49 protein-coding genes and 3 tRNA genes (2 of these 52 running past the window's edge) are annotated in these 57,671 nt (G+C 65.0%); 26 read left to right on the forward strand and 26 right to left on the reverse strand.

Annotated elements, in window-relative coordinates; translation table 11 throughout:
• Positions 1-236: the start of an NAD(+) kinase gene (locus tag ALVIN_RS06825; RefSeq protein WP_012970592.1), read on the reverse strand. 664 nt of this gene lie to the left of the window's left edge; 236 of the gene's 900 nt are visible here — the first part of the coding sequence; the start codon lies at positions 234-236; the stop codon falls past the left edge of the window.
• Positions 237-463: 227 nt separating this feature from the next.
• On the opposite strand from ALVIN_RS06825, the gene hrcA reads away from it, so the two are divergent.
• From hrcA to selD, 6 genes are all read left to right on the forward strand, one after another.
• On the forward strand, positions 464-1,540 hold the full coding sequence (hrcA, locus tag ALVIN_RS06830; RefSeq protein ID WP_012970593.1) for a heat-inducible transcriptional repressor HrcA: 1,077 nt from the start codon (positions 464-466) through the stop codon (positions 1,538-1,540).
• 100 nt (positions 1,541-1,640) lie between these two features.
• Complete coding sequence (grpE, locus tag ALVIN_RS06835; protein WP_012970594.1) at positions 1,641-2,297, forward strand: nucleotide exchange factor GrpE; 657 nt, start codon at positions 1,641-1,643, stop codon at positions 2,295-2,297.
• An 86-nt stretch (positions 2,298-2,383) separates the two neighbouring features.
• Positions 2,384-4,318 (forward strand): molecular chaperone DnaK, encoded by a 1,935-nt coding sequence (gene dnaK, locus ALVIN_RS06840; RefSeq protein ID WP_012970595.1) that lies wholly within the window; start codon positions 2,384-2,386, stop codon positions 4,316-4,318.
• A gap of 65 nt (positions 4,319-4,383) precedes the next feature.
• Positions 4,384-5,541, forward strand: coding sequence for a molecular chaperone DnaJ (gene dnaJ / locus ALVIN_RS06845; protein ID WP_012970596.1), 1,158 nt, complete (start codon positions 4,384-4,386; stop codon positions 5,539-5,541).
• Positions 5,542-5,570: 29 nt separating this feature from the next.
• Complete coding sequence (locus ALVIN_RS06850) at positions 5,571-6,530, forward strand: PDC sensor domain-containing protein (protein WP_012970597.1); 960 nt, start codon at positions 5,571-5,573, stop codon at positions 6,528-6,530.
• 140 nt (positions 6,531-6,670) lie between these two features.
• A complete protein-coding gene (selD, locus tag ALVIN_RS06855) occupies positions 6,671-7,726 on the forward strand; it encodes a selenide, water dikinase SelD (protein ID WP_263053328.1) in 1,056 nt (351 codons plus the stop codon).
• A 9-nt stretch (positions 7,727-7,735) separates the two neighbouring features.
• Here the strand turns inward: selD and ALVIN_RS17540 are convergent.
• The 4 genes from ALVIN_RS17540 to ALVIN_RS06870 all read right to left on the reverse strand — a co-directional run bounded on the left by ALVIN_RS17540 (position 7,736) and on the right by ALVIN_RS06870 (position 12,115).
• Positions 7,736-7,831: transfer RNA gene (locus ALVIN_RS17540), tRNA-Sec, on the reverse strand.
• Positions 7,832-7,841: 10 nt separating this feature from the next.
• The gene (gene selB / locus ALVIN_RS06860) at positions 7,842-9,770 is read right to left on the reverse strand and encodes a selenocysteine-specific translation elongation factor (protein ID WP_012970599.1); all 1,929 of its coding nucleotides are present in this window, start codon (positions 9,768-9,770) and stop codon (positions 7,842-7,844) included.
• On the reverse strand, positions 9,764-11,173 hold the full coding sequence (gene selA, locus ALVIN_RS06865; protein ID WP_012970600.1) for an L-seryl-tRNA(Sec) selenium transferase: 1,410 nt from the start codon (positions 11,171-11,173) through the stop codon (positions 9,764-9,766). Before selA ends, selB begins: the two co-directional genes overlap by 7 nt.
• The gene (locus tag ALVIN_RS06870; protein WP_012970601.1) at positions 11,174-12,115 is read right to left on the reverse strand and encodes a DUF808 domain-containing protein; all 942 of its coding nucleotides are present in this window, start codon (positions 12,113-12,115) and stop codon (positions 11,174-11,176) included.
• Between the two features lie 207 nt (positions 12,116-12,322).
• Between ALVIN_RS06870 and ubiT the strand changes: the two genes are divergently transcribed.
• Entirely contained in the window at positions 12,323-12,793 is a 471-nt protein-coding gene (gene ubiT / locus ALVIN_RS06875; protein ID WP_012970602.1) for a ubiquinone anaerobic biosynthesis accessory factor UbiT, read from the forward strand.
• Positions 12,794-12,880: 87 nt separating this feature from the next.
• Here the strand turns inward: ubiT and ALVIN_RS06880 are convergent, their stop codons facing one another.
• Together ALVIN_RS06880 and ALVIN_RS06885 are read right to left on the reverse strand one after the other, a co-directional pair.
• Positions 12,881-13,534 (reverse strand): cytochrome b/b6 domain-containing protein, encoded by a 654-nt coding sequence (locus tag ALVIN_RS06880; RefSeq protein WP_012970603.1) that lies wholly within the window; start codon positions 13,532-13,534, stop codon positions 12,881-12,883.
• Complete coding sequence (locus tag ALVIN_RS06885; RefSeq protein ID WP_012970604.1) at positions 13,531-15,177, reverse strand: tetrathionate reductase family octaheme c-type cytochrome; 1,647 nt, start codon at positions 15,175-15,177, stop codon at positions 13,531-13,533. The genes ALVIN_RS06880 and ALVIN_RS06885 overlap by 4 nt, the downstream gene beginning before the upstream one ends.
• A gap of 256 nt (positions 15,178-15,433) precedes the next feature.
• Between ALVIN_RS06885 and ALVIN_RS06890 the strand changes: the two genes are divergently transcribed.
• Complete coding sequence (locus tag ALVIN_RS06890) at positions 15,434-15,964, forward strand: TIGR00645 family protein (RefSeq protein WP_012970605.1); 531 nt, start codon at positions 15,434-15,436, stop codon at positions 15,962-15,964.
• 15 nt (positions 15,965-15,979) lie between these two features.
• Here the strand turns inward: ALVIN_RS06890 and ALVIN_RS06895 are convergent, their stop codons facing one another.
• From ALVIN_RS06895 to ALVIN_RS06975, 17 genes are all read right to left on the reverse strand, one after another.
• Positions 15,980-17,131 carry a GGDEF domain-containing protein gene (locus tag ALVIN_RS06895; protein ID WP_043795559.1) on the reverse strand — a complete coding sequence of 384 codons (1,152 nt, stop codon included), beginning with the start codon at positions 17,129-17,131 and terminating at the stop codon, positions 15,980-15,982.
• Between the two features lie 194 nt (positions 17,132-17,325).
• A complete protein-coding gene (locus ALVIN_RS06900; protein WP_012970607.1) occupies positions 17,326-17,508 on the reverse strand; it encodes a YgaP family membrane protein in 183 nt (60 codons plus the stop codon).
• Positions 17,509-17,746: 238 nt separating this feature from the next.
• Positions 17,747-19,756 carry a BCCT family transporter gene (locus ALVIN_RS06905; protein WP_012970608.1) on the reverse strand — a complete coding sequence of 670 codons (2,010 nt, stop codon included), beginning with the start codon at positions 19,754-19,756 and terminating at the stop codon, positions 17,747-17,749.
• A 12-nt stretch (positions 19,757-19,768) separates the two neighbouring features.
• Complete coding sequence (locus ALVIN_RS06910; protein ID WP_012970609.1) at positions 19,769-21,253, reverse strand: hypothetical protein; 1,485 nt, start codon at positions 21,251-21,253, stop codon at positions 19,769-19,771.
• 328 nt (positions 21,254-21,581) lie between these two features.
• Positions 21,582-22,802, reverse strand: a complete 1,221-nt coding sequence (nifS, locus tag ALVIN_RS06915) for a cysteine desulfurase NifS (RefSeq protein ID WP_012970610.1) — start codon at positions 22,800-22,802, stop codon at positions 21,582-21,584.
• Between the two features lie 37 nt (positions 22,803-22,839).
• On the reverse strand, positions 22,840-23,748 hold the full coding sequence (gene nifU, locus ALVIN_RS06920; protein WP_012970611.1) for a Fe-S cluster assembly protein NifU: 909 nt from the start codon (positions 23,746-23,748) through the stop codon (positions 22,840-22,842).
• 315 nt (positions 23,749-24,063) lie between these two features.
• A complete protein-coding gene (ppnP, locus tag ALVIN_RS06925) occupies positions 24,064-24,378 on the reverse strand; it encodes a pyrimidine/purine nucleoside phosphorylase (protein ID WP_012970612.1) in 315 nt (104 codons plus the stop codon).
• Between the two features lie 124 nt (positions 24,379-24,502).
• The gene (locus ALVIN_RS06930; protein ID WP_012970613.1) at positions 24,503-26,188 is read right to left on the reverse strand and encodes a complex I subunit 5 family protein; all 1,686 of its coding nucleotides are present in this window, start codon (positions 26,186-26,188) and stop codon (positions 24,503-24,505) included.
• Positions 26,185-27,906, reverse strand: a complete 1,722-nt coding sequence (locus ALVIN_RS06935) for a proton-conducting transporter transmembrane domain-containing protein (protein ID WP_012970614.1) — start codon at positions 27,904-27,906, stop codon at positions 26,185-26,187. The genes ALVIN_RS06930 and ALVIN_RS06935 overlap by 4 nt, the downstream gene beginning before the upstream one ends.
• On the reverse strand, positions 27,903-29,402 hold the full coding sequence (locus tag ALVIN_RS06940) for a complex I subunit 5 family protein (protein WP_012970615.1): 1,500 nt from the start codon (positions 29,400-29,402) through the stop codon (positions 27,903-27,905). The genes ALVIN_RS06935 and ALVIN_RS06940 overlap by 4 nt, the downstream gene beginning before the upstream one ends.
• A gap of 4 nt (positions 29,403-29,406) precedes the next feature.
• Positions 29,407-30,843 (reverse strand): complex I subunit 5 family protein, encoded by a 1,437-nt coding sequence (locus tag ALVIN_RS06945; protein ID WP_012970616.1) that lies wholly within the window; start codon positions 30,841-30,843, stop codon positions 29,407-29,409.
• Entirely contained in the window at positions 30,836-31,183 is a 348-nt protein-coding gene (locus ALVIN_RS06950) for a sodium:proton antiporter (RefSeq protein ID WP_012970617.1), read from the reverse strand. Before ALVIN_RS06950 ends, ALVIN_RS06945 begins: the two co-directional genes overlap by 8 nt.
• Complete coding sequence (locus tag ALVIN_RS06955) at positions 31,180-31,860, reverse strand: MnhB domain-containing protein (RefSeq protein ID WP_012970618.1); 681 nt, start codon at positions 31,858-31,860, stop codon at positions 31,180-31,182. The genes ALVIN_RS06950 and ALVIN_RS06955 overlap by 4 nt, the downstream gene beginning before the upstream one ends.
• Positions 31,861-32,109: a DUF4040 domain-containing protein gene (locus tag ALVIN_RS17965; RefSeq protein ID WP_012970619.1), complete on the reverse strand. Its 249-nt coding sequence runs from the start codon at positions 32,107-32,109 to the stop codon at positions 31,861-31,863.
• On the reverse strand, positions 32,106-32,411 hold the full coding sequence (locus ALVIN_RS06965) for a monovalent cation/H(+) antiporter subunit G (RefSeq protein WP_012970620.1): 306 nt from the start codon (positions 32,409-32,411) through the stop codon (positions 32,106-32,108). The genes ALVIN_RS17965 and ALVIN_RS06965 overlap by 4 nt, the downstream gene beginning before the upstream one ends.
• Positions 32,408-32,674 (reverse strand): monovalent cation/H+ antiporter complex subunit F, encoded by a 267-nt coding sequence (locus ALVIN_RS06970; protein WP_012970621.1) that lies wholly within the window; start codon positions 32,672-32,674, stop codon positions 32,408-32,410. The genes ALVIN_RS06965 and ALVIN_RS06970 overlap by 4 nt, the downstream gene beginning before the upstream one ends.
• Before the next feature lie 43 nt (positions 32,675-32,717).
• Positions 32,718-33,287 carry a Na+/H+ antiporter subunit E gene (locus ALVIN_RS06975; RefSeq protein ID WP_012970622.1) on the reverse strand — a complete coding sequence of 190 codons (570 nt, stop codon included), beginning with the start codon at positions 33,285-33,287 and terminating at the stop codon, positions 32,718-32,720.
• A 190-nt stretch (positions 33,288-33,477) separates the two neighbouring features.
• On the opposite strand from ALVIN_RS06975, the gene ALVIN_RS06980 reads away from it, so the two are divergent.
• Positions 33,478-35,037: a long-chain-fatty-acid--CoA ligase gene (locus ALVIN_RS06980; RefSeq protein ID WP_012970623.1), complete on the forward strand. Its 1,560-nt coding sequence runs from the start codon at positions 33,478-33,480 to the stop codon at positions 35,035-35,037.
• Positions 35,038-35,431: 394 nt separating this feature from the next.
• On the opposite strand, the gene ALVIN_RS06985 is transcribed toward ALVIN_RS06980, so the two are convergent.
• Positions 35,432-37,066, reverse strand: a complete 1,635-nt coding sequence (locus ALVIN_RS06985) for an alpha-D-glucose phosphate-specific phosphoglucomutase (protein WP_012970624.1) — start codon at positions 37,064-37,066, stop codon at positions 35,432-35,434.
• A gap of 191 nt (positions 37,067-37,257) precedes the next feature.
• On the opposite strand from ALVIN_RS06985, the gene htpG reads away from it, so the two are divergent.
• The 15 genes from htpG (at position 37,258) to ALVIN_RS07060 (ending at position 53,738) form a co-directional block, all read left to right on the forward strand.
• On the forward strand, positions 37,258-39,177 hold the full coding sequence (gene htpG, locus ALVIN_RS06990; protein ID WP_012970625.1) for a molecular chaperone HtpG: 1,920 nt from the start codon (positions 37,258-37,260) through the stop codon (positions 39,175-39,177).
• Between the two features lie 338 nt (positions 39,178-39,515).
• Entirely contained in the window at positions 39,516-40,175 is a 660-nt protein-coding gene (adk, locus tag ALVIN_RS06995; protein WP_012970626.1) for an adenylate kinase, read from the forward strand.
• 225 nt (positions 40,176-40,400) lie between these two features.
• Entirely contained in the window at positions 40,401-40,772 is a 372-nt protein-coding gene (gene trxA, locus ALVIN_RS07000) for a thioredoxin (protein WP_012970627.1), read from the forward strand.
• 80 nt (positions 40,773-40,852) lie between these two features.
• Positions 40,853-41,380 carry a DUF1249 domain-containing protein gene (locus ALVIN_RS07005; RefSeq protein WP_012970628.1) on the forward strand — a complete coding sequence of 176 codons (528 nt, stop codon included), beginning with the start codon at positions 40,853-40,855 and terminating at the stop codon, positions 41,378-41,380.
• Between the two features lie 100 nt (positions 41,381-41,480).
• Positions 41,481-41,951 carry an Rrf2 family transcriptional regulator gene (locus ALVIN_RS07010; RefSeq protein WP_012970629.1) on the forward strand — a complete coding sequence of 157 codons (471 nt, stop codon included), beginning with the start codon at positions 41,481-41,483 and terminating at the stop codon, positions 41,949-41,951.
• Between the two features lie 141 nt (positions 41,952-42,092).
• Positions 42,093-43,016, forward strand: a complete 924-nt coding sequence (gene prmB, locus ALVIN_RS07015) for a 50S ribosomal protein L3 N(5)-glutamine methyltransferase (RefSeq protein WP_043796074.1) — start codon at positions 42,093-42,095, stop codon at positions 43,014-43,016.
• 178 nt (positions 43,017-43,194) lie between these two features.
• The gene (hemN, locus tag ALVIN_RS07020; RefSeq protein WP_012970631.1) at positions 43,195-44,580 is read left to right on the forward strand and encodes an oxygen-independent coproporphyrinogen III oxidase; all 1,386 of its coding nucleotides are present in this window, start codon (positions 43,195-43,197) and stop codon (positions 44,578-44,580) included.
• 198 nt (positions 44,581-44,778) lie between these two features.
• Positions 44,779-46,062 carry a trigger factor gene (tig, locus tag ALVIN_RS07025; protein WP_012970632.1) on the forward strand — a complete coding sequence of 428 codons (1,284 nt, stop codon included), beginning with the start codon at positions 44,779-44,781 and terminating at the stop codon, positions 46,060-46,062.
• Between the two features lie 126 nt (positions 46,063-46,188).
• Positions 46,189-46,836: an ATP-dependent Clp endopeptidase proteolytic subunit ClpP gene (gene clpP / locus ALVIN_RS07030; protein ID WP_012970633.1), complete on the forward strand. Its 648-nt coding sequence runs from the start codon at positions 46,189-46,191 to the stop codon at positions 46,834-46,836.
• 281 nt (positions 46,837-47,117) lie between these two features.
• Positions 47,118-48,377 carry an ATP-dependent Clp protease ATP-binding subunit ClpX gene (gene clpX / locus ALVIN_RS07035; protein WP_012970634.1) on the forward strand — a complete coding sequence of 420 codons (1,260 nt, stop codon included), beginning with the start codon at positions 47,118-47,120 and terminating at the stop codon, positions 48,375-48,377.
• 252 nt (positions 48,378-48,629) lie between these two features.
• Complete coding sequence (lon, locus tag ALVIN_RS07040; protein ID WP_012970635.1) at positions 48,630-51,089, forward strand: endopeptidase La; 2,460 nt, start codon at positions 48,630-48,632, stop codon at positions 51,087-51,089.
• Positions 51,090-51,275: 186 nt separating this feature from the next.
• A complete protein-coding gene (locus ALVIN_RS07045) occupies positions 51,276-51,548 on the forward strand; it encodes an HU family DNA-binding protein (protein ID WP_012970636.1) in 273 nt (90 codons plus the stop codon).
• Positions 51,549-51,563: 15 nt separating this feature from the next.
• A tRNA-Val gene (locus ALVIN_RS07050) sits at positions 51,564-51,639 on the forward strand.
• 6 nt (positions 51,640-51,645) lie between these two features.
• Positions 51,646-51,722 (forward strand) — tRNA-Asp (locus ALVIN_RS07055).
• Between the two features lie 78 nt (positions 51,723-51,800).
• The gene (locus ALVIN_RS07060) at positions 51,801-53,738 is read left to right on the forward strand and encodes a SurA N-terminal domain-containing protein (protein WP_012970637.1); all 1,938 of its coding nucleotides are present in this window, start codon (positions 51,801-51,803) and stop codon (positions 53,736-53,738) included.
• A gap of 92 nt (positions 53,739-53,830) precedes the next feature.
• Here the strand turns inward: ALVIN_RS07060 and ALVIN_RS07065 are convergent, their stop codons facing one another.
• Positions 53,831-54,607: an enoyl-ACP reductase FabI gene (locus ALVIN_RS07065; protein ID WP_012970638.1), complete on the reverse strand. Its 777-nt coding sequence runs from the start codon at positions 54,605-54,607 to the stop codon at positions 53,831-53,833.
• 168 nt (positions 54,608-54,775) lie between these two features.
• Here ALVIN_RS07065 and ALVIN_RS07070 point away from each other — a divergent pair, with 168 nt between their 5' ends.
• The gene (locus ALVIN_RS07070) at positions 54,776-56,896 is read left to right on the forward strand and encodes an ABC transporter substrate-binding protein (protein WP_148217471.1); all 2,121 of its coding nucleotides are present in this window, start codon (positions 54,776-54,778) and stop codon (positions 56,894-56,896) included.
• Positions 56,893-57,671, forward strand: the 5' portion of a protein-coding gene (locus ALVIN_RS07075) for an ABC transporter permease (protein WP_012970640.1). Its footprint extends 199 nt past the window's final position; the window shows 779 of its 978 coding nt (coding positions 1-779); it begins with the start codon at positions 56,893-56,895; its stop codon lies off the right edge, out of view. Before ALVIN_RS07070 ends, ALVIN_RS07075 begins: the two co-directional genes overlap by 4 nt.

The raw sequence follows: 57,671 nt of genomic DNA on the forward strand, positions 1-57,671 counted from the left end.
GCGTGCAGCAGGGTGCCGTCGCCGCCGACCACGACGATCAGGTCACAGACCGCACCGAGCCGAGCCGGCGCCAGCGCCTCGCCGACCGGGGCGCCGAGCAGATGGGCGCTCTCGGCCTCCAGCCGCACCTCGATGGCGCGCGCGCGCAGATGTTCGCGCAGGCGCACGAGGGTTCCGCGAACCCGCTCGGGGTCGCCCTGCTTGGCGATGAGGCCGAGCGTCTGGAAAGCGGGCATAGGTTCAACCGCGTCTGTGGGTGGATGAAAAGGTGTCCTGTCGGACGACGTCGCGGATTCTAGCAATGGCTCCAGCCGTTTTCGATGACCGGATCGCTGTGCGCCCAAGTGTGTCCCAACCTTGACAGCTTGAGTAGGAATCCCTAAATTGCGTGTTAGCACTCTAGCTCAGTGAGTGCTAAACGTCATTCACGCATGCGGTTCTGACAGCATCCAACAGGAACATCGTGGGCACCGGGAAACGCACATCCGCCGGCGACAGGCTCCAGACCTCCGAGGGTCAGGTCAGCGAGCGCGCGCAGCATTTCCTCAAGGCGCTCGTCGAGCGCTATATCCGCGAAGGCCAGCCGGTCGGCTCGCGCACCCTGGCCAAGGATACCGGACTCGATCTCAGTCCGGCGACCGTGCGCAACGTCATGGCCGATCTGGAGGATCTGGGGCTGATCGCCTCGCCGCACACCTCGGCGGGACGGGTGCCGACGGTGGCCGGTTACCGGCTGTTCGTCGACGCGCTATTGACGGTGCGTCCGCCATCGGAAAACGACATCGCCGCACTGCGCACCCAGTTCAACGCGCGTCTGGACCCCAAGGCCCTGATCGAGACGGCCTCGAACCTGCTTTCGGGTATCACGCATCTGGCCGGCGTGGTCATGCTGCCGCGTCACGAGCGCCACGCCTTTCGTCAGATCGAGTTGCTGCCGCTGTCGGACTCGCGTGTGCTGGCGATCCTGATCACCAGCGAGGGCGAGGTCCACAACCGCATTCTCAACACCGACCGGCGCTTCACGCCCTCGCAGCTCGAACAGGCGGCGAACTATCTCAACCTGATGTTCACCGGTCAGGACATCAAGGATGTGCGCAAGCGGTTGCTGGAGGATCTCCGGCGCACCCACGCCCATATGGATCAGATGATGATGCGCGCCCTGGCTCTGGCGCAGGACGTGATGGCCTCGGCCGAGGGCCGCGACGACTGCTACATCGCCGGTCAGACCAATCTGATGGAATTCGGCGAGCTGGCCAGTATGGACCGGCTCAAGTCGCTGTTCGACGCCTTCACCCAGAAGCACGAGATCCTGCACATCCTGGACCGCTGCATCGCCGCCGATGGGGTGCAGATCTTCATCGGCGAGGAATCGGGTTATTCGCTGCTCGACGACTGTAGTCTCGTCACCACGCCCTATCGGGTCGAGGAACGGGTCGTCGGGGTACTGGGCGTCATCGGCCCGACGCGCATGGATTATCAGCGTGTGATCCCGATCGTCGATGTCACGGCACGGCTGCTGTCGGCGGCGCTGCGGCAGTGAGGCCCGATCGCGAAGGCAAAGGCAGGCCCCACCGGCGGGCCGCTGACACTGAATCAACGATTGCGCCCCCAGGGGCGGAATTTCAACCGGAGGTTTTTTGATGAGCACGGAACCACAGCGCCCGGAGTCGGCGCCCCAGGAAGCGCCCCAGCGCGACGAGGCGGCCCTGCGCGCGGCCGTGGAAGCCTACAAGGAAGCCGACACCACGCTCGACGAGCTGCCCGTGTCGGCGGACGGGGCGAGCGCCGAGTCCGAGGCCCAGACCGAGGAGCGTTCGATCGAGGAGCTGAGCGCCGCCCTGGATGCCGCGCGCGCCGAGATCGAAGACAGCCGCGACCAGGTACTGCGCGCGCGCGCCGAACTGGAGAACCTCAGGCGCCGTCACGCCCAGGAGCTGGAGAAGGCGCACAAGTTCGCGCTCGACGGCTTCGTGCGCGAGCTGCTCCAGGTGCGCGACAGTCTCGAACTCGGCTGCAACGCGGCACAGGAAGCGAGCGCGGATGTCGACAAACTGCGCGAGGGCACGGAACTGACGCTCAAGCTGCTCGGCGACGTGATGGAGAAGTTCGGCGTGGGCGTGGTCGATCCGGCCAACCAGCCCTTCGATCCCGAGTTCCATCAGGCCATGTCGATGCAGCCGCGCGAAGACGTGCCGCCGAACACGGTGGTGCTGGTCATCCAGAAGGGCTACACGCTCAATGGACGGCTGGCGCGCCCGGCGCTGGTCATGGTCTCGCAGGCGGCGGTCGCGCAATAGACTTGAAGGGCTTGGGGGCTTGCCCCAACTGAACCAATCATTTGGCGCCCGAGCGCCATTCCAAACGCTTTCGGAGAATAGAACCCATGGGAAAGATCATCGGCATCGATCTCGGCACCACGAACTCGTGCGTGGCCGTGATGGAAGGCGACAACGTCAAGGTCATCGAGAACGCTGAAGGCGACCGCACCACGCCCTCGATCATCGCCTACACCGGCGACGGCGAGGTGCTGGTCGGTCAGTCGGCCAAGCGCCAGTCCGTTACCAACCCCAAGAACACGCTGTTTGCCATCAAGCGCCTGATCGGACGGCGTTTCGAGGACGGTGTGGTCGGCAAGGACAAGGACATGGTCCCCTACCGGATCGTCAAGGCCGACAATGGCGACGCCTGGGTCGAGGTCAACGGCAAGAAGATGGCCCCGCCCGAGATCTCGGCCAAGGTCTTGCAGAAGATGAAGAAGACCGCCGAGGACTATCTCGGTCATGCGGTCACTGAGGCCGTCATCACGGTCCCGGCCTACTTCAACGACTCGCAGCGTCAGGCGACCAAGGACGCCGGACGCATCGCCGGTCTCGAGGTCAAGCGCATCATCAACGAGCCGACGGCCGCCGCGCTCGCCTATGGCATGGACAAGAAGCGCGGGGATCAGAAGATCGCCGTCTATGACCTGGGCGGCGGCACCTTCGACGTCTCGATCATCGAGATCGCCGAGATCGAGGGCGAGCATCAGTTCGAAGTGCTCTCGACCAACGGCGACACCTTCCTCGGCGGCGAAGACTTCGACATGCGCATCATCGACTTCCTGGTCGATGACTTCAAAAAGTCGCAGGGCTTCGATCTGCGCAACGACCCGCTGGCGCTCCAACGTCTGAAGGAGGCGGCTGAGAAGGCCAAGATCGAGCTGTCCTCCAGCCAGCAGACTGACATCAATCTGCCCTACATCACGGCGGATCAGACCGGGCCGAAGCATCTGAACGTCAAGCTCACCCGCGCCAAGCTGGAGTCGCTGGTCGAGGATCTGATCGAGCGCACCATGGAACCCTGCCGCATCGCGCTCAAGGACGCGGGCCTAGCGGCCGGTCAGATCGACGAAGTCATCCTGGTCGGCGGTCAGACCCGTATGCCCAAGGTGCAGGAGAAGGTCGAGCAGTTCTTCGGCAAGACCCCGCGCAAGGACGTCAACCCCGATGAGGCCGTGGCCATCGGTGCGGCGATCCAGGGCGGTGTGCTCGGCGGCGAGGTCAAGGACGTGCTGCTGCTGGACGTCACCCCGCTGTCGCTCGGTATCGAGACCCTCGGCGGCGTGATGACCAAGCTGATCGAGAAGAACACCACCATCCCGACCTCGGCCCAGCAGGTGTTCTCGACGGCGGATGACAACCAGACCGCCGTCACCGTGCACGTGCTCCAGGGTGAGCGCGAGCGCGCCGCGAGCAATAAGTCGCTGGGTCGCTTCGACCTGTCCGACATCCCGCCGGCGCCGCGCGGCGTGCCGCAGATCGAGGTCAAGTTCGACATCGACGCCAACGGCATCCTCAACGTCTCGGCCAAGGACAAGGCGACCGGCAAGCAGCAGTCGATCGTGATCAAGGCGTCCTCGGGTCTCTCCGAGGCCGAGATCGCGCAGATGGTCAAGGACGCCGAGGCCCATGCCGAGGACGACCGTCAGTTCCATCAGTTGGTCGCCGCGCGCAACCAGGCCGACACCATGATCCACGCTGCGCGCAAGTCGATGGAGCAACTCGGCGATCAGGTCGAGAGCGGTGAGAAGGAAGCGATCGAAGCGGCCATCAAGGAGCTGGAAGAAGCCATGAAGGGCGAGGACAAGGATCGCATCGAGTCGCTGACCAAGAAGCTCGGCGATGCCTCCGGCAAGATGGCCGAGCGCCTCTATGCCAAGTCCGGCGACGCGGGCGCGGCGGGTGCCGAGCACGACCAGCCCGGTGCCGGCGCGAGCGGTGCGGGCCACGACGACGTGGTCGACGCCGAGTTCGAAGAAGTCAAGGACGACAAGCGATAAGGTGCCAGGCTCGCGCGCCCGTCGGTCTTTAAGGCCGGACGGGCGTAGCAGCCGGAAACAGATACATGGCAAAACGCGACTATTACGAAGTGCTGGGGGTTCAGCGCAACGCCAGTGAGGCCGACATCAAGAAGGCCTTCCGGCGGCTGGCGATGAAATATCACCCCGACCGCAATCCGGGCGACAGCGAGGCTGAGGCCAAGTTCAAAGAGGCCAAGCTGGCCTATGACGTGCTGACCGATCCCAAGAAGCGTTCGGCCTACGATCAGTTCGGCCATGCCGGCGTCGATGGCGCCGGCCCCGGCTTCGGCGGTTTCGGCGGCGGCGGTCCGGGCGACTTCGCCGGTGCCGGTTCCTTCTCGGATATCTTCGGCGACGTCTTCGGCGACATCTTCGGCGGCGGTGGACGCGCCGGTGGTCGGCGTTCACAGCGCGGGGTCGATCTGCGCTATGACCTGTCGCTGACGCTGGAAGAGGCAGTCGCCGGCAAAGAGGTCAAGATCCGGCTGCCGACCTGGGTCGACTGCCAGTTCTGCAACGGTAGCGGCGCCAAGCCCGGCACCAAGCCCAAGACCTGTCCGACCTGTGGCGGACATGGTCAGGTACGGATGCAGCAGGGTTTCTTCTCGATCCAGCAGACCTGTCCCGAGTGTCGGGGCACGGGTGCGGTGATCGAGGAACCCTGTTCGCACTGTCGCGGACGCGGGCGCATCCAGGAAGAGAAGACGCTGTCGGTCAAGGTACCGGCGGGCGTCGACACCGGCGACCGCATCCGGCTGGCAGGCGAGGGCGAACGTGGGGAGCAGGGCGGGCCTCCGGGCGATCTCTATGTCCAGATTCAGGTCATGGAGCATCCGATCTTCACCCGCGAGGACGCCAATCTCTACTGTCAGGTGCCGATCAGCTTCGTCACGGCGGCGCTCGGCGGCGAGCTGGAAGTGCCGACGCTCGACGGCAAGGTGATGCTCAAGATCCCGCCCGGCACCCAGACCGGCAAGATGTTCCGGGTGCGCAACAAGGGCGTCAAACCCGTGCGCGGCGGTGTAGTCGGGGATCTCATCTGCCGGGTGCTGATCGAAACGCCCGTGGATCTCACCGACCGCCAGAAGGAGCTGCTGCGCGAGTTCGAGGCCAGCGTTCAGGAAGGCGGATCGCGGCACAATCCGCAATCGCACTCCTGGCTCGACGGGGTCAAGAGCTTCTTCGAGAAGATGGGACTCTAGAAGCGTTCCAGGATCAGGCGGGTGACGTCATGAGTGAAGCACTGCAAACGGCCGTCGCCCGTCAACGTCTGCTGTTGCGCGGGCGGCTGGCCGGTCTGCTGGAACGGCTGGCGCTCCAGGCCCGTGACGGCTGGCCCGAGCGCGCGTCCCTGGAGCGGCTCCTGGTCGAGGCACTGCCGAACCTGCCGTCCTGCAAGTATCTCTATGTGCTCGACCGGAGCGCACACCAGATCACGGCCAACGCCTCGCCCCAGGGGCTGTTGCCCGAGCATATGGGTCGCGACCGAAGCGACCGGCCCTATCTGGCCGAGGCGCTGGCCGGCGAGCGTTTCTCGCTCTCGCCGGTCTACATCAGCCGCAACGCGCGCCGCCCCTCACTGACCGCGATCCAGCGTATCGAGGACGAGTCGGGCAACTGGCTCGGCTTCCTCGGTGCCGACTTCGACCTGCGCGAGCTGCCGCTGACGCGCGAACTCTATCAGCCCTCCGGCGACTGGGTGCAGCTCAAGGGCGACCCGGCCATCCGGGGAGGGCTCTTCAGCCAGCAGCGCGTCGAGAGCCTGATGGACGCGCGCATCGACGAGGTGCTGGCGCTCCTGGTCGAGCTGATGACCGCGCACGGCGTCTTCCACGGCAAGCTGCACTTCTCCAGCTCGCGCGCCACGCTCTGGACGCTGGACGATCCCTATCGCTACCGGCTACTCGACTACGAGGATCTGGCCGATCCGGGCATCTGTCTGGCCTATCCCCGGCGCGACTACCCGAGCGATGCGTCGATCCCCGAATCGCGGATCGCCGATGTCTTCCACACCTTCCGCGAACTGCGCTTCATGGACGAGACCATCTATCTGCGCTCCGGCTCGCTCAACATCTTCAACGGCATGGTCGGGCTGAATTTTTCCTGTGACGGCTCGCACTACATGCCCTGGCACGAGTTCCTTCGCAAGAGTCTGGGCTTCTGGCTCGGCACGGGTGAGGCCTGCGCCTGAGCCTGATTGCGCCGACTCCGCGACAGGCGCACTGTAGCCGCGAAGAGCCGGAGCGGTTGGTTTTCGGGGGGCGGTGCGCTACCTTAGCCGTCGTTCCCAGAACTTCAACCTGTTGCCGACCGGTTCCAGAGATCCACGCCATGCTCGATCCATCCACCCGCATTCGACTGACACAACTCGCTACCTGCGCGGGCTGAGCGGCAAAACTCGGCCCAGCCGAGCTGTCGCAGGTTCTGCGCGGATTGCCGATCGTCCCCCATCCGGACGTGCTCGTCGGGCTCGAAACGCCTGACGATTGCGGGGTCATGCGTGTGCGCGAGGATCTGGCGCTGGTGACGACGGTGGATGCTTTCACGCCCGTGGTCGACGATCCCTTCGACTATGGGCGCATCGCGGCCATCAACAGTCTCTCCGACATCTATGCCATGGGCGCGCGCCCGGTCTCGGCGCTCTCGGTGGCCGGATTTCCGGATACGCGCCTGCCGCTCGACGTGCTGGCCGAGGTGCTGCGCGGACTGGTCGCGGGCGCGGCCAGCGTCGGTGTGCCCGTACTCGGCGGGCATACGGTCAAGAATCCCGAGCCGCTGTTCGGGCTGGCCGTGACCGGCGTCATCCATCCGGATCGAATCCTGCGCAAGGGAGCGGGACAGGCCGGCGATGTGCTGGTCCTCACCAAGCCGCTGGGCATCGGAGTCCTGACCACGGCGATCAAGAACGAGCGCCTCGGCGCCGAGGGCCTGCGGCGCGTCACCGAGCTGATGCTGACGGCCAATGCCCGTGCCGCCGAGATCATGGTCGAGCAGGGCGCGCGCGCGGCGACTGATATCACCGGCTTCGGGCTGCTGGGGCATCTGCTGGAAATGGTCACGGGTGCCGGCGTCGGTGCCGAACTCCGGTTCGATGCGGTGCCGGTGCTCGACGAGGCGTTCGAGCTGGCCCGACAGGGACTCTTTCCGGGCGGAGCCAGGACCAACCTGCGCGCGTATTCTGAACGGCTGGAGTTCGATCCTGCGCTGGAGGAATGGCAGCGTCTGCTGTTGACCGATCCCCAGACCTCGGGCGGGCTGCTGATCACCTTCGCGCCCGAGCAGGCGGAAGACGCGCTGGCGGCCCTGCAAACGGCGGGCGTCCCAGCGACGATCATCGGTCGTCTGGTATCGTCCGCATCGCCGCGTGTCTGGGTGCGTGGGGATTGAGCGACGGATTGGCGGAAGAGAGCAGGAGTCGAACCTACCAGGGACCGCTTGGCCGCCCCTCCCGGTTTTGAAGACCGGGCGCCCCACCGGGGAACGATCTCTTCCAGAGGCTGAGTCAGCGCGCCGTCAAGTCGTGCAGGGCGCTGTCGTGGCGCAGGACGTGATCGTCCCGCACGCGGCGAGTGTAGCCAATCCGGTCGAAGAATTCGAGGATGGCAATGGCGACCTTGCGCCCGCCGTCCCCATCGCTGAACAGGATGTCACGGAAAGGCGCAGCACGCGCCGCCCCCTGTTCGACATTGAGCTGACGCACGATCCCGGCCAGCTCGGCGACGGCTCCAGCGGTGAAATAGTGGTCGTGCGCCACGGGATAGAGTTCACCAGCGCGGGCGAGCCGCTTGAACAGCCGACGCACCTCATGCTCAGGCGTGCCTGTCGCCTTGGCCACATCGCGCACGCGCGGCGGATTGTAGGGCTTTGCGTCCAGCAACGGCCGCCACGCCGCGAAACACGCACGGTCACTGTCGCTGACGCTGGCGCGATGACTCGGCCGATGCAGCCAGGTGCGGGTCTGCGCGATCGCGCCCGAAGCCAGCAGTTCGGCGCGTAGCGCCGCAAAGACCGGACGCGCCAGCCTGACCGAAGTCAGGCGACGCAGCCGCTCGGGCTCGACCCCGATCATGTCGGGCGCGCGCGCGTGCTCCTGTTCCAGAACGTCGAGCAACCGCGCCCGCAGTCCCGCCCAGGCCGCCGATCTGAGGCCGATCACCGTCTCGCCCTCGCGAATCACCCGCAACCCGACGCGCTGCCACAGCGCTTCCGCCGCGTCCCGATCCAGATTCCAGCTCAGGGCGAAACGCTCCAGATCGACACCGGTCGTCGACTGGTCGGCCAGATATTCCAGCGCCACGACCGGATCGTCATCACGCAAGCGATCGAGCAAGGCCAGCCGCTCGGGCGTGCGTTTGTGACGGGTGGGCGGAAAAATGTCGAGTACCCGCCCGCCGGCGACCGTGCGCTGAGCGCCGGCATCGCGCAGGATGAAGCGATCGCCGCGCAGAGCCAGAGTCTCGCGTTCCAGCAGCAGCTCGACCAACGCCCGTTCGCCCGGCGCGACCTCCCGCGTGTCGAGCAGCGCCACGCGCCCGACGATGTCCTCGGTGCCCAGATGGACATGCACGCTCTGCATGTGTCTCAGAGCCGGCTGACTCGCCGGCACGCGCACTTCGCCCTGCACGCGGTTCAGCGCTAGCACCAGACTCGGCTCGACCAGCCACTGGCCGCGCCGGATGTCCGATTTCTCGAACTCGCCCTTGAGCGCCAGGGCGCAGCGTTCGCCGGCCTGACCGCGCTCGGCGGGCCGATCCTGGACGTGCAGACCGCGCACGCGCGCCTTCAGTCCCGGCGGGGCGAGCATCAGCGTCTCACCGACCGCGACGGTTCCGGCATGGGCCGTACCCGTGACCACGGTGCCGACACCGGACAGTGAGAAGGCGCGGTCGATGGCCAGCCGAAAACGCCCGCCCGCGGCCGGAGGCACGAAGGCGGTCGCCTCACGTTCCAGATGATCGCGCAGGGCGTCCACGCCGTCCCCCGTGCGCCCGGATACCGGAAACAGCGGACACGTGGCTAGTGCCGTGCCCGCCAGCAGCTCGTGCACCGCGTGCCGGGCCGCGTCGAGCCGCTCGGGCGCGGCGACGTCGATCTTGGTCAGGGCCACGGCGCCCCGGCTCAACCCGAGCAGATCGAGCAGTTCCAGATGCTCGCGCGTCTGGGGCATGGGACCGTCATCGGCGGCGATGACCAGCAGCACGAAATCGATGGCGGTGGCCCCCGCCAGCATGTTGTGGACGAGCTTCTCGTGCCCCGGTACATCGACGAACCCGAGCACCGAGCCGTCGGCCAGCGGCGTATAGGCATAGCCCAGATCGAGCGTGATGCCGCGCGCCTTCTCCTGCGGCAGTCGGTCCGCGTCCACGCCGGTCAGCGCCTTGACCAGCGTGGTCTTGCCGTGGTCGATGTGTCCGGCCGTGCCGATCAGCATGGGACGGCCTCCAGCCAGTCGGTGCCGGCCAGCTGAGCGGCGAATTCGGCCTCGTCCTCGGGCGCCAGACAACGCAGATCGAGCCGGAGCGCGTCGTCCTCGATACGCCCGATGACCGGGCGCGGCAGCGCGCGCCAGGCCGCTTCGAGCCGATGCAGCCGTCCGGTCTTCCTGTCGGGCGCGCGAATGGCGAAACCGGCCGAAGGCAGCCGATCGACCGGCAGCGAACCGGAGCCGATCTGCGACCGGAGCGGGACGATCTCCAGACTCAGATCCAGCGGCGCCAGCGCGGCGTGCAGGGTCGGGAACAGTCGCTCGGCGACGGCCTGGATCTCGGCGGTCGGGCGGGTCAGATAGCGCAGGGTCGTCAGACGCTCGGCGAGCCGGTCCGGATCGCGATAGAGCCGCAGCACGGCTTCGAGCGCGGCCAGGGTGATCTTGCCGACGCGCAGGGCGCGCTTGAGCGGATTGGCCTTGATCGCCGCGATCAGATCGCGCCGTCCGACCAGCAGTCCGGCCTGCGGTCCGCCGAGCAGCTTGTCGCCCGAGAAGCTCACCAGATCCGCACCGGCGGCGAGAGATTCGCGCGGCGTCGGCTCGTGCGGCAGCCCCCAGCGTTCCAGGTCGACCAGGGTTCCCGAACCCAGGTCGACGACGAAGGGCAGGTCATGGGCATGAGCCAGCCCGGCGAGTTCGCGTTCCGGCACCGCCTTGGTGAACCCCTGGATCGCATAATTGCTGGCATGGACCTTCATCAGCATCGCCGTGCGCGGACCGATGGCCGTGCTGAAGTCCTTGAGATGGGTGCGGTTGGTGGTGCCGACCTCGACCAGCCTGGCTCCGGCGCGCGTCATGATGTCGGGGATGCGGAAGGCGCCGCCGATCTCGATCAGCTCGCCGCGCGAGACGATGACCTGCTTCTTCGGCGCCAGGGTATTGAGCAGCAGGAAGACGGCGGCGGCATTGTTGTTGACCACGGTCGCCGCCTCCGCGCCCGTGAGTTCGCACAACAGTTCCTCGACCAGAGCGTCACGATCGCCGCGCCGACCGTCTTCGAGCGCATATTCGAGCGCGCAGGGCTGGCGCGCGGCCGTCACCAGTGCCTCGATCGCTTCCTCGGGCAGGGGCGCGCGCCCGAGGTTGGTGTGCAGCACCGTGCCGGTCAGGTTGAAGACCGGGCGCAGTCGGGGGCGAGCCAGTGCCGAGGCCCGCGCATCGATCTGTTCGATCAGACGGGCCGTCTCCGGGACGGGCGCACCGTCGCGTGCCGCCGCTCGGGCTTCGGCCAGGGTCTCGCGGATGAGGCGGGTGATCACGGCCAGACCGTGCCGTTCACTGAGCGCGAGGATCTCCGGCTCGGACAGCAGACGGCTGACGGCGGGCAGCGTGGCGAGCGGGTTCATTCAGCGCTGTTCCAGACGTGCACGGGTCCAGGTCCAGGCCGCCAGCACGGCCGCGCCCGCCGCCAGACCGACCAGCGCATTCACGACCAGGGGCGTCAGCGCGCCGAGCAGGGGACCGATCGCAGCGACTGCGCCGAGCGATGCGCCGAGATGTTCGATCGCGTGATGCAGGACGGGCAGACCATGGACGATGATGCCGCCGCCGACCAGGAACATGGCGATGGTTCCGGCGACGGCCAGCGCCTTCATCAGCCAGGGCGCGGCGCGCAGCAGGACGCCACCGAAGGCGCGCACCGCGACCGCCCGCCAATCCGTGCCGGGGCGGCGGCTGAGATAGAGTCCGGCGTCGTCGAGCTTGACGATTCCGGCGACCAGACCATAGACGCCGATAGTCATGACGATCGCGATTCCGGTCAGCACCAGGATCTGGGTCAGGAAGCTGGCCTGTTCGACCGTGCCGAGCGTGATGACGATGATCTCGGCCGACAGCACGAAATCGGTGCGGATGGCGCCCCGGATCTTGTCGCGTTCCAGGGCCGCCAGATCGACGTTCGGATCTTCGAGCGCCGCAGTCAGCTCTGCGTGACGGGACTCGGCCTCCTCGCCGCCGTGGCCGAACTTGTGCGCGATCTTCTCCGCACCCTCATAGCACAGGTAGAGTCCGCCGATCATCAGCAGCGGCAGGATCGCCCAAGGGGCCATGGCGCTGATCGCCAGCGCCAGCGGTACCAGGATCAGCTTGTTGACCGCCGACCCCTTGGCCACGCCCCAGACCACCGGCAGCTCGCGCTCGGCGCGCACGCCGCGCACCTGCTCGGCATTGAGCGCCAGATCGTCGCCGAGCACGCTGGCGGTCTTCTTGGCCGCGACCTTGGTCAGGAGCGCCACGTCGTCCAGGACGGTGGCGATGTCGTCGAGCAGTGCGAGTAGACTCGTAGCCATGTTCAAGCCGCATCCAATATGTGAAAGTGGGTCTCGCCGACCGCGCCCCGCCGGACGGTGGAACCTGACGTTCGGGGAGCGAGTCTCAGGCAGATCGCCTTCGGTGGGCGAGGGGCTATTTGACCGCCATCGCGTGCTTGTGTCGAGCGAGACGAGGGAGGAAAATCGCCCGCTATTTTCGCAACGAATCCGATCGAGACCTCTGCCATGTCAGCTACACAGCGTTTTCTCTACCCACTGACCTTTCCGCTGCGCCTGGTGCCGGGCACTCTGCACAGCCGCGCACTGGCCGGCATCCTCAATCAGGTCATGAAGGAGTCACTGGCCGAGGGTGAACTGGACTTCCTGGAAGGACGACGCATGGCGATCGAGATCGACGATGTCGGTCTGCGCTATCGGCTGGGACTGGAGAACGGGCGCATCCGTGGCTATGGCGATGACCGCCCGGCCGATGCCAGCATCGCCGGCGGTCTGCACGAATTCCTGCTGCTCGCGGCGCGGCGTGAGGATGCCGACACGCTCTTCTTCCAGCGCCGGCTGCGCATGTCGGGCGACACCGAGCTGGGGCTGTATCTCAAGAACTTCCTCGATGCCTTCGAGCCGCCGGCACGCTGGGCGCCCATGATTCGCACCCTCGAACGTCTGGCCGACATGCGTTTGCCAGGGCGCAAGGCGTAATCCGAGGGCGCCCGGGATGTACCGGCATCCCAGGCGCCCTTGACGTTTCGGCACTTCAAGCTCCAAGCAACGACCGATCATTCACGATCAGCGAATGTTCTCCGGCTCGTCCTTCAACAGATAGGCCTCCTCCTCGGGCGTCAGATCCACATCGTCGAAGCCGTTGACCATGGGCATCAGGTGCTCGCGAAACGAGTGCCCCGTGGTCAGCATGTAGACGTGCACCAGCACGAACACCAGGATGGCATAGGCCGCGCCTGTGTGGACGTAGGCGAAACCCGTCAGCCAGTCGCTCGCCTGCGGCAGATCCCGCCACAGGAAATAGAACAGATAGATCAGCCCGGTGATCCAGATCAGCGGAAAGAGCACGATCTTGAGCATCAGATAGGCCAGCGCCTGGAGCGGGTTGTGCTTGCGCCAGTAGGCTTTGCGATAGGGATGATGCTCGCCCTTGAAGATGCCGAAGCTGTAGAAATGAAAGACCTGCCACATCCCGGACAGGGTCGGGATGAAATGGCGCCAACTGCGGGTTGTGAACAACCAGAAGGTGCCGAAGGCCCAGAGCAGGAGCAACAGCAGGGCGGACAGGGTGTGGAGCGTCACGGCGGTCTCGAAGCGGATCAAATGATGGAAGCCGTGCAGCCCGAAACCGGAAAACAGCAGCACCATGATCAGCGCCATCTGCGACCAGTGCCAGAAACGCTCGAACAGGCTGAAGATCTTGACGCGGCGGATGGTCATGAGTGCTGTCCTCTGAACGATGAAACGATCCGGATCAGGGCATGTCCCAGGATGCCGGCCAGGGTACCCATGACCGCGATGACGCCGATCAGATCCAGCCAAGCATGGTGATCGCGGCCCGGCAGATAGAGCCCCTTCAGGCCGTCGAGTCGTCCGCCCACGGCATGACAGGATTCACAACTCAGTGCCTCCTCCTTGGGCGCGACCATGTGGGTGATGGGCCAGTAGGAGACGGTCTCGACGAAGCCGTACTGACCTGAATAGGGCAATCCGGCCTTCTTCATGCCAAAGGCAATGGCCTTGCCCATGTCGTAGTTGCCCCAGTAGGAGCTGTCGTCCTCGCCCCACAGATGCGTATAGACCAGGGTGCCGTTGCCCACATCGGCCGGCATCCAGGTGTACATCGCCTTGAACGGCCAGATACGCGAATGTCCATCCTCACGGTGTCCGGTGAAGTCGTTGATGGCGATCGGCTGCCGATTGACGTCGAACTTGGTATCGATGGTGGTGTAGGTCATCTGACCGTCGAACCAGCGATAGAGCGGAACCAGGTTCTCGGCGTAGATGAAATCGCCCTTGATCGACTTGTAGGTATAGCGGTGCTCGCCGTTGCCCTGGGTGTAACCGTGCTCGTGATAGCCCTCGCCGTTGCGGGTCTTGCCGGCGGTGCGCCAGTCCCAGTGAGTCATGGTCGCCACGCCGCCGCGCGCGTACTCGGGAATGTGACAGGTCTGGCAGGCGAGGCTGGAGGCATGGTCGTTGCGCTTGAAGGAGGCGATCGAGTCGACCTGGTGCGGTGCGAGTCCATGACAGGACTCGCAGGTCGCTACGTCGCGGCGCTGACCGGGCAGTCCGGTACCGTCCTGATCCTTGGCCTCGATCTGGTAGCGGCTACCGGCCCAGAGATGCTTGTTGGTGATGTGGCAGGCGGTACAGGCGAAGTTCAGCCCGTCGACACCCATGTGCACGTCGAGCGTGCGCGGCGGGTTCTTCAGCGCCGAGGACAGATCGCCATGCTTGACGTTGTCCCCGCCGCCGCCGTTGAAGTGACAGGTGCCGCAGTTGGCGCGCTCGGGCAGACCGACGCTCTGGGCAATGCGGCTCAGGTCCATCGCGGGCTTGCCCTCGAACATCACCGAGCAGGCGGGGCTGCCGGGACTGTTGGGCGTCTTGTAATAGGTGCCGGTGCGGTCGTGACAGACCAGGCAGTCGATCTTGGTTTCGTCGCTGAAGTCGAAGCCCTCGTCCTTCCAGCCATAGCCGGCGTGGCACTGGGCGCACATGCCTTCGTTGCCGCGCGCGTTGGTACAGAAGTTGTTGACCAGATGCTTCTTGCCGAGCAGCTGACCGGTCGCCGGATGGCGGTACTCCCAGGTCCAGTGAATGTTCTGCATGAAGTGCTTGCCCGTCTCGGTATGACAGCTCAGGCACGCCTGGGTGACATCCGAACCCGTGGCGAAGGACTGCTTGAGGATTTCGAACTTGGTGTGATCGGCGGTGCCGCCGGTCAACGGACCCGAGATCTGTTCCGATGGGGTTGGGGTGGCCGGAGGTGTCGGCCATTGGCTCTGGGCGCGCGCGTCGGTCGCGACGAACGAACCGACGAACAGCACGGCCAGGGCGCATCCGAGGAGGGATCGCATGGGGCTGACTCCAGGGCAGTGGATGGACGGCGTATCCTGGTGAGGATCGACGCCGTGCGCCATGACATAGGGCAATAAAACTGTAATTCGTCGTGTTGCTGACCGACGGCGTCACGGATTTCGACGTATCGTCAGAAGATCTGGACGCGCTTGAAAATCCTTCTAGAATAGCGCCGCCGTGCATGGTTCATCGCCGTCCGGCCCCGTCTCGTCCCATTCGCCCGATCGATCTCTCTGTTTTCTGAGGAGTCCCTGCGTGCTCGAACGCATCATCGAACGTTTGCTCTATGCCAGCCGCTGGTTGCTGGCGCCCGTCTATCTGGCGCTCTCGCTGGTGCTCATCGCGCTCGCCGTCAAATTCTTCCAGGAGATCTATCATCTCTTCGCCCATATCCTGACGATGAGCGAGTCGGACATGGTGCTGCGCATCCTGGCGCTGATCGATCTGTCGCTGGTGGGGAGTCTGCTGGTGATGGTGATGTTCTCGGGCTACGAGAACTTCGTCTCGCGCATCGACGTGCGTGAAGGCGACGACCAGCTCGACTGGCTCGGCAAGCTCGACGCCGGCACGCTCAAGCTCAAGGTGGCCGCCTCGATCGTGGCCATCTCCTCGATCCATCTGCTCCAGGTCTTTGTGAACATCCCTCAGATCGAGAGCGAAAAGCTGAAGTGGTACGTCATCATCCATCTGACCTTCGTCGTCTCGGCGCTGCTGATGGGTATCCTCGATCGCATTTCGTTCGCCTCGCACCGCGAGCCGAGCGACAACAAGCCGGTCGGGCATTGAGGAGGCCGTCCCCGTTCAGCGCATCTCTGGAGCCGTGACGATCCGGTCGCGGCCGCCCTTCTTGGCCGCGTAGAGTGCGCCATCGGCCATCTTGAGCCAGTGCTCGGCACTGGCCAGCGTGCCGAGTTCGGCGATCCCGATCGAGACCGTGATATCGAGTTCCAGCCCCTCGTGCTCGATGCGCATGATGCGTATCGTATCGAGCAGGCGCTGCGCGAGCGGCAGGGCGCTCTTGAGCGAGGTGTCCTGCAGGATGGCGGCGAACTCCTCGCCGCCGTAGCGTGCAACGAAGTCGCTCTTGCGCGGAAAGCCCTTGGTGCAGCAGTTGGCCAGCCGCTTGAGAACCGTGTCACCGGCCGGATGTCCGTACTCGTCGTTGACCCGCTTGAAGTGATCGGCGTCGATCATCAGCAGACAGGCCGACTGTCCCGAGAGTTTGCAGAGTTCGAACACCCGTTCGAGTTGTCTGTCGAACGCCTTGCGGTTGTAGAGGCGCGTCAGACCGTCCAGATCGTTTTCGCGTTGTGCCGCATCCAGTTCGCCGCGTAGCGATTGGAGTTTGCCATTCAGGTCTTCGAGCAGCCCCTGATTACGCTTCGAGCGCTCGCGCGCGATACTGGAGATCAGCTCGATGGCATTCATCGCCTCGCGGCTCAAGACTTCGATCGGGGCATTGTTCTCGATCGTGCTGCGTAGTTGGTTGATGACTTGCGTGACCTTGGTCTGCTCCTCCTGGTCTTCGGCCAACACCAGTCCCAGTGTCTGCACGAACTCGCCCATGACCTGGCGGGTGCCCAGGATCTGGCGATTGACGTAGGACTGCTCACTGCGCCGGATGCGGGTGACGAAGTCGCGCAGGCCGGCCCAGTCGCGGCGAGCGCTGGTGTTCGCCGCCACGACCGATTCGTCTTGGTCCTTGGAGGCGTCCGGTGGAGCGGCCATGAGGACGTGCCGGCTCCAGCGCTCGAGTTGCTCGGCAAGGGTGGCGGCCTTGATCTCGTCGAGGTCGAAGGCGTACTGGCCCCAGGTGCGCAGGACCGAAGCGAGCTGGTCGAGTGCCGCCTGTTCCAGGGTGGCGAGTGTTTCGGAGTCGCTGGGGGTGGCGGGTGCGGCGCGCGTCGTCTCGCTTGGAACGCCGCCGGATTCTCGTTTCCAGAATTTGACCATTTCGGTGCGTGCCCCTGGACGCTGGATGATGTCTGCTCGGAAGGCTGGATAGAGAAGATTAGCGGGTCCGGGGCGACTAGACGAGAGAAAGCCGTTGGCGTTGACGTATGCTGCCGGGATTCGGATGCGGCATGGGCGCGACACGATGCGTGTCACGCCCATTGCAGCCTCCAGCTTGACTGGAAGGTTTGCCGTCAGCTCTTGGTCGTGTCGACGTCCATCGGAATATAGACCGGGCACCAGCGGAAATAAGCCGTCGCCAGGACGACGAAACCGATCAGTCCGAGCGCGTTGGCATTGGAGATGCCCCAGAGCAGGATGATGACGCCGGCGATGGCGCGATAGAGTCTGTCTTTTTCACCAACATTCGTGGTCATGCGTGACACTCCTGGATGTGGTTATCGCTGTACGATGACTCGTCGAACCCGTTGCGTTCCGCCGATCCGGGTCGTGAGCCGACCGAGTCTTCGACGTATGAGACGCCGCGACGCTGTCGCGGGGGCATAACCATAAAACAAAAGGGGTTTGGACGAAACCCATTTGAAACACAGCGCGCCCCGGCATGACTCGGGCCTTAGGCGGCGCGAATGACCGCGCCCAGGCCCGGGCGATCACTCAGCGCAGCGTTTGCAGGAAGTGCATGTGACGCTCATAGTGATCGAGCACGTCGCCGATCAGATCGGATGCGCTCCAGCCCATGACGTCATAGTCCTGCCCGCCCTCGCTGAGATGGACCTCGGCGCGACAGTACTCCAGCGTCTCGGCGCGCTCTGCTGTGGTGTCACGCAGCACGAAGCTCGGCGCCTCATAGGTGCGCGGACGCACGCAGTAGTAGAAGTCGATCTCCTCGCCGTGACGGACCTCGACCCAGACCCGGCCGTCCTCGCCCTCGCCGAGACTGGCGTCGAGCTGCATCCGGCGCAGTTCGTCGGCCACGTCGCTCAGGGCCGGGCGCACCACATCCTGGATGAAGCGCACCGTCTCCTCGCGCGTCGGCTGGTGGATCAGGTTCTGCAGCCGCTGGCGCCAGCTCAACGGCGCCGCCGGTCCGACCGGGGTGACACGCGCCTCGCGCAGGCTCAGATGCTTGATGTCGTCGATGCGCAGCGCGCGCATCAGACCCCAGCACATCAGGATCATGACGATGGTGAAGGGCAGAGCGCTGGCGATGGTGGCCGTTTGCAGCGCCGACAGTCCACCGGCGATCAACAGCGCCGCCGCGACCACGCCCTCGACCGCCGCCCAGAAGATGCGCTGCCAGACCGGCGATTCGGTCTGACCGCCGCCAGAGGTCAGCATGTCGACCACCAGTGAGCCGGAGTCCGAGGACGTGACGAAGAAGGTCACGATCAGCAGGGTGGCAAGGACTGCCGTGATGTTCGACAGCGGCAGGTACTCGAAGAACTTGAACAGCGCCACCGAGGTATCGGCGGCCACGGCGTCGGCCAGTTCACCGATCCCCTGCATCAGGATCATGTGGATGGCGGTATCGCCGAAGAAGGTCATCCACATGAAAGTGAAGCCCGTGGGCACGAACAGCACCCCGAGCACGAACTCACGGATGGTGCGCCCACGCGAGACACGCGCGATGAACAGCCCGACGAAAGGCGCCCAGGCGATCCACCAGCCCCAGTAGAACAGCGTCCAGCCGCCGATCCAGTCGTTGGGTTCGTAGGCGTAGAGGTTGAACGTCATCTCGAACAGGCTGGAGAGATACATGCCGGTGTTCTGCACCAGGGTCTGGAGCAGGAACACCGTGGGCCCGGCCACCAGCACGAAGGCCAGTAGCGCCACGGCCAGGATCATGTTGAGTTCCGAGAGCCGGCGGATGCCCGCATCGAGTCCCAGTACCACCGACAGGGTGGCGATCGCGGTGATGACGGCGATCAGGACCACCTGGGTGGTGATGCCGACGGGGATGTCGAACAGATAGTTCAGACCCGAATTGATCTGGATGACGCCGAAGCCGAGCGAGGTGGCCACACCAAAGAGCGTACCGACCACGGCGAAGATGTCGACCGCATGTCCGATGGGGCCATAGATCCGCTCACCGATGAGCGGATAGAGCGCCGAGCGGATGGACAGCGGCAGATCGTGACGGAAGGCGAAATAGGCCAGCGACAGCGCCACCACGGCATAGATGGCCCAGGCATGGATGCCCCAGTGGAAGAAGGTGATGCGCATCGCCTGACGCGCCGCCTCGATGCCCTGCGGATCACCGACCGGCGGGCTGGCGAAGTGCATGACCGGCTCGGCCACGCCGAAGAACATCAGGCCGATGCCCATGCCGGCCGAGAACAGCATCGCCAGCCAGGAGGCATAACCGTAGTCAGGCTGCGAGTGCTCCGGCCCGAGCTTGATGCGCCCGAGACTGGTGAAGGCCAGCACGGCGACGAACACCAGGAAACCGGCCACCGACAGCACATAGAACCAGCCGGCCGATTCGATGACCCAGGATTGCATGCCCTTGAACAGCGGCTCGGCGATCTCGGTGGCCAGCGCGGCGAAGAGCACGAAGATCAGCACCAGGGCCGCCGAGATGATGAAGACGGGCGGATTCCACTGGATCCAGGGACGTTTCTCAGCCGCTGGAGGTGCTCCAGCGTTCTCAGGTTTTTCGCTCATGGCGCGCGCTCCTTAGAAGTAGTAGCCGAGATTGAGGTTGAAGCGATAGTTCCATTCGTCGTTGCCGTTGACGCCGAAGTCGCCGACACCGTCGAGACGTCCATAGTCGTCGCTGCCGTCGCCGCTGGCCTCGTTGCCGACGAAATAGTTGCCGTTGGAGTAGGCCAGATCACTGTAGATGTACCAGCCGCCGCTGGCCCAGGCGGCGCCGATCACCCACATCTGGCTGTCGTTGAAGGCGCTTTCATCCTTGATGATGCGGCTGTATTCGACATAGGGGCGCACCGAGTCGAGCCAGGGCAGACTCGGCGTCTCCTTGAGATAGCTGAGTGAGACGGCCGGGATCCAGGCCTTGGCCGCCACCGGCCAGGCGAAGTCGTAGGCGCCCATGGGGATCAGCGTGTCGGTGCCCCAAGGGTTGTTCGCATCGATGTCGTACTCGTAGCGCGTGAGCTGGGTGGCCAGGGTGAAGTCGTCGAAGCGGTTGACCATGTGCGCCGAGGCGGCCCAGTGGCTGCCGTCGTCGGTGCGCTGGCCCTGGAGCTGGCCGTATTGCAGCGAGACACCGAGATCGGTCGGAACCCGGCTGTCGGTCAGGCTGTAGATGGCGCGCAGGTTGAACTGATGGCGTTCCTCGTAGCCGTTGTGGGCGCCGCCGTAGATCACATTGCCGTCGGCATCGACCGACTCCTCCCAGCGCACCGCGTCATAGCTGTAGCGGGCGCTGTCGAGACTGCGGCCGAAATAGCTGCCCTCGCTGGCGGCGTAATAGGCGAAGTCCAGCGACCAGGGGCCGCGTTTGGTGCTGTATTTGAGGCCCAGATCCATGTCGTCGGAGAGTCCGACATAGTAGTGCTGATCGAAGAACCAGCTCTGCGATACGCCATAGGGGCCGGGACCGAAGGGGACGCGGTTGATACCGACCTGGACTTCGCTCGCGTCGGCGAAGCGGTAGCCGAGCCAGGCGGTATGCGGGAAGTTGTAGCTGGTGCCGCTGTCGGCCGGATACCAGCGGTATTCCAGACGCCCGATGATGTTCTCGTAGTCCAGTGACAGGTTGAGGCGGAAGGTGTCGAGTTCGACGTTGCCGCCGTTGCCGCCGCGATTCGGGCCGTTGTCGAAGCCCTGATAGCTGCCGATGACGGCATTGGCGCGCAGCGCGCCGCCGATGGTCACGGGGCCGATGCGGAAGCTGTCGTCCGGTGCGGTGGTCGTCGTCGCCGTGTTCTCGGTCGTGACGGTCGCCGGATCACTGTCGGAGGCGGGCGCGATGGTGTTCACGGTCGTCCCGGCCGTCGAAGCCGTGTCGGTGCGCGCGGCCTTCAGTGCCCGTTGGGCCTCGGCCAGTTCGCGGCTCAGTTCCGAGACGCGCCGTTCGAGTTCGGCGACATTCGGGCTTGCCAGAGAGACGGGAGCCTGGGCAAGAGCGGACAGACAGACGACGCCCAACCCGGAGGCCAGGCGGCCCCGTTTGGGGCGCGAAGATTGGATTGTCATGAGCGAAACTTCCTATCGATTGCACGCAGTCATGGTGTTGAGGCAATGACTGGCGAAGTGTCCCGATCGACCGGCGGGGCTGGCCCGAGAATCCGGCGGGCATGGGGACGATGATAGAGCGGCCGGATCGCTATGGGGGCGATCCGGCCGCTCAGGTATCGAGTAGCGCTGCTCTCGGCCGACTCGGAAGCAGAGCGTCGAGTTCACGACGATCTGTGTCGGTTCAGGAGAACAGCGCGCCTACGCTACCGATCGAATCGATCGAACGCAAGGCTCATGACAGTTATCTGGGCGGCTTGGCCGCCTTGCAGCACCAAGGCGTCTGGGTTCAGGCGTAGGCGGGCGCAAACGCCTTTTCCGGCTCCTCGACCGGGCCGTCAACGCCCCAGTAGGGCGAGAGTTTGCGCAGTTGGGCCACGATCGGCGGCACGGCTTCGATGACGCGCTCGACTTCCTCAGCGGTGTTGTAGCGCGAGAGCGAGAAGCGGATGGTGCCGTGCGCGGCCGTGTAGGGGATGCCCATGGCACGCATCACGTGCGAGGGTTCGAGCGAGCCGGAGGTGCAGGCCGAACCGCTTGAAGCCGCGATGCCGAGCTTGTTGAGTAGTAGAAGAATGGCCTCGCCTTCGATGTATTCGAAAGCGATGTTGGCGGTGTTCGGCAACCGATTATCCGTGTCGCCGGTGACGAAGCAGTGGGGCACAGCCGCAATCAAGCCCTGTTCGAGCCGGTCGCGCAGAGCGCGCACGCTGGTCTGCTCGTGTTCCATGTATTCGAGCGCCATGTCGCACGCCTTGCCGAGTGCGACGATGGCGGCGCTGTTCTCGGTGCCGGCACGCCGTCCGCGCTCCTGATGACCGCCGCGCAGCAGCGGACGAAACCGGGTGTTGCGCCGCAGATAGAGCACGCCGATGCCCTTGGGTGCGTGCAGTTTGTGGCCTGAGAGCGACAGCATGTCGATGGCGGTCCGTTTCAGATCGATCGGCACCTTGCCGACGGCCTGCACCGCATCGGTATGAAAGAGAACACCGGCAGCCTTGGCCATCTCAGCCATGCGCTCGACCGGAAACAGGGTTCCGGTCTCGTTGTTGGCCCACATCACCGAGACGATGGCCACGCGCTCGGAGAGCAGTCGTCCGTAGGCGTCGAGATCGAGCCGCCCGCGACCGTCGACCGGCAGGTAGTGGACGGTATAGCCTTCTTTCTCCAGTTGCTCGCAGAGCGCCAGCACCGCCGGATGCTCGACGACCGTCGTGATGATCTCGCGTCGCTCGGGCTGAACCCTGAGCGCCGAGAGGATGGCGGTCGAATCGGACTCGGTGCCGCAGGAGGTGAAGACGATCTCGGAGTCGTGCTCGGCGCCGAGCAGGGTCTGGACCTGGACGCGCGCCTGTTTGAGTGCCTGTCCGACCCGATTGCCGAACTGATGGATCGAAGACGGATTGCCGAACTGCTCGGTGAAATAGGGCAGCATGGCCTCCACCACCTCAGGGGCGACCATGGTGGTGGCGTTGTTGTCGAAATAGATGCCTTGAGCGGTGGCGGTCATGCGGTGGGCCTCCTGATTTGAAGTGTCCGAAGCGCGATCAGGCACAGGCGGCCAGTTCAGGTTCCTGGGGGCGCGGCCTGGCCTCGGCCGGGATCACCCGCACGAATTCGCCCAGTGCCTCGACCATCCGTTCCTGGATGCCCTCCAGGGTCACGGCCGCCATCTGACAGCCGGCACAGGCGCCACGCATCTTGACGTAGACCTGGCGCCCATCGACATCGACCAGCTCCACGTCACCGTGATCGCGTTGCAGCGTCGGGCGGACGCTGTCTAGCACGGCTTCGATGCGGCGGATGCGCTCGACCGTGGTCAGTCGCGGGCGACCGGCCTGGACCGGCAGCGGCGTGGTGCCGGCGGCAGGCGCGAAACTCTTGCCGGACTCGCCGAGCACGCGGTTCAGGATCTCCTCGACGCCTTCGTGACAGGCCGAGCAGCCGCCACCGGCCTTGGTGTAGTTGACGACTTCTTCGACCGTGCTCAGTCCATTGGCGCGGATGGTGTTCTCGATCAGCTTTTCATCGACGGCGAAGCATTTGCAGACCAGCGCGCCTTCCTCGTGATCGTCCTTCCATTCCTCGCCGCGATAGTTGGCCACGGCCGCTTGCAGCGCCTCGCGTCCCATGACCGAGCAGTGCATCTTCTCGGGCGGAAGGCCGTCGAGATAGTCGGCGATGTCCTGGTTGCTGACCTGGAGCGCCTGATCGAGCGTCAGGCCCTTGATGATCTCGGTCAGAGCCGAGCTGGAGGCGATGGCCGAGCCGCAGCCGAAGGTCTGGAAACCGGCGTCGAGGATGGTCTCGGTCGCGGGGTCGACCTTGAGGGTCAACCGCAGCGCGTCGCCGCAGGACAGCGAGCCGACCTCGCCGGTCGCGTTGGCGTCTTTGACCGCCCCGGCGTTGCGGGGGCTGAAGAAATGCTCCTGGACCTTTTCGGAATATTCCCACATGGCGTGTCTCTCCAGCATCGTTTGGCTTGTACGTCCGGCGCGGGTGCCGGCGTCTGGCTTGGGTCTCGATCGAGATCGATGCGAGAGCTTAAGCAAACGCCATGCCGAATAATGCTCTGGGTTTTGGCGCCTGTTTTGAAAGGGTTTTGGTTAGAGTCAGGGCGGTTGAGGCTGTCGGCTCCGGTACGGTACGGCGTGTCCGGATGTAGCAAACCCGACAAGGCCCGCCCCGCCATGCAAGTCGCCAGTACCCGGCTGGGGTGTCAGAGGGCGCAGAACTCGGCGACAGCGGGGCAGGATGTGGCCCGAAGGCGATCAGGACAGGAAGGAGCAGCAGTAATCGGTCAGGCTCAGGACACGGACGCTGAATTTGGAGTCGGCCGGCACCTCGAACGATTCGCCGCCCTGGACGCGGCGCCAGCCGTCTTCGCCGGGGAGCCGGACATCGAGTTCGCCGCTCAGGATCTCCATCAGCTCGGCGGCCTGGGTGCCGAACTCGAACTCGCCCGGCTGCATGATGCCGAGCGTCTTGCGGCTGCCGTCGGCGAAGATGAGGGTGCGGCTGGTCACTTGGCCGTCGAAATAGATGTTGGCGGCCTTGATGATCGTGACCTGTGCAAATTCGGACATAGATATCGATTCCAGAGACGAATGATGGGGTTGGTTCGGACGGAGAGAATAGGCGATTCTCGAATCCTCTGCGCCAAAATTTGGCATCTGGACTTTGGCGCAGCCGGGAGCTGGGACCACTGTTTCAGAGCCAGCGGATCACGGCCAATACAATCGACAGCACCAATCCGGCCCAGAGCGTACCGGCGACCAGCCAGCGCTCCATCTGACGCTCGACCGGGCTGGTACGGGTCGCGTGCCACTGCCGGTCGATCCAGTCGATTCGAGGTGCGAGCAGACGCTCACGCCAAGCTACCCAGCGACACCAGATCCAGCGTTGACTCCAGCGCCACAGCGGCGGCAGCGGACGCAGCGCCTCCAGCAGATCGCCGGGCGGGATGCGGTCGAGTATCCCGTCGAGCGTGCCGGGACGCTGGAGCGCGGCCAGCAGCACCGGCAATCCGAGCGCCAGGGCGATGGCGATGAGGTTGAGATTGGTCGTCCAACCGAGCTTGGCCCCGTCGCTGAGTGCAATGGCCGGCGGCAGCACCAGGATCGCCGCGATCAGCAACCCCCAGGCCGCACCCGCCGCCCGATAGCCCGGCTCGGGATGCGGCTCAGTACGCCACATCAGCCACAGAAAGCGCGCCATCAGCAGCGCCGTGACCACGGACGCCAGCCCCAGACCCGCGCCGAGCCAGCGCCAGTCGAGCACTTCCAGCACCGGCTTGAGTCCGTCCTTGGTGATGGCCCCGCTGGTGAGCGGCGCGCCGATCATGACCAGCACCAGCAGGCTCAGCCCGGCGAGGATCATTGGCTGGCGCCCGCTCGTGTGACGCAATCCGACCCCGAGGAAGAGTCCGCCCTTGGTCAGGGCATGGTGTCCGGCATAGAAGGCGAGCGCCGGCACCCCGACAAGGGCCAACCGAGGTTCGATCAGCAGCAGCCCCAGTGCCAGGGTCATGAATCCCATCTTGGCCACGCTCGAATAGGCCAGCACCACCTTGGGGTTGGTCTGGATCAGACCGATCAGTGGGGCCAGGATCGCCGTGATCAGCCCAGCCAGCACCAGCAGCAGTCCCCAGTGCGGCAGCGCCAAGGCGCCGAGCGGCAGGAAGCGCAGCCAGCCGAGCAGGGCGGCCTTGATCATGGTTCCGCTCAGGACGGCGCTCGCCGGCACGGGCGCGGCCGGATGCGCCAGCGGCAGCCAGACGTGCAGTGGCATCAGACCGGCCTTGACCGCCAGCCCCAGGATCAGCAGCCCGATGGCCAGATCGTCGAGTGCCGTCAGTGCGGTGGCCGAGGGCGCGAGCGAGCCGGTCTGGTGCGCGATCAGCACCAGCGCCAGGAAGAGCGTGGCCTCGCCGAGCAGGGTCAGGATCAGATAGACCTTGCCGGCGCGTAGCGACTCACGCCGTCCGTCGTAGATGACCAGACCATAGGAGGCGATCCCCATGAGCGCAAAGCCGGTGTAGAAGCTCACCAGATCGAGTGCGACGATCAGCCACAGATTGCCCGCCATCGCGAACAGGAAGAACAGATGGAAGCGCCCGGCGTGCGGACTGTCGCGCAGGGCGCGGACGGCATGGACGGCGGCGACCAGCCACAGCAGTGCCGTGAAGCCGAGAAAGATCCGCCCCGGCGTGTCCAGACCCAGGGTGGCGCCGACCAGCAACCAGGGCAGTTCGACCCGGGCGCCGGCCGGAATCCATAGCGCCGTCGCCAGCGCCGGCAGGGGCGCGAGCGCGACCAGCCAGTGCCGCCGGGGCTGGAGCACCAGCGGCGCGAGTAGCAGCGGCCACAGCCAGCTCAGGATCAACGGCAGCGTCATGGCGTGATCAGGACCAGTAGCAGAAGGAGCACGGTTACGCCCAGCCACAACCAGCCGGCGGTGGGCCAGGCGCGTAATGTCCGCTCGGGATCGGATGGCGGCGGACCGACTCGCTTGCCCAGACCATAGAGATGCGCGCGCGCCGCCTCGACCGTTGCGTTCCAGCGTCCGAACAGCGTGCGCCCTGCCCAGAGCTGGGCGGCCAGGATCGGCTCGATCAGCACCGCCAGATCGCCCAGACTGCGCCGACGCGCGGGACGTCCCGAGCCGGGCGCCCGGCGCCAGATGGCCAGTGCCAGCGGTGCGGCGATCAGCGCGGCGACGAGCATGGCTCCGGCATTGGTCGGCCAGGCCGACGGCTCGCCGAGCACGAATGGAAAGCCCGCGACCAGTCCGAGCAGCAGAATCCAGGCCGTAAGACTCCAGATCGGAAAGACGGGCCGGGGAGCGATCGGCGTCTGAGATTCCCTGGAATCATCAGCTGTCGGTGCGGCTTCGACCACGTTCGGCGCTGGCCAGATCAACCAGACGAAGCGCGCCATCAATAGCGCAGTCGCCACCGTCGCCAGCATCAGCGCCAGATCGAGCCAGATCCAGCCTGGCGAGAGCAGCACCGGCTTGGCGACGTACTTGGCCAGTGCACCACTGGTCAGAGGCGCTCCCGCCAGCGCCAGCGCCAGCAGGATCAGCCCCGCACGCACCAAGGGCCGCGCCGGGTCCAGATCACGCAATCCCAGCCCCAGAAACAGCCCCGACTTGACCAGCGCATGATGCGCAGCATAGAGCGTGAGCGCCCCGACCCCGACCGGCGTAAGCTGAGGTTCGAGCAACAGCAACCCTAGCAGCAGCACGAACAGACCCGCCTTGCTGATGCTCGAATAGGCCAGCACCCGACGCGGATCGGTCTGCACCAGCCCCACGCCCAGCGCCACCAGCAGACTGACCAGCCCCAGCCACACGAACAGCATCCCCCATTCTGGCAGCGCGACCTGTCCCAGCGGCAGCAGTCGCAGCCAGCCGAGCAGTGCGACCTTGCTCATGGCCCCGCTCAGCACGGCGGCGGCCGGCGCAGGTGCGGCGCCATAGGCCAGCGGCAGCCAGGGGTGCAGCGGCATGAGTCCGGCCTTGATGCCGAACCCGAGCAGCAGCAGCGTGATCACCGCGCCATCGGGCGTCGGCGTCTCGGGCAGACTCCAGGTCACGCCCTGAGTCCGCGCCATCAGCAGCAGCGCCACGAACAGCGCCAACTCCCCGATCAGGGTCATGGCCAGATAGACACGCCCGGCCCGTCGGCGCATCAGCCCGCCCGGATGCAGGATCAGCCCATAGGCCGCCAGCCCCATGAGGGCGAAGCCGACATAGAACCCGACCGGCTCACGCGCCAGGATCAGCCACAGATTGCCGGCGAGCGCGAGCAGGAACAGCAGCCGGAAACGCCCGGTCCCAGGCGCCGTACCCAGCCGTTCGACCACCGACACCGCCGCCAGCGACCACACCAGCGCCGTGAACAGCAGAAAGACCCGTGTCGTCTCATCGAACCCAAGCGCGGTGCCGAGCAGCAGCCAGGGCAGTTCCAGCGTCGCGTCGGGCGGCAGCAGCGCCAGAGCGGCGAGCGCGGGTAGCGGCGCGATCAGCACCAGCCAGCGCAACGCCGGATGCACGGCGAGCGGCGCGAACAGCAGCGGCGCCAGCACCACAGCCAGCAACAATCCACTCATCGCCCATACTCCCGCTCGGCGATCAGAGTCGCCCATTCGAGCGGACTGAAGGGCGCGGCGGCCAGCAGACCCGCGACTACGGCCAGTAACGCCGTCACCACCGGCGGCCACAGCAGGGACGGGGCCGTCTCCAGCCGTTTCGACAACACATGCTCCTTCGGCCAGTGCTCCGGCGGCGGACGGAACCAGGCGCGATAGAGGATCGGCAGGAAATAGGCGGCATTGAGCAGACTGCTGACCAACAGCACGCCGATCACCCAGTAGGCCCCGGCCGAGGCCGCGCCCAGCCCCAGATACCACTTGGTGACGAACCCGGCCACCGGCGGAATGCCGATCATGCCGAGCGCGCCGACCGTGAAGGCCAGTGTCGTCCAGGGCATGCGCTGGCCGACACCGTTCATCTCGCTGACCTTGTGCACGCCGAGCGTCTCGGCATAGTTCCCGGCACAGAAGAACAGCGTGATCTTCATGATGCCCTGATGCACCAGATGCACCAGACCGCCGATGGTCGCGATCGGGCCGAGCACCGAGGCGCCGAGCGCGATATAGGACACCTGACTGACGGTCGAATAGGCCAGCCGCTTCTTCAGCCCGTCCTGCGACAGCGCCTTGACCGATCCATAGACGATGGTGGTGGCCGCCAGCACGCCGAGCACGGTCAGCAGCCCCAGATCATGGGCGAATTCGACGCCATAGACGTCATAGACCACGCGCACGATACCGAAGGCGCCGGCCTTGACCACGGCGACCGCGTGCAGCAGCGCACTGACCGGCGCCGGCGCGACCATCGCCTGCGGCAGCCAGCCGTGCAGAGGCACCAGCGCCGCCTTCACGCCCAGCCCGGCCAGCAGCAGGAAGAAGATGACGATGAACTGACCGTGCAGCGCCTCGGGCGCCGCCCCGAGCAGACCGCCCTGGGTGAAAGCCAGTTGACCGACCAGGGTCTGGAGCCAGACCGCACCGACGAACAGCAGCACGCCGCCGCTCATGGTGTAGGCCAGATAGACCTTGGCCCCGTGATCGGCGTCCGGCGTGCCGCGATGGGCGACCAGCGGATAGGTCGCCAGCGTGAGGATTTCGTAGAAGACCACGAAGGTCATCAGATTCCCCGCGAGCGCGATACCCACGGTCGCTGAGACGCAGAGACTGAAGAAACCGAAGAAGCGGCTACGGTTCGGCGAGTGCTCCAGATAACCGATGGCATAGATGGTCGTCACCAGCCACAGCACGGTCGACAGCGCCACGAACAGCACCGAGAGCGCATCGGCGCTCAGCACCAGCTCCAGACCCGGCATCAGCGTCAGCCGGCTCTCGTAGACATGGCCGTGGAAGACGCCCCAGATCATCCAGCCGACCAGGACGATCTTGAGCAGGGCGCCGAACATATTGAGCAGGGTTCGCCGCCAGTGACTCTCCTCGCCCAGCAGGAAGATGAGCACGCCCGGCAGGGCGGAACTGAGCACGATGGCCAGCGGCAGATAGGGATCGAGATTCATGCGTTCAGACTCCCGCTCCGAGCAGGACGGCGATGGGCTGGGCGGCCAGACCGACGGCCAGAGCCGAGAGCGCGGCCAGCAGCAGGGCCGGGATCTCGGTGCGCGGATCGGTCAGGAAGCACTTGGGCGTCGGTTCACGGTTGAAGGCGCGCGCCAGCACCCGAAACACATAGGCCGCCGCCAGCAGGGTACCGGCCATCGCCACCAGCGCCCACCACCATTGACCCAGGGCAATGGCCTGCCCGACCAGTATCCACTTGGCAAAAAAGGTACCACTCGGCGGCAGGCCGATCAGGGCCACACCCGCCAGACCGATGGTGAAGGTCGCCGCCGGCAGACTCTGGGCCGCGCCGCCGAGTTCGCGGATGCGATCATGCCCGGTGCTCTTCTGCACCAGCCCGGCGGCGAGGAAGAAACCGGCCTTGGCGAAGCCGTGGGTGAGCGCCAGCAGCACCAGCGCCGTGAGTAGCCGTTCGCGCGTGTCCCCGTCCGGCGCGGCCGTCAGCAGCGGCAGGAACAGGAATAGATAGCCGATCTGGGCCACGGTCGAATAGGCCGCCAGCAGCTTGAGCCGTTCGGCCCGCAGCGCACGCCAGGAACCCCAGAGCACCGCGCCCGCCCCGAGCAGTCCGAGCAGCATGGCCGCCGGCAGGGTCGCGATCCCGTCGAACAGATCCAGCCACAGCCGCAGCACCAGATAGATCGCCGCCTTGACCACCAGCGCCGAGAGCGCCGCGCTGACCGGCGCCGGTGCATTGGCATGGGCCGGCGGCAGCCAGAAGTGCAGCGGGAACAGGGCTGATTTGAGCAGCAGTCCGCCGATCATGAGCGCCAGCGCCGACCAGGCCACTGGACCGGGCGTCAGCGCTTCGGCCACCAGCTCCAGATCCAGCACGCCATAGGCCGTGTAAAGCAGGGCCACACCGAGCAGATAGGTCATGGACCCAAGCAGGCCCACCAGCAGATAGCGCAGATTGGCCTCGGCGGCTTCGCGGGTGCCGGTGAGCGCACCGAGCGCGGCGGCCGAGAGTCCCAGCAGCTCCAGCATCACATAGAGGTTAAACAGATCGGCGGCCAGGAACAGCCCGTTGAGCGCCGTCCACAGCAGCAGCCACAATGGCCAGAACTTTCGGCTCGATTCAGCCGCGCCGAAATAGCCGGTGGCATGGATGCTGATGGCCAGTGCGACCAGATTGGCCATGGCCACCAGCGCCGCCGCCAGACCGTCGGCGCGCAGACCGATGCCGAGTGGCACGCCCCAGCCGCCGAGATCCGAGTGCAGACTCTCGCTGCCCCAGACCGTGACAGTCAGCCACAGCGCCACGGTGGTGGTCGCCAGCGCCGTGAGCATCCCCAGGGTGCGCGACCAGCCGGGGAGCATGGTGACGAGCAGCGCCCCGAGCAGCGGCAGCGCGACCGCGAGCGCCAGTGGATCAAGCATGGGTTCCGTCCTCCCGGTCATCGATTCCGTGAACATCAGGCGTCCGTTCACCATCCTCCCGATCCAGACGCCGGCCGAAGGCAAGCGCCAGCGCCGTGGCGCTGACCGCGACCACGATCCCGGTCAGCACCAGGGCGTGCGGTACCGGATCGGGCGGCGCATCCAGCCCGCGATAGGCGACCGCGACCAGGACATGGAACACCCCGGCGCCCATGATGTTGAGCGCGATCAGTTTGCGCCACAGGGGTTCGTGACTGATGAAGGACCAGACGCCGAGCAGGAAGAACAGGAGGCCGGCGCTGCCGTAGAGCAGTTGGGTCAGTAGGATCTCGTGGCTCATGGTTCGGCGGGCCTCGTGGTGCGCGGCCGGCCGCCGAGGAAGGCCGCTGCCAGGGTGGCGCCGATGCTCAGGGTGGCGCCGGTCTCGATGGTCAGGATCAGCCATTTGGCCAGCGCCGGCGGATAGGTCAGGAAGCCCAGCCCCAGTCCCATGAGCGTCAGCCCGACGAGCGCGAACACCAGGGTACCGAGCGCGGCCAGCACGCGCAGCCAAGCCTCGCCCGGCAGACCGGCGTTCGGTCGTCCCGAGAGTGCCAGGGTTACGCCGGCTGCGCCGAGCAGGGCGCCGGCCTGAAACGCCCCGCCCGGCGCCTGCCCGCCGATCCAGAGCAGATAGCCGCCGGCGATGATCAGCATGGGCACCACCCAGCCGACCAGACTGTCGAGCAACAGCGCCGCCGGCTGATAGGGCGCCGCCGCCGGGCCGAGCGACCAGATCCCGAGCAGCGCGGCCAGCAGCACCGCCAGTTCGAGCAGGGTGTCATAGGCGCGGAAGTTGAGCAGCACCGAGGTCACGGGATTGCTGGCGCCCGACTCGGGCACCCGTTCCAGCGCCAGGGCCGCCAGCCGCTCGCCCTCATGGCCGGTGAGACCGCTCCAGAAGGCCCAGAACAGTAGCGCCCCGATCGCCGCCAGCAGCAGCGGGATCAGGAGGGTTTGGGGATTCGAGGATGACATCTATCGTCTCCGGGCCGCGCGTCGGGCGGCGGACAGCATCAGCGCCCCGGCCAGACCCGCGCCGATGGCCGCCTCGGCCAGCGCCAGATCGGGTGCGCGCAGTCGCGCCCAGACCAGGGCCAGCAACAGGCCGAACGCAATGAAGAGAATGACCCCGCGCCGGGGTTCGCGGCTGGTGAGCGCAGCGAGCGCCAGCCCCAGCAGCGTGGTCGAGAGCAGGATGTCGAAACCGAGCAGCAGTGGATTCAATGGGCGTCCTCCCCATCGCCGCGCAGGGCGCGCTTGGCGATCAGATGGGCTCCGGTGGCGCTCGCCACCAGCACGAACAGCCAGACGAGCACCAGCTTGAGTCCGTTCAGGACTCCCGGTGCCTCCAGCAGCAGACCCAGGATCAGTAGCCCCAGTCCGACATTGTCGGCCTTGGTCAGGGCGTGCAGCCGGCTGAGCCGATCCGGCAGCCGCATGAGTCCGACCGTGCCGGCGACGAAGAAGAAGGCCCCGGCCAGGATGCAGGCGGTCGACAGCCAGGGCAGCAGTGTGGTGAGCGTCATGCGTCCTCGTCCTCGCGTCGGCGGGTGAAGGCGACGATGGCCACCGCCGCCAGCAGTGAGAACACCAGCGCCACGTCGATCAGCGCCGGCACCCGGATCACCGGGATCAGCACCAGCAGCAGCCCGATCCCGGACGTGCCCAGCAATTGCGCAGCCATCAGGCGATCCGATGGCGTCGGGCCGATGGCGACCCGGATCAGACCGATACTCATGGTCGCCAGCAGCAGCAGGGCGACGGCCAGATGGATATCAGAGAGTGACATGCGGATGTCCTCGATTCGTCATGTTTCGTCCCGAAAACGGCGTTCACGTCTGGGCGGCTTTGGCGTCCCGGCAGGACAGGATGTCCGTCTGTTCAGGGCCGGCCTCACTGGTCGGGGCCACGAGCCGCTCGCCAAAGAGCGTGCCGATTCGTTGTTCCAGTTGCGCGATGTCGGCGTCGAGTAGCGCACCGTCGGCGGCGTCGAGCGCATGGACTGTCAGGACGTCGCCGCGCAGATCCGCGCTCAGCGTGCCCGGCAGCAGACTGAGCGTGTCGAGCAGCACCACCCGGGCCGAGGCGTTCGTCAGTCTGAGCCGATAGGTGTGTATGCCCGGTGCGATGTGCATCCTTGGCCGCATCACGCGCCAGGCTACGTCGAGTCCGCCCTTGAGCGACTGCCAGAGAAAGAAGGGCACGAAAACCAAAGCCGCGAGCAGGCGCGGTGATCCGCCATCGCGCCGGCTCAGGCGCAGACTGGCCCAGGTCGCCGCGATCACCGCCGGTGCGCCGATGATCCAGGAGGTCGGATCGGTCCCGGCGATCACCAGCCAGGCACAGGCAAAGAGCAGGAGGCGCAGCAGGATGGCGCCGAGGGTCGATTTGGATCCTGTCATCGATTCGGAATCTCCAGGCGTTGTGCCACGGTTTGAGCCATGTGTGGACACTCTTCAGAGACAAGAGGTTCCGAGCGCAGCTGGAATCGAGGCGCTCGCCGGCTGGAACGCTGGCGGCTCAACCGCTGCTAGCCGGACCAGCCGGCGGTTATACTGGCCGCATCCCGTTATCGGCCCAGGTCCGGAGTCCATGGCATTCTCACGCACGCTTCCCGAACTCTTCCGGCATACCGCCAAACGCTTTGACGATGCCCCGGCCATCCTCACCGATGAGCGCATCTGGACCTATGCAGACCTCGATGACGCCAGTGACGGTATCGCCGCCGGTCTGGCCGAGCGCGGCATCGCGCCTGGCGATCGGGTCGGACTCTATTGTCCAAACGGAGCGGCCTTCGTCTGCGGCTATCTCGGCATCCTCAAGGCCGGCGCCTGTGTCGTTCCGATCAATCTGCTACTGCCGCCGACGGCCATCGCGTTCGTGCTGAACGATGCCGGCGCCAAAGCACTCTGCTTCCATGCGGCCTTTGCCGAGCAGGCTGCCGCCGCGTTGACCGAGGTGCCCGGCGTGACCCTGCGTCTGGGGATCGGTCCGGTCGACCCCGAAACGGTCGATGTCCGGCTCGACGCGCTCACCACCGCCGCCAATCCATCCGCGCCGCGCATCGATCCCGACCAGGAGCCGGCCGTGATCCTCTACACGTCCGGTACCACAGGCCGACCCAAGGGCGCTGTGCTCACCCATGCCAATCTGGCGGCCAATGCCACGGCCGTGGCCGAGGTACTGGAGATCCGCTCCGGTGCCGACGGCGATCGCGTTCTGGTCGTGCTGCCGATGTTTCATGCCTTTGCCGCGACGGTTGGCCTGCTGATGCCCTTGCTCGCCGGGGCGGCGCTGGTTCCGGTGGCGCGCTTCGATGCCGCCCTGATCACGGAGGCCATCGGCACCCACCGCGCGACCCTCTTTCTTGGCGTGCCGAGTCTGTACGCTGTGCTGCTGCGACTCGACGACGCCCAGGTCGCGCGCTGGGGATCGGTGCGGCTGTGCGTCTCAGGCGGGGCGGCCATGCCCGAGGCGGTCATGCAGGCGTTCGAGACGCGCTTCGCGATCCCGATCCTGGAGGGCGACGGCCCCACCGAATGCGGGCCTGTCACCTGTGTCAATCCACCAGCCGGGCCGCGCAAGCCGTGCTCGGTCGGGCCGGCGCTACCGGGTGTGGAGATGCGTATCGCCGACCCGGACGGAAACTGGCTGCCCGACGGTGAACATGGCGAGGTCTGCGTGCGCGGCCCGAGTGTCATGCGCGGCTACTGGAACCTGCCCGAGGAGACGCGGGCCAGCTTCCATGGTGACTGGTTCCGTACCGGCGATCTCGGTTGGCGTGACAGTGACGGCTGGTTCTATCTGGTCGATCGGATCAAGGATCTGATCATCACCAACGGCATGAACGTCTACCCCCGGATCATCGAAGAGGTGCTGATCCGCCATCCTGGCGTGGCCGAGGCCGCTGTCGTCGGCGAACCGCACCCGCTGCATGGCGAGATCCCGATCGCCTACGTCACCGCAACACCGGGACAGGGTGAACTCGACACGCACGACCTGAAGGACTGGTGCCGCGCTCGACTCGGCCGTCATGAAGTGCCCCGGCGCATCGAGTGTGTCGCGACCCTGCCGAAGAATGCCTCTGGCAAGATCCTCAAGCGCGAGCTGCGCCGTACCGGCGAGCATGAACGCGGGGTCCGGCTGTCATAGCGGTCATGTACCGGCTGTCCGGCCCGGAGAAGTCGATCGACGGTGCACGGTCAGACGGCAACGGTCCGGTTCGCGATGCACACCATCACATGGCCGCGCGTTCGCGCTTTTCGAGGCCAAAAAAAGACCCGGCGGTGTGCCGGGTCGAAAAGTCTCTCGTAGAAGAGAGACGAGGAGGACAGCGTGAACTGGCGCTCTGGCCAGCAAATTCGGTGCGTCGCTCAAGTGTATCAGCGACCATGGGTGAAAGTTTAGATGATTTTCGATGATTGCAATGGGTCCAATGCAAATATTTTTATCGGACCCACGGCGTTCGTTGGGGTGCGCTGAACCGGCTCCCGGCCGACCGCCACCGAGAGGCGCAGGGTTGGCGGGGCCAGTGCAAGCGCTGCGGTCAGGTTACGACATCCGGTTCAGTGCGTCCGGTGCGGGTCTCGATCTGGGCCAGTTCGCGCGCGATGAGGACGAGCGGGCGCATGGCGTCCTGAGTGTCGCGGTGGTGTAGCGCCGGGTTCGGTTCAAAGTATTCGAGATAGACCCGCAGCGTGGCCCCAGAGGTGCCGGTGCCCGAGAGTCGATAGACGATGCGCGCGCCGCTCGCAAAGCCGATGCGGATGCCCTGGCGTTCGGAGACGCTGCCGTCGATGGGGTCGGTATAGGCGAAATCGTCGGCATAGCTCACGGTCTCCGCCCCGAGTTGACGGCCGGGCAGATCGGGCAGCAGTCGGCGCAGATGATCGACCAGTCCCTCGGCGGCCTCCAGATCCACGCCCTCGTAATCGTGCCGGGTGTAGAAGTTGCGCCCGAACCGGCGCCAGTGATCGGTGAGGATCTCGGCGACCGACTGTTGCCGCACCGCCAGCAGATTGAGCCAGAACAGCACCGCCCACAGCCCGTCCTTCTCGCGCACATGATCCGAGCCGGTGCCGAAGCTCTCCTCGCCGCAGAGCGTGATGCGCCCGGCATCGAGCAGATTGCCGAAGAACTTCCAGCCGGTCGGCGTCTCGAAACACTCGATCCCCAGGAAATCGGCGACCCGATTGGCCGCCTGACTGGTCGGCATCGAGCGCGCGATGCCCCGGATGCCTTGCCGATAGCCCGGCAGCAGATGCGCGTTGGCGGCGAGGATGGCGAGACTGTCGCTCGGGGTGACGAAGCAGTTGCGCCCTAGGATCATGTTGCGGTCGCCGTCGCCATCGGACGCGGCGCCGAAGTCAAGTCCGTCCGACCCATGGGTCAGGGCGACCAGTTCCTGGGCGTGGGCGAGGTTGGGATCGGGATGACCGCCGCCGAAATCCTCCAGCGGCACGCCGTTCATCACGGTGCCGGGCGCGGCGCCGAGCCGGTTCTCCAGGATCTCGATCGCATAGGGACCGGTGATGGCGTGCATGGCGTCGAAACGCATCTGGAAATGGCCGGAGTTGAACAGGTGATGAATGGCGTCGAAGTCGAACAGCGCCTCCATCAGGTCGGCGTAGTCGCGCACCGGGTCGATGATCTCGATCTCGGTCTCGCCGAGCGTGCAGACGCCGGGCTGGTCGAGATCGACCGGCGGCGTGTCGAGCGTCAGATAACGGTCGATGGTCTTCGTCCGCGCGAAGATGGCGTCCGTGACGGATTCGGGGGCCGGGCCGCCGTTGGCCGAGTTGAACTTGATGCCGAAGTCCTCGTCCGGCCCGCCGGGATTGTGGCTGGCCGAGAGCACGATGCCGCCCTGGGTCTTGTACTTGCGGATGACGCAGGAGACGGCCGGCGTGGAGAACAGCCCGCCGCGCCCGACGATGAGCCGCCGCACGCCATTGGCCGCCGCCAGCCGCAGGATGACCTGGATCGCCTCGCGATTGAAATAGCGCCCATCGCCGCCGACCACCAGGCTGCCGCCCCGGAGTTCGGGCAGGGTGTCGAGGATCGACTGCACGAAGTTCTCCAGGTAGCCCGGTTGCTGGAAGACCTTGACCTTCTTGCGCAGCCCGGAGGTTCCGGGGCGCTGACCCTCGAACGGCGTGGTGGCGATGCGGATCGTTTCCATCTTCAAACCCTTGAATTGTGGTTGAATAGCCTTTACTGAGCGGCCAGCGCGCGGCGGCGGGACGGCCGTGACGAGAACGGGGCGATGCCGACGTTGACGGGCATTGTATCCCCCCGGCCCCGTGCGACAATAAGCGGTGCGCGACAATTCGCGCCCATCCCCCACATTCACAGCAAGGTAAGTACCCAAAGATGACAGTCGAAGCGCATAAGGAAACACTGGAGTTCAAGGCCGAGGTGAGTCAGGTGCTGGATCTGGTGATCCGCTCGCTCTACTCGAACAAGGAGATCTTTCTGCGCGAACTGGTCTCCAACGCCTCGGACGCCGCTGAAAAACTCCGTTTCGAGGCTCTGAGCGACGACGGGCTCTATGAGGGCGATTCGGCGCTGCGCATCCGCGTCACGGTCGATCGCGACGCCGGCACGGTCACGATCTCGGACAACGGCATCGGTCTGAGCCGCAACGAGGTGGTCGAGACCATCGGCAGCATCGCCAGCTCCGGCACCCGCCGCTTCATCGAGAGCCTGTCGGGCGATCAGGCCAAGGACAGCACCCTCATCGGTCAGTTCGGCGTCGGCTTCTATTCAGCCTATATCGTCGCCGACAAGGTGACGCTGGTCTCGCGCCGCGCCGGACTCGGGGCCGAGCATGGCGTGCGCTGGGAGTCCGACGGACGCGGCAGCTACACGCTCGAAACGGTCGAGAAGGCCGGACGCGGCACCGACGTCACCCTGCATCTCAAGGAAGACGAGAAAGAGTTCCTGGATAGCTGGCGTCTGCGTTCGATCATCGGCAAGTTCTCCGACCACCTCGCCATCCCGGTCGAGATGGCCAAGGAACTCTACGGCGAAGAGGCCGAGCAGAAGAAGGACGAGCCGCCCGAGTTCGAGCAGGTCAATCGCGGCACGGCGCTGTGGATGCGCAACAAGTCCGACATCACGGAGGAGGAATACAACGACTTCTACAAGCACGTCTCGCACGACTTCCAGCCGCCGCTGGCCTATGCCCACAACCGGGTCGAGGGCACCAACGAATACACCGCGCTCCTCTATGTGCCGAGCAAGGCGCCCTGGGACCTGTTCGACCGCGACCAGAAGCACGGTGTGAAGCTCTATGTCCGCCGCGTCTTCATCATGGACGAGGCCGACAAGCTGATGCCGCACTATCTGCGCTTCGTCAAGGGCATCGTCGACTCCGACGACCTGCCGCTGAACGTCTCGCGCGAGATCCTCCAGCACAACCGCAAGATCGACACCATCCGTCAGGCCAACACCAAGCGCGTCCTGGGCTTGCTCGAAACCCTGGCCAAGGACGAGCCGGAGAAGTACGCGACCTTCTGGGACGAGTTCGGCAAGGTGCTGAAGGAAGGTCCGGCCGAGGACTTCGCCAACAAGGAACGCCTCGCCGGTCTCTTGCGCTTCTCGACCACGCACAGCGAGGGCAGCGAGCAGCGCGAGTCGCTCGATGCCTATATCGAGCGCATGAAGGAGGGTCAGGACAAGATCTACTACATCACGGCCGACAGCCCGGCGGCCGCCCGTCACAGCCCGCATCTGGAAGTCTTCCGCAAGAAGGGCGTCGAGGTGCTGCTGCTCTCCGATCGTGTCGACGAGTGGCTGGTCAGCCATCTGCACGAGTACAAGGGCAAGTCGCTCCAGTCCGTCGCCAAGGGCGATCTGGATCTCGGCGAGCTGGCCGACAAGGAGGAGCAGGAAGCCAAGGAGAAGGCCGCGACCGAGCACAAGCCGCTGCTCGATCGGCTCAAGAGCGCGCTCGGCGGGCAGGTCGAGGACGTGCGTCCCAGCACCCGTCTGGTCGACTCACCGGCCTGTCTGGTGGTCGGCGCCGACGACATGAGCGCCAATCTGGCGCGCGTGCTCAAGGCGGTCGGTCAAAGCGCACCCGAGACCAAGCCGATCCTGGAGGTCAACCTGGATCATCTGCTGGTGCGGCGTCTGGAGTCCGAGTCGGACGAGGGACGCTTCAATGATCTGGCCTCGATCCTGTTCGATCAGGCGCAACTGGCCGAGGGCGGTCAGCTCGACGATCCGGCAGCCTTCGTCGGGCGTCTCAACAAGCTGATGCTCAACATGATGATGGCCGGCGGCTGATCGTCGTCGACATCCGCGGCCTGACAGCGCGCGATCGGCGTTGATCGGGCGTTTTTGACGGACATCCCGGGCTGACTGGGGTGTCCGTTTTCGTTATGTCGAACCGCGTTGGTCGAGGCGGCTTCAGCCGCCTGCTTGGCCGGTTCGGCTAAAGCCGGGGTCTACGGATTTCAAACGTGCCCCAAAGTATTGAGATATGCAAAACTGATGATTGCTCAGTGCTTTGACCATGCCGCCCGGTTGATTCGGGTGGTCGCACCGCCAAGGGGCATGGCATACTGCGTAGGATTCGGGTTTTCCGTCAAATAATTCAAATGTTCCATCGAGGAGATCACAGCATGCGCATCATCCTGCTCGGCGGCCCAGGCGCGGGTAAGGGCACCCAGGCCGGCTTCATCAAGGCGCACTTCAACATTCCGCAGATTTCGACCGGCGACATGCTGCGCGCGCACGTCAAGCAGGGCACCGAGCTGGGTCTGGCCGCCAAAAAGATCATGGACGAGGGTGGCCTGGTCTCCGACGACATCATCATCGGCATGGTCAAGGAGCGCATCACCGAGGCCGATTGCGCCAACGGCTGTCTGTTCGACGGTTTCCCGCGCACGCTGGCCCAGGCCGACGCACTCAAGGACGCCGGCATCCATATCGACGCCGTGGTCGAGATCGACGTGCCGGACGAGGAGATCATCAAGCGCATGTCCGGCCGGCGCGTGCACCAGGCCTCGGGTCGCACCTATCACGTCGTCTTCAATCCGCCCAAGGTCGAGGGCCTCGACGATGAAACCGGCGAGCCGCTGATCCAGCGCGACGACGACCGCGAGGAGACCGTCAAGGCCCGTCTCCAGGTCTATCACGACCAGACCGAGCCGCTGATCGGCTATTACTCCTCCTGGGCCGAGCAGGGCGGCGAGGGTGCGCCGCGCTACATCAAAATCCACGGTATCGGTCAGGTCGAGGACATCCGCACCCAGATCCTGGCCGGACTCGAAGCGCTCTGAGGCGATTGCCGGACAGGACGACCCGCCGGATGGGCAGAGCGAACGCCATGCCCATCTCAATCGGCCGCAATCCGCCTGAAACTGATAACGCGACCGGATCACGCGCGTTCGTTCCGGTCGCGTTTCCATGCCCCGATCCGTCGCGCCCGCCATCCGGGGCGGGTCACGGGAGCCGCCGTTTCTGTTAGTATCCCACTCAACTTTTCATCCAACGGGGAGGCTCCCATGGCCGTCGTCGAGCTTGATACCGCCAATTTCGAACAAACCATCCAGAACAACGCCTTCGTGATCGTCGATTTCTGGGCGCCCTGGTGTGGCCCCTGCCGTTCCTTCGCCCCCGTCTACGAGAAGGTCTCGGAGGACTTCCCGGACATCGTTTTTGCCAAGCTCAACACCGAAGAGCATCAGGCGATCGCGGGCCATTTTCAGATCCGTTCCATCCCGACGCTGATGATCTTCCGCGATCAGATCATCATCTTCTCGCAGGCCGGCGCATTGCCCGAAGGGTCCTTCCGCGATCTGCTCACCAAGGCCGGCGAACTCGACATGGACGACGTGCGCCGCCAGATCGCCGAGCAGTCCAACGCTCAGGCTTGATCGGCTGACGCCAACGACGCGAGACGACGGGTCGTGAGCGCCCCGGTCGATCGTGTCGCGCTCTGCACGTTCCACCCTCGATGCAATTCGCGCTCGACCGCGCCTTTCTCCTCAAACTGATCGCGGGGCACCCGGATGTCGGCGCCCTGATGAGTCTGTGCGAGGAGAACTTCATCCTTCTGCGGCGTCTGGCCCCGGAGTTGAACGCCTATCCGGCCGGACAGCGCCTCTCGCGGCGTCCCGGAACCGTCGATCTCGCTCTGGAGGTCGAGGAGCAGGCGCGCTACACCACGCTGGTGCATCTGACCCACCGTTTCACGGACGCCGAGACGCTGGAGACCCATTCAGACCCGGATGCCCGGCTGCGCGTCTACCATGACGCCCGGCAGGTCGAGGTGCTGGAGCTGCGCCAGTCCATGCTGCCTCTGCGCACCCGGTACGCGCATCCGGCCCTGACCGACAAATGGCGGGCCAATCTGTTCCTGTCCAAATGGCTGATGTTCTGTCTGCGTCAGGGGCATGGCTTCGCGCCCGATCCGAACCCGGTCGGCGAGCGGCACCTGCTGATCGACGGCGCATCCTCGGTCTGTTTCGCGCAGCCTTCATAGCGTCGTTGATCGGTCCATGTGCGAGCCATGCTTGAAATAAGGGAATTGTTGACTAATTTAGTCCAATGACAATTCTCACTCCCAAGCAGGCAGCACAACCATGAGACTATCGACCAAAGGCAGATACGCCGTGACCGCCATGCTCGATCTGGCCCTGCACGCAGGCAAGGGACCGGTGACGCTGGCGGACATTTCATCCAGTCAAGGCATCTCGCTGTCCTATCTGGAACAGCTGTTCGCCGCCCTGCGCGCCAAGAAGCTGGTGCGCGGCGTGCGTGGTCCGGGCGGCGGCTATTATCTGGGCCGTGCTCCGAGCGAGATCTCGATCGCCAACATCATCTGTGCCGTCGACGAGTGGGTGGAGCTGACGCGCTGCGGCGGGCGCCAGAACTGTCACGAGGGCCAGCGCTGTCTGACGCATCATCTCTGGGACCAGTTGAGCGACGAAATCTTCAGGTTTCTCAGCGACATCTCGCTCCAGGATCTGGTCGATCGGGGCGGGCATCCCAAGCTCGAATTCGCCGCGCCGCGCGTCACGCTCGAACCCGAAAAACAGCGTCACGCGGCCTGATCGCCGTGGGATCGCATTTCCGGCGCTGAAAAAACTGTCCCGGCAGTGGTATGCTTCACAGCTTCTGTCCAGGCCGCCTGTTTGATTCCATCGACGGACGGCTCGGCCTTTTCAACCCTAGCTTGACGATTCATGGGCGCCATGGCAGAGCAGCCAGACGGTTTGATCTCGATTCAGGACTTCGTGCGCTGGGGCGCGAGCCGCTTCAACGCGGCCGGCCTCCACTTCGGGCACGGTACCGATAACGCCATCGACGAGGCGGCGCTACTGGTGCTGAGCGCCCTGCACCTCGACCCCAATCTGCCCGCGAACTTCCGCGACTGCCGGCTCACCCCGGCCGAGCGGGTGCGCGTCTGCGAGCTCATCGACCGCCGGGTCGTCGAGCGCGTGCCGGCGGCCTATCTGATCGGGCGTGCCTGGTTCGCGGGACTGGAGTTCCGGGTCGACGAACAGGTGCTGGTACCGCGCTCGCCGATCGCCGAGCTGGTCGAGGTCGGGTTCGATCCCTGGATCGACGCCGATCGTGTCGGCCGGGTGCTGGATCTGTGCACCGGCAGCGGCTGCATCGGCATCGCGGCGGCGGTCTATCTGCCGGACGCCGATGTCGATCTGGTCGACATCTCGCCCGAGGCGCTGGTCATCGCCCGTGACAACGTCGAGCGCCACGGCGTCGGCGACCGGGTGCATATCTTCGAGTCCGATCTGTTCGCCGCGCTCGGCGATCAGCGTTACGACGTGATCGTCTCCAACCCGCCCTATGTCTCACGCGCCGAGTTCGAAGCGCTGCCGACCGAGTATCACAACGAGCCGCATCTGGGTCTGCTCGCCGGCGAGGACGGACTCGACATCGTGCTGCGCATCCTCGACGAAGCCGCCGACCATCTCAACGAGCGCGGCATCCTGGTCGTCGAGGTCGGCAACTCGCTGCCCTTCCTGGAGTCGCGTCTGCCGGGCGTGCCCTTCACCTGGATCGAATTCGAGCGCGGCGGGGAGGGGGTCTTCCTGCTCACGCGCGAGCAGCTCCTCGACTACCGGCCGCTCATCGAGGAGGCACTCTATTCCTGATGCGCAGGCCGCGTCCTGCGATTCGCGGTACCGGCAATTGCATTCCCACATCCCGCCGCACCAGCGGCCGAATTCCGGCGCCCAGGATTCGGCCACGGCGGGGACGATGCCTGAACAGGCTTTACACGACGGGCCGCTCGGGAGCCAGAGACGCCCCCCGCGGCTGGAGGATTGAACGGTGGAGCAAGGCGTTTCCTTCGACCTTGATTTGATTCGTCGCTACGACCAGAGCGGTCCGCGCTATACCTCGTATCCCACGGCGGTCGAGTTCGACGAATCCTTCGACGAGGCGGCCTACAAGGCGGCCTGCGCACGCAGCAACGAAAGCGGCCGGCCGCTCTCGCTCTATTTCCACATCCCTTTCTGCGACACGGTCTGCTTCTATTGCGCCTGCAACAAGATCGCGACCAAGGACCGCTCACTGGCGCCGCCCTATCTGGAGCGCGTCTATCGCGAGCTGGAGATGCAGTCGGCCCTGTTCGACAAGTCGCGTGTCGTCGAGCAACTGCACTGGGGCGGCGGCACCCCGACCTTCCTCAGCCACGACCAGATGGTCGAGCTGATGGACGTGACGCGCCGTCATTTCACCTTGGCCGATGACGAGACCGGCGAATTCTCGATCGAGATCGACCCGCGCGAGGCCGATGCCTCCACCGTCAAGCTGCTGCGCCGGATCGGGTTCAACCGCATGAGTCTCGGCGTACAGGACTTCGACGAGCGGGTGCAGGCGGCGGTCAACCGCTTCCAGACCGAGGCCCAGACCATGACGGTGCTGGAGGCCGCGCTCGCCGAGGGGTTCCGCTCGACCAGTATCGATCTGATCTACGGCCTGCCGTTCCAGTCGGTCGAGAGCTTCATGAAGACCCTGGAGCGCGTGATCGAGGTCAATCCGCAGCGTCTGTCGGTATTCAACTATGCGCATCTGCCCGAGCGCTTCAAGCCGCAGCGACGCATCAACGAAGCCGATCTGCCCGCGCCTCAGGTCAAGCTCGACATCCTGCAATCGACCATCGCGCGTCTGACCGAGGCCGGCTATGTCTTCATCGGCATGGACCACTTCGCCCGTCCCGACGACGAGCTGGCCGTCGCCCAGCGCGCCGGCACCCTGTACCGCAACTTCCAGGGTTACTCGACCCACGCCCATTGCGACCTGATCGGCATCGGTGTCACCTCGATCGGCATGATCGACAACACCTACGGTCAGAACCGCCGCGAACTCAACGAGTATTACGCCGACATCGACGCCGGGCGTCTGCCGGTGTTCCGGGGTCTCGAACTCAACCGTGACGATCTGATCCGGCGCGATGTCATCACCCGGCTGATCTGCCATTTCCAGCTCGACAAGGCGGCGGTTGCGGCTCAGTGGGGCATCGTCTTCGACGACTATTTCGCCGACAGTCTCGCCAAGCTCAAGGGCATGGAAGAGGATGGGCTGGTGACGGTCGACGCCGACAGTATCCGCATCCAGGCGCGTGGCCGACTGCTGGTGCGCAACATCTGTATGGCCTTCGATGCCTATCTGGCCGTCAAGACCGGCCCGATCGGTTTCTCCAAGGTCATCTGAGCGCGGCCGGACGCTGGAGGCGTACCAGTCTCCAGCCGCCGCTGGAAGCGTCGATGACGAATCCCGCCCGCTGTCAAGTGGGCGGTTCGTGCTATACTTCTCGGCTTTTGAAGGCGCCGCCCAGGCGAATGCGGGGCGGCGTCGAGATTTTTATTGACAGGCGTGGCGCTCCAGCTTGGCGTCCGCGGGAGAAATTCAATGCAAGTGTCGGTTGAAGCGGGCGAGGGACTCGAGCGGCGGATGCGGGTCGACCTGCCGTTCGATGAGGTCGGTGCCGAGGTCGAGAAGCGGTTGCAGCAGCTCGCGCGCCGCGCCAAGCTGCCGGGTTTCCGGCCCGGCAAGGTGCCGATGAAGGTGCTGCGTCAGCGCTACAACGCGGAGCTTCACCAGGAAGTCTTCGGCGACATGGTGCAGAAGACCCTCTACAAGGCCTTCGAGCAGGAGTCGTTGATGCCGGCCGGTATGCCGCACATCGAGCCCGATCTCGACATCGACGCCGGTCGTATGGCGTATACCGCCGTTTTCGAAGTCATGCCCGAGATCACGCTGGCCTCGGTGAGCGACAGGGTCGTCAAGCGCCCGGTGAGTGAGCTGACCGACACCGATCTGGACGACATGATCCAGCGCCTGCGCGAGCAGCGCAAGACCTGGGCCGCCGTCGAGCGTCCGGCTCAGGCCGGCGACCAGCTCAGCATCGGCTTCGTCGGCACGATCGAGGGCGAGGCCTTCGAGGGCGGTACCACCACCGGCTTCAAGCTCGAGCTCGGCTCGGGCCGTCTGATCCCCGGCTTCGAGGATGGCCTGGTCGGCGCCACTGTCGGCGAGACGCGCACGCTCGACCTGACCTTCCCCGAGGGGTATCAGGCCGAACATCTGGCCGGCAAGCCGGTGCGCTTCGAAGTGACCGTCGAGTCGATCGCCGAGCCGCGTCTGCCCGAGGTCGATGCCGAGTTCGTCAAGAACTTCGGGGTCGAGGACGGCGACGTCGAGCGATTCAAGGCCGATGTGCGCCGCAACATGGAGCGCGAGTTGAAAGAGCGCCTCACCGCCCGCACCAAGGAGCGGGTGATGGACATGCTCTATGAAGCCAACCCGGTCGATCTGCCCAAGGCGCTGATCCAGAGCGAGATGCGCACCATGGTTGAGCAGATGCGTCAGGCTCTGGGTGGCGGCCAGATGCAGCTGCCGCCCGAGATGTTCGAGCCCGGCGCCAAGCGTCGGGTCGCCCTGGGTCTGATCCTGGGCCAGATCATCCGCGACAACGAGATCAAGGCCGATCCGGAGCGCGTGCGCGAGACCGTCGAGCGTATGGCCGCGAGCTATGAGCAGCCGCAGGAAGTGCTCGATTACTACTATGGCGACGAAGAGCGCCTGAGTTCGGTCCGGGCGCTGGTCATGGAAGAGCAGGTGGTCGATCTGATGCTCGAACAGGTCCAGGTCGAGGACGAGCCGCTGACCTTCGCGCAACTCACCGAGCAATAGGGCATCCGCCACGTCCGCGTATTCAGCGGCGGCGATCAGGCGGCGGAGTCGCTCCGCCATGCGGACGCCGCCGCGATGACACGGCGCTGTCTCCCTCTTTTCAACGATCAATCGAAGATTCCAGCCATGAGCACACCCCTGAGTCGCACCGATTGGCAGCCCCAAGGTCTGGGGCTGGTGCCCATCGTGGTCGAGCAGACCGCGCGCGGCGAGCGTTCGTTCGACATCTATTCGCGTCTGCTCAAGGAGCGGGTCATCTTTCTCGTCGGTCCGGTCGAGGACCACATGGCGAATCTGGTGGTGGCGCAGCTGCTGTTCCTGGAATCGGAGAATCCGGACAAGGACATCCATCTCTATATCAACTCGCCCGGCGGCTCGGTCACGGCCGGTCTGGCCATCTATGACACCATGCGCTTCATCCGTCCCGACGTGAGCACCATGTGCATCGGTCAGGCGGCGAGCATGGGTGCGCTGCTGCTGGCCGGCGGTGCGGCGGGCAAGCGGTTCTGTCTGCCGCACTCGCGCATGATGATCCATCAGCCGCTCGGCGGCTTCCAGGGTCAGGCGACCGACATCGAGATCCATGCGCGCGAGATCCTCTACATTCGCGAGCGGCTCAATCAGATCCTGTCCCATCACACGGGGCAGCCGATCGAAAAGATCGCCGAGGATACGGATCGCGATCGTTTCATGGACGGCGAGACGGCACGCGAATATGGATTGATCGATCAGGTCATCACTGAGCGCGGCCCGGTCGCCTCCAAAAAATCCTGAGAACACCGCCCGCCCTCCAAGATCGAAAGACTGAAACAGCCATCGAAAGACCCGTCCCGCCGCATCGATGGCGGGACGACCTTCCTGAACCGGAACGACCCAGGCGCCTCTCGCCAACCAGGATGATCGGATCAGGGGCTATCCCGCCGAAATTCGTGATCGAGTCCAAGGTTCGTGCTCAAGTTTCTTGCCATATACCCCCAAATGGTTATGATTGAACCCGCCTCATTCGGGAATGCAGGATTAGCATCCCTCACAGCCCCCCCGGAGATCTACGCCCGATGAGTAAGAGCGACGACGGTAAACTGCTCTATTGTTCCTTCTGCGGTAAGAGCCAGCACGAAGTGCGCAAGCTCATCGCGGGTCCATCGGTGTTCATCTGCGATGAATGCGTCGAGCTGTGCAACGACATCATTCGCGAGGAGATGGAGGAGAACGCCGCCGAGACGACCAACCATCTGCCCAAGCCGCGCGAGATCAACGCCAAGCTCGATGAATTCGTGATCGGACAGGAGAAGGCCAAGAAAGTCCTCTCGGTCGCCGTCTACAACCATTACAAGCGTCTCGAAGTCGCCGAGGCCAAGGAAGACATCGAGATCGCCAAGAGCAACATCCTGCTCATCGGTCCGACCGGCTCGGGCAAGACCCTGCTCGCCGAAACGCTCGCGCGTCTGCTCAACGTCCCCTTCACCATCGCCGATGCCACGACCCTGACCGAGGCCGGCTATGTGGGCGAGGATGTCGAGAACATCATCCAGAAGCTCCTGCAGAAGTGCGACTACGACGTCGAGAAGGCGCAGACCGGCATCGTCTACATCGACGAGATCGACAAGATCTCGCGCAAATCGGACAACCCGTCGATCACGCGCGACGTCTCGGGTGAGGGCGTGCAGCAGGCATTGCTCAAGCTCATCGAGGGCACCATCGCCTCGGTGCCGCCGCAGGGCGGACGCAAGCATCCGCAGCAGGAGTTCCTCCAGGTCGATACCTCGAACATCCTGTTCATCGTCGGCGGCGCCTTCGCGGGCCTCGACAAGGTGATCCAGAATCGCTCCAAGAAGACCGGCATCGGCTTCTCGGCCGAGGTCCAGAGCAAGGACGACAGCCGTCAGATCAGCGAACTGCTGAGCGCGGTCGAGCCGGAAGACCTGATCCGCTACGGACTCATCCCCGAGTTCGTCGGCCGTCTGCCGGTGATGGCGACCCTGGAAGAACTCGACGAAGCGGCCCTGATGCTGATCCTCACCGAACCCAAGCATGCGCTGGTCAAGCAGTATGCGCGGCTGTTCGAGATGGAGGGCGTGCAACTGGAGATCCGCGACGACGCCCTGCGTGAGATCTCGCGCAAGGCGATGGAGCGCAAGACCGGCGCGCGCGGTCTGCGGACCATCATGGAACAGGTGCTGCTCGACACCATGTACGATCTGCCCTCCATGGATCATGTCAGCAAGGTCGTGATCGACGCCTCGGTCATCAATGGCGAGAACAAGCCCTTCCTGATCTACGAGCGGATCGAAAAGCAGGCCGTCGCGGCGGATTGATCCGGACGCTGTGTTTTTGAACCGCCAGGGCGCCAAGCGCCCTGGCGGTTTCAATACCCATCCAATCGCTGGGCGCGGGTCGATCGACTCGCGTCCTTCTGGGCTCCAGGCGTTGAAGAGCTTGCCCCCAGCCCCGATCCTGTCAGCATACTCACCACCCCGACGTCCCGTGCTTCGATCCGTGGCCGCTGCCCCCGGCACGGCTCACGCCCCCGTTCGGTGGAACGTCGCTTCTAACGAGAACAGGTTTCCATGGCTCAAAACATCCCAGCTTCCGGTCGTGAGCGATCCATCCAGCAGGAAGTTCCCGTACTTCCACTGCGGGATGTGGTCGTCTACCCGCACATGGTCATCCCGCTGTTCGTCGGGCGCGACAAGTCGATCCGCGCCCTCGATGCGGCCATGGCCACCGACAAGCAGATTCTGCTGATCGCGCAGAAGAGCGCCGATGTCGACGAACCCAGGGTCAAGGATCTCTATGAGATCGGCACGCTGGCCAACATCCTCCAGTTGCTCAAGCTGCCCGACGGCACGGTCAAGGTGCTGGTCGAGGGCAGCCAGCGCGCCCAGATCGACCGTTTTCTGACCACGGAAGACGCTTTCTCCGCGCTCATCCAGCCCATGTCCGAGACCCTGGAGATGGACGAGCGCGAGCAGGAAGTGCTGATGCGCTCCTCCCTCGCGCTCTTCGATCAGTACGTCAAGCTCAACAAGAAGGTGCCGCCCGAGGTGCTGACCTCGCTCGCCAGCATCGACGACGCCGGCCGGCTCGCCGACACCATGGCCGCGCACATGGCGCTCAAGCTCGACGAGAAGCAGCGCGTGCTGGAGATGATCGACATCGCCGTGCGGCTCGAACATCTGATGAGCCTGATGGAGGCCGAGAACGACATCCTCCAGATGGAGAAGCGCATCCGTGGGCGCGTCAAGCGCCAGATGGAGAAGAACCAGCGCGAGTACTATCTGAACGAGCAGATGAAGGCGATCCAGAAGGAACTGGGCGAGCTGGAAGACGCGCCCAACGAGATCGAGGATCTGGCCCGACGCATTGAGGCCGCCGGGATGCCGCGCGAGGCCAAGAACAAGGCGCTCGGCGAGTTGAACAAGCTCAAGCTGATGTCGCCCATGTCGGCCGAGGCGACCGTGGTGCGCAACTACATCGACACCCTGGTCAGCGTGCCCTGGAAGAAGCGCACCCGCATCCGCAACGACATCAAGGTCGCCGAGTCCGTGCTCGACAAGGATCACTACGGGCTGGAGAAGGTCAAGGAGCGCATCCTCGAATATCTGGCCGTGCAGCAGCGCGTGCGCAAGCTCAAGGGACCGATCCTGTGTCTGGTCGGCCCGCCTGGTGTCGGCAAGACCTCGCTCGGGCAGTCGATCGCGCTGGCGACCAACCGCAAGTTCGTGCGCATGTCGCTCGGCGGCGTGCGCGACGAGGCCGAGATCCGCGGTCATCGCCGCACCTACATCGGTGCGTTGCCGGGCAAGATCATCCAGAACCTGTCCAAGGCCGGTTCGCGCAACGCCTTCTTCCTGCTCGACGAGATCGACAAGATGGCCATGGACTTCCGTGGCGATCCGGCCTCGGCGCTGCTCGAAGTGCTCGACCCCGAACAGAACCACACCTTCGCCGATCACTATCTGGAGGTGGACTTCGACCTGTCCGAGGTCATGTTCGTGGCCACGGCCAACACGCTCAACATCCCGCCGGCGTTGCTCGATCGCATGGAGGTCATCCGGCTCTCGGGCTACACCGAGGACGAGAAGGTCGCCATCGCCGAGCGCTATCTGGTGCCCAAACAGATCCGCAACAACGGTCTCAAGAGTTCCGAACTGGTGATCCGCGAGAACACCCTGCGCGACATCATCCGCCACTACACGCGCGAGGCCGGCGTGCGCAATCTGGAGCGCGAGATCTCCAAACTCTGCCGCAAGGTCGTGAAAGAAATCCTGCTCAAGAAGCGCGACGCGCCCACGGTGATCACGCCCAAGTCGCTGGAGAAGTATCTCGGCGTACAGCGCTATCGCTATGGCCGCGCCGACGAGCACGACCAGATCGGCCAGGTCACGGGATTGGCATGGACGGAAGTGGGCGGCGAGTTGCTGCGCATCGAATCGGCGCTGGTTCCCGGCAAGGGCAAGTTCACCTACACCGGCCAGCTCGGTGACGTGATGCAGGAATCCATCCAGGCCGCCATGACCGTGGTACGCGCGCGCGCCGACGCGCTCGGCGTGCCGGCGGACTTCCACAACCAGTTCGACATCCACATCCATGTCCCCGAGGGCGCCACACCCAAGGACGGTCCGAGCGCGGGCGTGGCCATGTGCACGGCCCTGGTCTCGGCGTTGACCAAGATCCCGGTGCGTTCCACGGTCGCCATGACCGGCGAGATCACCCTGCGCGGCGAGGTGCTGCCGATCGGCGGACTCAAGGAGAAGCTGCTCGCCGCCCATCGCGGCGGGATCGAGACCGTCATCATCCCGTTGGAGAACGAGCGCGATCTGACCGAAATCCCCAAGAACATCAAGCAACATCTCAGGATCCATCCGGTGCGCTGGATCGACGAGGTACTGGATCTGGCCCTGACCCAGCATCCCGCCCCCATCGAAACCAAAATCGATGGGGAGGAGCCGATCGCGGAAGCCGAGGACGCGCGCGATGGAGCTGCCGAGGCCGGACGCGAGCAGGGCGCGCGCCTGCATCACTGAGTCCGGCGCAATTGATGGTTGCTTCCCGCGCCCTCTGCGCATTAGGATGCCAGCACGATCGAGGCGCCCCACAGTGGGGCGCGCGGGCCTTTCCAGACGATCGAGAGGCCAGACCGTATCCGGCGACCGGGCGCGGCCCGACGCTGACCATTCAGGCATAAAACTGGGGATTCACAGGGGAAATCCATGAATAAATCGGAACTCATCGAAAAAATGGCCGAGGCCGCCGACATCTCTAAGGCTGCGGCCGGTCGCGCCCTGGATGCCTTCACCGATTCGATTGCTGTTGCATTGAAGGAAGGAGATACTGTATCATTGATCGGGTTCGGTACCTTCTCGTTGAAAGAGCGTGCGGCCCGCACCGGTCGCAACCCGCAAACGGGCGCCACCATCGAAATCAAGGCATCGAAAACGCCTTCATTTAAGGCTGGCAAAGCACTCAAAGACGCGGTACAATAGTCGCTCGCTTCACAAGGGTGCTTAGCTCAGCTGGGAGAGCATCGCCCTTACAAGGCGAGGGTCGCAGGTTCGATCCCTGCAGCACCCACCAAAATTTGGAGCGGTAGTTCAGTTGGTCAGAATACCGGCCTGTCACGCCGGGGGTCGCGGGTTCGAGCCCCGTCCGCTCCGCCAACTTCGAGTAAACGGGGTATCCATCACAAGTGGATACCCCGTTTTTTTGTTTCTGGACCTGGATCTTCGCGAGTCACCATGCTTCAGACCATCCGTGAACGCGCCCAAGGCTGGATCGCTTGGGCCATCGTCATCCTGATCAGTATTCCATTCGCCCTGTGGGGGATTCAGTCCTATCTGGGTGTGGGCGGCGAGCCGATCGCGGCGACCGTCAATGGGGTCGAGATTCCGGCGCGCGAGCTGGACCGGCGGGTCCAGGAGACGCGCTTCGAACTGCGCGAGCGCCTGGGCGCGGCCTATGATCCGGCGGCCTTCGACGATCAGCGTCTGCGCGCCGAGGTGCTCGAAACCCTGATCCAGGAAGCCTTGCTCATGGACGTCGTCGGGCGTCTCGGGTTGCGTGTCTCGGACCAAGAGGTCCAGATGCAGATCCTTTCCGATCCGGCCTTTGTCAGCGAGGGTCGGTTCGACAAGGACACCTATGAACGTCTGTTGCGCTTCCAAGGTCTGACCCCGGCGATGTACGAGGCGCAGTTGCGTCAGAAGATGAGCGCGACCCAGTTGATTCGCGCCGTCTCCAGCAGCGAGCTGGCCACGCGCGCCGAACTGGACACCTACAAACGGCTCATGGGTCAGAAGCGCGAGATCAGCTATCTACGGCTGCCGCTGGCCGAGCATCGCACCGACGAGCCGATCGACGAGGCGCGCATCACGGCCTATTACGACTCCAATCGCGCGCGCTTCCAGAGTCCTGAGCAAGTCAGGCTCGACTATCTGGTGCTCGACACCGACGCCCTGTCCTCCAAGGTCGAGGTGAGCGAGGAGGATCTGCGCCAGCTCTATGCGTCCGATCAGGCGCGTTTCGCCCAGCCCGAGCGGCGCGAGGTGCGTCATCTGCTACTCAAGGTCGATGCGGATGCCGACGAAGCCGCCGCGCGCGCGGTGCTCGATGAGATCCAGGCGATCCGCGCCCGGATTCAGGCGGGTGAGTCGTTCGAGGAACTGGCCAAGACGCTGTCGCAGGATCCGGGCAGTGCCGCCAAGGGCGGATCGCTCGGGGTCATCGAGTCCGGCATCATGGTTCCGGCCTTCGATCAAGCGGCTTTCGCCCTCAAGACGGGGGAGCTGAGCGAGCCGGTCCGCACCCCCTTCGGCTATCACCTGATCGAGGTGGTCCAGATCCTGCCATCCAAGGCCAAGCCGTTCGAGGACGTGCGCGAGCCGTTGCGCGCCGAGCTGGCCAAGCAGCGCGCCGAGGGGCTGTTCTATGAGCTCGCTGAGCGTCTGGCCAACATCAGTTACGAGTCGCCGGACAGTCTCGATCCGGCGGCCGAGGCGCTGGGGCTGACCATTCAGCACAGCGACTGGATCGGCCGCAATGGGGGCGATGAAGGACTGCTGTCGCACCCCAAGGTCATGGCGGCGGCCTTCAGCGAGGACGTTTTGGTCGGCGGCAACAACAGCGACCTGATCGAACCCGAGCGCGATCGGCTCCAGGCCATCGTGTTGCGCGTGGCCGAGCATCGCGAGGCCTCCGTCAAGCCGCTGGACGAGGTGCGCGAGGAAATCGTCGCCGCCATCCGTGACGAACAGGCGCGCGCGGCAGCCAAATCGGCCGCCGAGGCGCTGGCTGAAAAGCTGCGTGACGGCTCCGGCTGGTCGGTGGCCGGTGAGGAGCTGAAGCCCGAGTCGCCGGGGCTGGTCTCTCGTCAGAGCGCCGAGGTGCCGGCCGGCGTGCTGGATGCGGCCTTCAAGCTGCCGGTGCCGACCGATGGGGCCGTCAGTGTCGGAACCGCGATCCTGGACGATAGTGATGCGGTCGTGGTGCGTCTGACCAAGGTCGAGGATGGTCAGGTCGAGGCTGATGGGGAAGGCGGCGAGGATGGTTTCTCGGCCGAGTCCTTCATCATCACCCAGATCATGGGGCGTCAGGCCTACACCAATGTGCTCGAAGACATGGAGTCGCGCGCCAAGATCGAGCGCAAAGCGTCACAGGGGAGCGACGAGGCGCTGTAAGCGGCTGGTCGACGCTGGCGCGTCACAGGATGGCTCCCACGCCTGAGCGTGGGAGCCGGCAACGTTCAGCTGCAATCTCCAGGGGGGCGCGATCAGCCCAGTCCGAGGATGTTGTAGCCGGTGTCGACATAGAGGATGTCGCCGGTGATGCCCGAGGCCAGATCCGAGCACAGGAAGGCGGCGGCATTGCCGACTTCCTCGATGGTGACGTTGCGCCGCAGCGGGGTGCGTTCCTCGACCTTCTTGAGCATGTCGCGGAAGTCCGAGATGCCGGCGGCGGCCAGGGTGCGGATCGGTCCGGCCGAGACGGCATTCACGCGCGTCCCCTTGGGACCGAGCGAGGCGGCCAGATAGCGAACGTTGGCTTCCAGACTCGCCTTGGCGATGCCCATGACGTTGTAGTTCGGCACCGCGCGCACCGCACCCAGATAGGACATGGTGACGAGCGCGCCGTTGCGCCCTTCCATCATGCCGCGTCCGGCCTTGGCCAGTGCGGCGAAGCTGTAGGAGCTGATCTCGTGGGCGGTGTTGAAGCCCTCGCGGGTGACGGCGTCGACATAGTCACCTTCCAGTTGCTCGCGCGGGGCGAAGGCGATCGAGTGTACGATGCCGTCGAGTCCGTCCCAGCGCTCGCCGAGCGACTTGAACAGGGCTTCGATGTCGGCATCCTGGGCCACGTCGAGCGGCAGCACGATGTCCGACCCGCATTTGTGCGCCATCTCCTCGACGCGTGACTTGAGCTTGTCGTTCTGGTAGGTGAGGGCGATCTCGGCGCCCTGGCGATGCATCGCCTCGGCGCAGCCCCAGGCGATCGAACGGTTGCTCGCCACGCCGGTGATCAGAATCTTCTTGCCTTCTAGGAAACCCATGGGTGTTTTGTCTCTGTTGTAGCTCAGTGGACGGATGAAAAGTCGTCGTACCCGTTGACACTCTGGACGAGGGTTGCAACAGTACCGAATCTTGTCATTCGGTGAAAGGGTAGGGCGACGGTGCGCGACTGGGTCGAACGAGGATGGATAGGCGTATTCGGGCTGCTGGTGCTCGCGCTTTCCGGCTGCGGCGAGTCGGCCTGGAACGATCCCTATCCGGCGGCGGACGCCGAGGCCAACGTCTATTACAGCTCCTTTGCCGAGCGTCCCAAGCATCTGGACCCGGCGCGCTCCTACAGCTCGGACGAGTACGCCTTCCTAGCGCAGATCTACGAGCCGCCGCTGCAATATCACTTTTTGCTCCGGCCCTATCGTCTGGTGCCGCTCTCGGCGGCTGAGGTACCCGAGCCGCGCTATTTCGACGCCGCCGGCCATCCGCTGCCCGAAGATGCGCCGGTTGCGGCGATCGATCACAGCGACTACCTGATCCGCATCCAGCCCGGCATCCGGTTTCAGCCGCATCCGGCCTTTGCGCGCGCCGATGACGGGAGTTATCGCTATCACGCGCTGAGTCCAGGGGATCTCAAGGGCATCAACCGTCTGGCCGACTTCGAGGCAACCGGCACGCGCGCGCTGACCGCCGAGGACTTTGCCCATCAGATCAAGCGTCTGGCCGCGCCCTGGTCGCATTCGCCGATCGCCGGATTGATGCGCGAGCACATTCGCGGCTTCGGTGAGCTGGCCGACCAGCTCGCGGGGCTGGAGTCGGCCGGCGCGCTGGAGCGGGTCGCGGCCCTGCGGCAGGCGAGCCTCAGCGGCGTCGAGGTGCTGGACAGCCAGACACTGCGCATCCGTCTCGAAGGCAAGTATCCGCAGTTCCAGTATTGGCTCGCCATGCCCTTCTTCGCGCCCATGCCCTGGGAAGCCGATGTCTTCTATGCTCAGCCGGGGCTGGCTGAACGCAACATCACGCTCGACTGGTATCCGGTCGGCACCGGCCCCTACATGCTGAGCGAGAACGACCCCAACCGGCGCATGGTGCTGGAGCGCAATCCCAACTTCCACGGCGAGACCTATCCGAGCGAGGGCATGCCCGAGGATCTGGATTCAGGCATCCTGAACGACGCCGGCCGGCCGATCCCCTTCATCGACCGCGCCATCTACAGCCTGGAGAAAGAAGATATCCCCCGCTGGACCAAATTCCTCCAGGGCTACTATGACGCCTCCGGGATCTCGTCGGATGCCTTCGATCAGGCGATCCAGATCGATGCCTCGGGCGAGCCGATACTGACTGAGGTCATGCGCGAACGCGGCATCTCGCTGCTGACCTCGGTCGAGCCATCGATCTACTACATGGGCTTCAACATGCTCGATCCGGTGATCGGCGGCGACTCCGAGCGCGCGCGTCTGTTGCGCCGGGCGATCTCGATCGCGGTCGACTTCGAGGAATTCATCTCGATCTTCACCAACGGACGAGGTCTGGTAGCCCAGAGTCCGCTTCCGCCCGGAATCTTCGGTCATCGCGAGGGCGAGGCGGGTATCAATCCCTTCGTCTACGAGTGGCGCAACGGGCGGCCCGAGCGGCGTAGCCTGGACGAGGCGCTGGTGCTGATGGAACAGGCCGGCTATCCGAACGGCGTCGATCGCGAGACCGGACGCACGCTCAGCCTCAACTATGAGGCCGTCGCCACTGGCCCCGATGATCGCGCGCGGCTGAACTGGATTCGCAAGCAGTTCGCCAAGCTCGGCATCGAGCTGGTCATCCGCTCGACCGACTACAACCGCTTCCAGGAGAAGATCCGCAACGGCACCGGACAGGTATTCATGTGGGGCTGGAACGCCGACTATCCCGATCCCGAAAACTTCCTGTTCCTGCTCTATGGCCCCAACGGCAAGGTCGAGCACCAGGGCGAGAACGCCTCGAACTATGCCAACCCCGAGTTCGACCGCCTGTTCGACGCCATGAAGTATATGGAGGACGGCCCCGAGCGTCAGGCGCTCATCGACCAGTTGGTCGAGATCGCCCGGCGTGACGCGCCCTGGCTCTGGGGCTTCCATCCCAAGTCGTTCAGCCTGCATCATCGCTGGCTGCTCAATGCGCATCCCAACCAGATGGCCAACAACACACTCAAATACCGGCGTCTCGACCCCGAGCAGCGCCAGGCCGCACGGCGCGACTGGAATCCGCCCATCCTCTGGCCGCTGTGGGTCGTCGGCGGGGTGCTGGTGCTGTTGGTTCTTCCGGCCTGGTGGATGGTGCGTCGCCGCGAGAGGAGTACGGCCCTGTGACCGCTTATATCGTGCGCCGGCTGCTGTATGCCATCCCGATCCTGATCGGAGTCAATCTGCTGACCTTCATGCTGTTCTTCGTCGTCAACTCGCCGGACGACATGGCACGCATGCATCTGGGTCAGAAGCGCGTGACCGAGGAGGCGATCCAGAGCTGGAAGGCCGAGCGCGGCTATGACCGGCCTTTGCTCTACAACGCCGAGGCTGGTGGTCTGGCGAGCCTGACCGATACCATCCTGTTCCAGAAATCGGTCAAGCTGTTCGTCTTCCAGTTCGGTTCGTCGGACGCCGGGCGCGACATCGGCTACGACATCTCGCAGCGCATGTGGCCGAGTCTGGCGATCGCGCTGCCGGTGCTGCTGATCGGGCTGGCGTTCAACATCAGCTATGCGCTCTTCATCGTCTTCTTCCGCGCCACCTATGTCGATATTGGAAGCGTGGTACTGCTGGTGGCCATGATGTCGATCTCAGGACTGTTCTACATCATCGGCGGGCAGTTCCTGATCGGCAAGCTCTGGCATCTGGTGCCGATCTCGGGCTACGACCAGGGGCTGAACGCCTGGAAGTTCCTGATCCTGCCGGTGATCGTCGGGGTCGTCGCCGGAATCGGCTCGGGGACGCGCTGGTATCGCACGCTGTTTCTGGAGGAGATCGGGCGCGACTATGTGCGCACCGCGCGCGCCAAGGGTCTGAGCGAACGGGTGGTGCTGTTCCGGCATGTGCTGCGCAACGCGCTCATCCCGATCCTGACCGGCGTGGTGGTGGTGCTGCCGCT

This window comes from Allochromatium vinosum DSM 180 (assembly GCF_000025485.1).
Lineage (GTDB): Bacteria > Pseudomonadota > Gammaproteobacteria > Chromatiales > Chromatiaceae > Thermochromatium > Thermochromatium vinosum.

Excerpts from the sequence above, each read along its gene's own strand:
- grpE (WP_012970594.1), top strand. The coding sequence starts at position 1,641 with ATGAGCACGGAACCACAGCGCCCGGAGTCGGCGCCCCAGGAAGCGCCC.
- dnaK (WP_012970595.1), top strand. The coding sequence starts at position 2,384 with ATGGGAAAGATCATCGGCATCGATCTCGGCACCACGAACTCGTGCGTG.
- dnaJ (WP_012970596.1), top strand. The coding sequence starts at position 4,384 with ATGGCAAAACGCGACTATTACGAAGTGCTGGGGGTTCAGCGCAACGCC.
- ALVIN_RS06850 (WP_012970597.1), top strand. The coding sequence starts at position 5,571 with ATGAGTGAAGCACTGCAAACGGCCGTCGCCCGTCAACGTCTGCTGTTG.
- selB (WP_012970599.1), bottom strand. The coding sequence starts at position 9,770 with ATGCTGATCGGCACGGCCGGACACATCGACCACGGCAAGACCACGCTG.
- selA (WP_012970600.1), bottom strand. The coding sequence starts at position 11,173 with ATGAACCCGCTCGCCACGCTGCCCGCCGTCAGCCGTCTGCTGTCCGAG.
- ALVIN_RS06870 (WP_012970601.1), bottom strand. The coding sequence starts at position 12,115 with ATGGCTACGAGTCTACTCGCACTGCTCGACGACATCGCCACCGTCCTG.
- ubiT (WP_012970602.1), top strand. The coding sequence starts at position 12,323 with ATGTCAGCTACACAGCGTTTTCTCTACCCACTGACCTTTCCGCTGCGC.
- ALVIN_RS06880 (WP_012970603.1), bottom strand. The coding sequence starts at position 13,534 with ATGACCATCCGCCGCGTCAAGATCTTCAGCCTGTTCGAGCGTTTCTGG.
- ALVIN_RS06885 (WP_012970604.1), bottom strand. The coding sequence starts at position 15,177 with ATGCGATCCCTCCTCGGATGCGCCCTGGCCGTGCTGTTCGTCGGTTCG.
- ALVIN_RS06895 (WP_043795559.1), bottom strand. The coding sequence starts at position 17,131 with ATGGTCAAATTCTGGAAACGAGAATCCGGCGGCGTTCCAAGCGAGACG.
- ALVIN_RS06900 (WP_012970607.1), bottom strand. The coding sequence starts at position 17,508 with ATGACCACGAATGTTGGTGAAAAAGACAGACTCTATCGCGCCATCGCC.
- ALVIN_RS06905 (WP_012970608.1), bottom strand. The coding sequence starts at position 19,756 with ATGAGCGAAAAACCTGAGAACGCTGGAGCACCTCCAGCGGCTGAGAAA.
- ALVIN_RS06910 (WP_012970609.1), bottom strand. The coding sequence starts at position 21,253 with ATGACAATCCAATCTTCGCGCCCCAAACGGGGCCGCCTGGCCTCCGGG.
- nifS (WP_012970610.1), bottom strand. The coding sequence starts at position 22,802 with ATGACCGCCACCGCTCAAGGCATCTATTTCGACAACAACGCCACCACC.
- nifU (WP_012970611.1), bottom strand. The coding sequence starts at position 23,748 with ATGTGGGAATATTCCGAAAAGGTCCAGGAGCATTTCTTCAGCCCCCGC.
- ppnP (WP_012970612.1), bottom strand. The coding sequence starts at position 24,378 with ATGTCCGAATTTGCACAGGTCACGATCATCAAGGCCGCCAACATCTAT.
- ALVIN_RS06930 (WP_012970613.1), bottom strand. The coding sequence starts at position 26,188 with ATGACGCTGCCGTTGATCCTGAGCTGGCTGTGGCCGCTGCTACTCGCG.
- ALVIN_RS06935 (WP_012970614.1), bottom strand. The coding sequence starts at position 27,906 with ATGAGTGGATTGTTGCTGGCTGTGGTGCTGGCGCCGCTGCTGTTCGCG.
- ALVIN_RS06940 (WP_012970615.1), bottom strand. The coding sequence starts at position 29,402 with ATGAATCTCGATCCCTATCTGCCGCTGGCCATCGTGCTCAGTTCCGCC.
- ALVIN_RS06945 (WP_012970616.1), bottom strand. The coding sequence starts at position 30,843 with ATGCTTGATCCACTGGCGCTCGCGGTCGCGCTGCCGCTGCTCGGGGCG.
- ALVIN_RS06950 (WP_012970617.1), bottom strand. The coding sequence starts at position 31,183 with ATGAGCCACGAGATCCTACTGACCCAACTGCTCTACGGCAGCGCCGGC.
- ALVIN_RS06955 (WP_012970618.1), bottom strand. The coding sequence starts at position 31,860 with ATGTCATCCTCGAATCCCCAAACCCTCCTGATCCCGCTGCTGCTGGCG.
- ALVIN_RS06965 (WP_012970620.1), bottom strand. The coding sequence starts at position 32,411 with ATGACGCTCACCACACTGCTGCCCTGGCTGTCGACCGCCTGCATCCTG.
- ALVIN_RS06970 (WP_012970621.1), bottom strand. The coding sequence starts at position 32,674 with ATGTCACTCTCTGATATCCATCTGGCCGTCGCCCTGCTGCTGCTGGCG.
- ALVIN_RS06975 (WP_012970622.1), bottom strand. The coding sequence starts at position 33,287 with ATGACAGGATCCAAATCGACCCTCGGCGCCATCCTGCTGCGCCTCCTG.
- ALVIN_RS06980 (WP_012970623.1), top strand. The coding sequence starts at position 33,478 with ATGGCATTCTCACGCACGCTTCCCGAACTCTTCCGGCATACCGCCAAA.
- ALVIN_RS06985 (WP_012970624.1), bottom strand. The coding sequence starts at position 37,066 with ATGGAAACGATCCGCATCGCCACCACGCCGTTCGAGGGTCAGCGCCCC.
- htpG (WP_012970625.1), top strand. The coding sequence starts at position 37,258 with ATGACAGTCGAAGCGCATAAGGAAACACTGGAGTTCAAGGCCGAGGTG.
- adk (WP_012970626.1), top strand. The coding sequence starts at position 39,516 with ATGCGCATCATCCTGCTCGGCGGCCCAGGCGCGGGTAAGGGCACCCAG.
- trxA (WP_012970627.1), top strand. The coding sequence starts at position 40,401 with ATGGCCGTCGTCGAGCTTGATACCGCCAATTTCGAACAAACCATCCAG.
- ALVIN_RS07005 (WP_012970628.1), top strand. The coding sequence starts at position 40,853 with ATGCAATTCGCGCTCGACCGCGCCTTTCTCCTCAAACTGATCGCGGGG.
- ALVIN_RS07010 (WP_012970629.1), top strand. The coding sequence starts at position 41,481 with ATGAGACTATCGACCAAAGGCAGATACGCCGTGACCGCCATGCTCGAT.
- prmB (WP_043796074.1), top strand. The coding sequence starts at position 42,093 with ATGGCAGAGCAGCCAGACGGTTTGATCTCGATTCAGGACTTCGTGCGC.
- tig (WP_012970632.1), top strand. The coding sequence starts at position 44,779 with ATGCAAGTGTCGGTTGAAGCGGGCGAGGGACTCGAGCGGCGGATGCGG.
- clpP (WP_012970633.1), top strand. The coding sequence starts at position 46,189 with ATGAGCACACCCCTGAGTCGCACCGATTGGCAGCCCCAAGGTCTGGGG.
- clpX (WP_012970634.1), top strand. The coding sequence starts at position 47,118 with ATGAGTAAGAGCGACGACGGTAAACTGCTCTATTGTTCCTTCTGCGGT.
- lon (WP_012970635.1), top strand. The coding sequence starts at position 48,630 with ATGGCTCAAAACATCCCAGCTTCCGGTCGTGAGCGATCCATCCAGCAG.
- ALVIN_RS07045 (WP_012970636.1), top strand. The coding sequence starts at position 51,276 with ATGAATAAATCGGAACTCATCGAAAAAATGGCCGAGGCCGCCGACATC.
- ALVIN_RS07060 (WP_012970637.1), top strand. The coding sequence starts at position 51,801 with ATGCTTCAGACCATCCGTGAACGCGCCCAAGGCTGGATCGCTTGGGCC.
- ALVIN_RS07065 (WP_012970638.1), bottom strand. The coding sequence starts at position 54,607 with ATGGGTTTCCTAGAAGGCAAGAAGATTCTGATCACCGGCGTGGCGAGC.